Origin of the sequence: Pseudomonas fluorescens, from assembly GCF_902497785.1 — a bacterium.
Taxonomy (GTDB): Bacteria; Pseudomonadota; Gammaproteobacteria; order Pseudomonadales; family Pseudomonadaceae; genus Aquipseudomonas; species Aquipseudomonas fluorescens_BO.
In genome coordinates, this window is sequence record NZ_CABVHK010000028.1 from 1 (window position 1) to 54639 (window position 54639).

The 54639-nt window shown below is 60.0% G+C and carries 53 protein-coding genes, 4 tRNA genes and 1 pseudogene; 9 read left to right on the plus strand and 49 right to left on the minus strand.

Annotation, left to right across the window (positions count from 1 at the left end; genetic code table 11):
* Nucleotides 1-30: 30 nt before the first annotated feature.
* The 22 genes from araH to F8N62_RS29875 form a co-directional block, all read right to left on the minus strand.
* On the minus strand, nt 31-999 hold the full coding sequence (gene araH / locus F8N62_RS29770) for an L-arabinose ABC transporter permease AraH (RefSeq protein ID WP_150713984.1): 969 nt from the start codon (nt 997-999) through the stop codon (nt 31-33).
* Between the two features lie 12 nt (nt 1000-1011).
* A complete protein-coding gene (gene araG, locus F8N62_RS29775) occupies nt 1012-2550 on the minus strand; it encodes an L-arabinose ABC transporter ATP-binding protein AraG (RefSeq protein ID WP_150713985.1) in 1539 nt (512 codons plus the stop codon).
* Nucleotides 2551-2616: 66 nt separating this feature from the next.
* Complete coding sequence (locus F8N62_RS29780; protein WP_150713986.1) at nt 2617-3621, minus strand: substrate-binding domain-containing protein; 1005 nt, start codon at nt 3619-3621, stop codon at nt 2617-2619.
* Nucleotides 3622-3954: 333 nt separating this feature from the next.
* On the minus strand, nt 3955-4830 hold the full coding sequence (locus tag F8N62_RS29785; protein WP_150713987.1) for an SMP-30/gluconolactonase/LRE family protein: 876 nt from the start codon (nt 4828-4830) through the stop codon (nt 3955-3957).
* A 137-nt stretch (nt 4831-4967) separates the two neighbouring features.
* Nucleotides 4968-5684, minus strand: a complete 717-nt coding sequence (locus tag F8N62_RS29790) for a FadR/GntR family transcriptional regulator (RefSeq protein WP_150713988.1) — start codon at nt 5682-5684, stop codon at nt 4968-4970.
* Between the two features lie 207 nt (nt 5685-5891).
* Nucleotides 5892-6452 carry a DUF1285 domain-containing protein gene (locus F8N62_RS29795; protein WP_150713989.1) on the minus strand — a complete coding sequence of 187 codons (561 nt, stop codon included), beginning with the start codon at nt 6450-6452 and terminating at the stop codon, nt 5892-5894.
* Between the two features lie 16 nt (nt 6453-6468).
* Nucleotides 6469-7077, minus strand: a complete 609-nt coding sequence (locus tag F8N62_RS29800; protein WP_150713990.1) for a DUF4823 domain-containing protein — start codon at nt 7075-7077, stop codon at nt 6469-6471.
* 168 nt (nt 7078-7245) lie between these two features.
* Nucleotides 7246-8214: a GTP 3',8-cyclase MoaA gene (locus F8N62_RS29805; RefSeq protein WP_150713991.1), complete on the minus strand. Its 969-nt coding sequence runs from the start codon at nt 8212-8214 to the stop codon at nt 7246-7248.
* Between the two features lie 138 nt (nt 8215-8352).
* Nucleotides 8353-8994, minus strand: coding sequence for a TetR/AcrR family transcriptional regulator (locus F8N62_RS29810; protein WP_150713992.1), 642 nt, complete (start codon nt 8992-8994; stop codon nt 8353-8355).
* A 394-nt stretch (nt 8995-9388) separates the two neighbouring features.
* Nucleotides 9389-10180 carry a TatD family hydrolase gene (locus F8N62_RS29815; RefSeq protein WP_150713993.1) on the minus strand — a complete coding sequence of 264 codons (792 nt, stop codon included), beginning with the start codon at nt 10178-10180 and terminating at the stop codon, nt 9389-9391.
* Between the two features lie 14 nt (nt 10181-10194).
* Complete coding sequence (locus F8N62_RS29820) at nt 10195-10551, minus strand: PilZ domain-containing protein (protein WP_150713994.1); 357 nt, start codon at nt 10549-10551, stop codon at nt 10195-10197.
* Between the two features lie 32 nt (nt 10552-10583).
* A complete protein-coding gene (locus tag F8N62_RS29825) occupies nt 10584-11570 on the minus strand; it encodes a DNA polymerase III subunit delta' (protein WP_150713995.1) in 987 nt (328 codons plus the stop codon).
* Nucleotides 11563-12195, minus strand: coding sequence for a dTMP kinase (gene tmk, locus F8N62_RS29830; protein ID WP_150713996.1), 633 nt, complete (start codon nt 12193-12195; stop codon nt 11563-11565). Before tmk ends, F8N62_RS29825 begins: the two co-directional genes overlap by 8 nt.
* Before the next feature lie 19 nt (nt 12196-12214).
* On the minus strand, nt 12215-13435 hold the full coding sequence (gene mltG / locus F8N62_RS29835) for an endolytic transglycosylase MltG (protein WP_150713997.1): 1221 nt from the start codon (nt 13433-13435) through the stop codon (nt 12215-12217).
* Nucleotides 13436-13438: 3 nt separating this feature from the next.
* Nucleotides 13439-14254 (minus strand): aminodeoxychorismate lyase, encoded by an 816-nt coding sequence (gene pabC / locus F8N62_RS29840; protein WP_150713998.1) that lies wholly within the window; start codon nt 14252-14254, stop codon nt 13439-13441.
* Entirely contained in the window at nt 14254-15498 is a 1245-nt protein-coding gene (fabF, locus tag F8N62_RS29845) for a beta-ketoacyl-ACP synthase II (protein ID WP_131062725.1), read from the minus strand. The genes pabC and fabF overlap by 1 nt, the downstream gene beginning before the upstream one ends.
* 107 nt (nt 15499-15605) lie before the next feature.
* Nucleotides 15606-15842: an acyl carrier protein gene (gene acpP / locus F8N62_RS29850; protein WP_150713999.1), complete on the minus strand. Its 237-nt coding sequence runs from the start codon at nt 15840-15842 to the stop codon at nt 15606-15608.
* Nucleotides 15843-16033: 191 nt separating this feature from the next.
* Nucleotides 16034-16777, minus strand: coding sequence for a 3-oxoacyl-ACP reductase FabG (gene fabG / locus F8N62_RS29855; RefSeq protein ID WP_007942004.1), 744 nt, complete (start codon nt 16775-16777; stop codon nt 16034-16036).
* A gap of 16 nt (nt 16778-16793) precedes the next feature.
* Nucleotides 16794-17732, minus strand: a complete 939-nt coding sequence (gene fabD / locus F8N62_RS29860; RefSeq protein ID WP_150714000.1) for an ACP S-malonyltransferase — start codon at nt 17730-17732, stop codon at nt 16794-16796.
* A gap of 127 nt (nt 17733-17859) precedes the next feature.
* Nucleotides 17860-18870, minus strand: coding sequence for a phosphate acyltransferase PlsX (plsX, locus tag F8N62_RS29865; protein ID WP_150714001.1), 1011 nt, complete (start codon nt 18868-18870; stop codon nt 17860-17862).
* 4 nt (nt 18871-18874) lie between these two features.
* The gene (gene rpmF / locus F8N62_RS29870; protein ID WP_008152339.1) at nt 18875-19057 is read right to left on the minus strand and encodes a 50S ribosomal protein L32; all 183 of its coding nucleotides are present in this window, start codon (nt 19055-19057) and stop codon (nt 18875-18877) included.
* Between the two features lie 13 nt (nt 19058-19070).
* Entirely contained in the window at nt 19071-19598 is a 528-nt protein-coding gene (locus F8N62_RS29875) for a YceD family protein (protein ID WP_150714002.1), read from the minus strand.
* A gap of 105 nt (nt 19599-19703) precedes the next feature.
* Between F8N62_RS29875 and F8N62_RS29880 the strand changes: the two genes are divergently transcribed.
* Nucleotides 19704-20282 carry a Maf family protein gene (locus F8N62_RS29880; RefSeq protein WP_150714003.1) on the plus strand — a complete coding sequence of 193 codons (579 nt, stop codon included), beginning with the start codon at nt 19704-19706 and terminating at the stop codon, nt 20280-20282.
* 96 nt (nt 20283-20378) lie between these two features.
* On the opposite strand, the gene sppA is transcribed toward F8N62_RS29880, so the two are convergent.
* From sppA to rluC, 3 genes are read right to left on the minus strand one after another with little or no spacing between them, the layout of a single operon-like run.
* Nucleotides 20379-21368, minus strand: coding sequence for a signal peptide peptidase SppA (gene sppA / locus F8N62_RS29885; RefSeq protein WP_150714004.1), 990 nt, complete (start codon nt 21366-21368; stop codon nt 20379-20381).
* 24 nt (nt 21369-21392) lie between these two features.
* Entirely contained in the window at nt 21393-22055 is a 663-nt protein-coding gene (locus tag F8N62_RS29890; RefSeq protein WP_150714005.1) for an HAD-IA family hydrolase, read from the minus strand.
* Nucleotides 22042-23004: a 23S rRNA pseudouridine(955/2504/2580) synthase RluC gene (rluC, locus tag F8N62_RS29895; RefSeq protein ID WP_150714006.1), complete on the minus strand. Its 963-nt coding sequence runs from the start codon at nt 23002-23004 to the stop codon at nt 22042-22044. The genes F8N62_RS29890 and rluC overlap by 14 nt, the downstream gene beginning before the upstream one ends.
* A gap of 701 nt (nt 23005-23705) precedes the next feature.
* Between rluC and rne the strand changes: the two genes are divergently transcribed.
* Entirely contained in the window at nt 23706-26927 is a 3222-nt protein-coding gene (gene rne / locus F8N62_RS29905) for a ribonuclease E (RefSeq protein WP_150714008.1), read from the plus strand.
* A 182-nt stretch (nt 26928-27109) separates the two neighbouring features.
* Here rne and F8N62_RS29910 read toward each other — a convergent pair whose 3' ends face one another.
* The 12 genes from F8N62_RS29910 to F8N62_RS29965 all read right to left on the minus strand — a co-directional run bounded on the left by F8N62_RS29910 (nt 27110) and on the right by F8N62_RS29965 (nt 38563).
* The gene (locus F8N62_RS29910) at nt 27110-27700 is read right to left on the minus strand and encodes an NTP transferase domain-containing protein (protein ID WP_150714009.1); all 591 of its coding nucleotides are present in this window, start codon (nt 27698-27700) and stop codon (nt 27110-27112) included.
* Entirely contained in the window at nt 27697-28680 is a 984-nt protein-coding gene (locus F8N62_RS29915; RefSeq protein WP_150714010.1) for an XdhC family protein, read from the minus strand. Before F8N62_RS29915 ends, F8N62_RS29910 begins: the two co-directional genes overlap by 4 nt.
* The gene (locus tag F8N62_RS29920; protein WP_150714011.1) at nt 28680-31001 is read right to left on the minus strand and encodes a xanthine dehydrogenase family protein molybdopterin-binding subunit; all 2322 of its coding nucleotides are present in this window, start codon (nt 30999-31001) and stop codon (nt 28680-28682) included. The genes F8N62_RS29915 and F8N62_RS29920 overlap by 1 nt, the downstream gene beginning before the upstream one ends.
* The gene (locus tag F8N62_RS29925) at nt 30998-31468 is read right to left on the minus strand and encodes a (2Fe-2S)-binding protein (RefSeq protein ID WP_150714012.1); all 471 of its coding nucleotides are present in this window, start codon (nt 31466-31468) and stop codon (nt 30998-31000) included. The genes F8N62_RS29920 and F8N62_RS29925 overlap by 4 nt, the downstream gene beginning before the upstream one ends.
* Before the next feature lie 246 nt (nt 31469-31714).
* Nucleotides 31715-32734 (minus strand): UDP-N-acetylmuramate dehydrogenase, encoded by a 1020-nt coding sequence (gene murB, locus F8N62_RS29930; RefSeq protein ID WP_150714013.1) that lies wholly within the window; start codon nt 32732-32734, stop codon nt 31715-31717.
* Nucleotides 32731-33195: a low molecular weight protein-tyrosine-phosphatase gene (locus F8N62_RS29935; RefSeq protein ID WP_150714014.1), complete on the minus strand. Its 465-nt coding sequence runs from the start codon at nt 33193-33195 to the stop codon at nt 32731-32733. The genes murB and F8N62_RS29935 overlap by 4 nt, the downstream gene beginning before the upstream one ends.
* Nucleotides 33195-33959, minus strand: coding sequence for a 3-deoxy-manno-octulosonate cytidylyltransferase (gene kdsB, locus F8N62_RS29940; RefSeq protein WP_150714015.1), 765 nt, complete (start codon nt 33957-33959; stop codon nt 33195-33197). Before kdsB ends, F8N62_RS29935 begins: the two co-directional genes overlap by 1 nt.
* Nucleotides 33956-34141: a Trm112 family protein gene (locus F8N62_RS29945; RefSeq protein WP_003179363.1), complete on the minus strand. Its 186-nt coding sequence runs from the start codon at nt 34139-34141 to the stop codon at nt 33956-33958. The genes kdsB and F8N62_RS29945 overlap by 4 nt, the downstream gene beginning before the upstream one ends.
* A 24-nt stretch (nt 34142-34165) precedes the next feature.
* Nucleotides 34166-35176, minus strand: a complete 1011-nt coding sequence (gene lpxK, locus F8N62_RS29950) for a tetraacyldisaccharide 4'-kinase (RefSeq protein WP_150714016.1) — start codon at nt 35174-35176, stop codon at nt 34166-34168.
* Entirely contained in the window at nt 35176-35607 is a 432-nt protein-coding gene (locus F8N62_RS29955) for an ExbD/TolR family protein (protein WP_150714017.1), read from the minus strand. The genes lpxK and F8N62_RS29955 overlap by 1 nt, the downstream gene beginning before the upstream one ends.
* Complete coding sequence (locus F8N62_RS29960; protein WP_191632470.1) at nt 35604-36242, minus strand: MotA/TolQ/ExbB proton channel family protein; 639 nt, start codon at nt 36240-36242, stop codon at nt 35604-35606. Before F8N62_RS29960 ends, F8N62_RS29955 begins: the two co-directional genes overlap by 4 nt.
* 98 nt (nt 36243-36340) lie before the next feature.
* Nucleotides 36341-38563 carry a DNA internalization-related competence protein ComEC/Rec2 gene (locus tag F8N62_RS29965; protein ID WP_150714019.1) on the minus strand — a complete coding sequence of 741 codons (2223 nt, stop codon included), beginning with the start codon at nt 38561-38563 and terminating at the stop codon, nt 36341-36343.
* A 136-nt stretch (nt 38564-38699) separates the two neighbouring features.
* On the opposite strand from F8N62_RS29965, the gene F8N62_RS29970 reads away from it, so the two are divergent.
* On the plus strand, nt 38700-39218 hold the full coding sequence (locus F8N62_RS29970) for a DUF2062 domain-containing protein (protein WP_150714020.1): 519 nt from the start codon (nt 38700-38702) through the stop codon (nt 39216-39218).
* A gap of 192 nt (nt 39219-39410) precedes the next feature.
* On the opposite strand, the gene F8N62_RS29975 is transcribed toward F8N62_RS29970, so the two are convergent.
* The 4 genes from F8N62_RS29975 to F8N62_RS29990 all read right to left on the minus strand — a co-directional run bounded on the left by F8N62_RS29975 (nt 39411) and on the right by F8N62_RS29990 (nt 42586).
* A complete protein-coding gene (locus F8N62_RS29975) occupies nt 39411-40190 on the minus strand; it encodes an ABC transporter permease (protein WP_046049056.1) in 780 nt (259 codons plus the stop codon).
* Nucleotides 40187-41119, minus strand: coding sequence for an ABC transporter ATP-binding protein (locus F8N62_RS29980; protein WP_150714021.1), 933 nt, complete (start codon nt 41117-41119; stop codon nt 40187-40189). The genes F8N62_RS29975 and F8N62_RS29980 overlap by 4 nt, the downstream gene beginning before the upstream one ends.
* 134 nt (nt 41120-41253) lie before the next feature.
* Nucleotides 41254-41877, minus strand: coding sequence for a glutathione S-transferase family protein (locus F8N62_RS29985; RefSeq protein WP_150714022.1), 624 nt, complete (start codon nt 41875-41877; stop codon nt 41254-41256).
* Nucleotides 41878-41926: 49 nt separating this feature from the next.
* A complete protein-coding gene (locus tag F8N62_RS29990) occupies nt 41927-42586 on the minus strand; it encodes a transglutaminase-like domain-containing protein (RefSeq protein ID WP_150714023.1) in 660 nt (219 codons plus the stop codon).
* A 249-nt stretch (nt 42587-42835) separates the two neighbouring features.
* Here F8N62_RS29990 and F8N62_RS29995 point away from each other — a divergent pair, with 249 nt between their 5' ends.
* Nucleotides 42836-45283 carry an acyl-CoA dehydrogenase gene (locus F8N62_RS29995; protein WP_150714024.1) on the plus strand — a complete coding sequence of 816 codons (2448 nt, stop codon included), beginning with the start codon at nt 42836-42838 and terminating at the stop codon, nt 45281-45283.
* Nucleotides 45284-45357: 74 nt separating this feature from the next.
* Entirely contained in the window at nt 45358-45765 is a 408-nt protein-coding gene (locus F8N62_RS30000; RefSeq protein ID WP_059182330.1) for a PA2817 family protein, read from the plus strand.
* A gap of 155 nt (nt 45766-45920) precedes the next feature.
* Here the strand turns inward: F8N62_RS30000 and F8N62_RS30005 are convergent, their stop codons facing one another.
* Nucleotides 45921-46910 carry a LysR family transcriptional regulator gene (locus F8N62_RS30005; protein ID WP_150714025.1) on the minus strand — a complete coding sequence of 330 codons (990 nt, stop codon included), beginning with the start codon at nt 46908-46910 and terminating at the stop codon, nt 45921-45923.
* A 91-nt stretch (nt 46911-47001) separates the two neighbouring features.
* On the opposite strand from F8N62_RS30005, the gene F8N62_RS30010 reads away from it, so the two are divergent.
* The 3 genes from F8N62_RS30010 to F8N62_RS30020 all read left to right on the plus strand — a co-directional run bounded on the left by F8N62_RS30010 (nt 47002) and on the right by F8N62_RS30020 (nt 49127).
* A complete protein-coding gene (locus F8N62_RS30010; RefSeq protein ID WP_150714026.1) occupies nt 47002-47628 on the plus strand; it encodes an alanyl-tRNA editing protein in 627 nt (208 codons plus the stop codon).
* Nucleotides 47629-47713: 85 nt separating this feature from the next.
* Nucleotides 47714-48484 (plus strand): 2OG-Fe(II) oxygenase, encoded by a 771-nt coding sequence (locus tag F8N62_RS30015; protein WP_150714027.1) that lies wholly within the window; start codon nt 47714-47716, stop codon nt 48482-48484.
* Nucleotide 48485: 1 nt separating this feature from the next.
* Complete coding sequence (locus tag F8N62_RS30020; RefSeq protein WP_150714028.1) at nt 48486-49127, plus strand: LysE family translocator; 642 nt, start codon at nt 48486-48488, stop codon at nt 49125-49127.
* Nucleotides 49128-49239: 112 nt separating this feature from the next.
* Here F8N62_RS30020 and F8N62_RS30025 read toward each other — a convergent pair.
* The 4 genes from F8N62_RS30025 to F8N62_RS30040 all read right to left on the minus strand — a co-directional run bounded on the left by F8N62_RS30025 (nt 49240) and on the right by F8N62_RS30040 (nt 49654).
* A tRNA-Gly gene (locus tag F8N62_RS30025) sits at nt 49240-49315 on the minus strand.
* Between the two features lie 3 nt (nt 49316-49318).
* A tRNA-Glu gene (locus tag F8N62_RS30030) sits at nt 49319-49394 on the minus strand.
* A gap of 104 nt (nt 49395-49498) precedes the next feature.
* Nucleotides 49499-49574: transfer RNA gene (locus tag F8N62_RS30035), tRNA-Gly, on the minus strand.
* Nucleotides 49575-49578: 4 nt separating this feature from the next.
* Nucleotides 49579-49654: transfer RNA gene (locus F8N62_RS30040), tRNA-Glu, on the minus strand.
* Nucleotides 49655-50047: 393 nt separating this feature from the next.
* Here F8N62_RS30040 and F8N62_RS30045 point away from each other — a divergent pair.
* Complete coding sequence (locus F8N62_RS30045) at nt 50048-50806, plus strand: hypothetical protein (protein WP_191632471.1); 759 nt, start codon at nt 50048-50050, stop codon at nt 50804-50806.
* 162 nt (nt 50807-50968) lie between these two features.
* Here the strand turns inward: F8N62_RS30045 and F8N62_RS32430 are convergent, their stop codons facing one another.
* The 3 genes and pseudogenes from F8N62_RS32430 to F8N62_RS30055 form a co-directional block, all read right to left on the minus strand.
* Entirely contained in the window at nt 50969-51850 is an 882-nt protein-coding gene (locus F8N62_RS32430) for a methyl-accepting chemotaxis protein (protein WP_412071997.1), read from the minus strand.
* A 27-nt stretch (nt 51851-51877) separates the two neighbouring features.
* Nucleotides 51878-52933: pseudogene (locus F8N62_RS32435) on the minus strand (HAMP domain-containing protein); the annotation flags it as partial.
* A gap of 108 nt (nt 52934-53041) precedes the next feature.
* Nucleotides 53042-54433, minus strand: coding sequence for a PLP-dependent aminotransferase family protein (locus F8N62_RS30055; RefSeq protein ID WP_150714031.1), 1392 nt, complete (start codon nt 54431-54433; stop codon nt 53042-53044).
* Between the last annotated feature and the right edge of the window lie 206 nt (nt 54434-54639).

Sequence of the window (54639 nt, forward strand, 5' to 3'; positions counted from 1 at the left end):
GGGAGCAAGCTCCCTCGCCACAAAATCGTGTCAGCGTTGCTTGAGGCGGTCGATGACCACGGCCAGCAACAAGATCGAACCGCGAATCACATACTGGTAAAACGTATCGATGTTTTTCAGGTTCATCGCATTCTCGATGATCGCCAGAATCAACACCCCGGCAATCACATGCCGGATCATGCCGATCCCGCCGCTCAGCGACACCCCGCCCAGCACACACGCCGAGATCACCGTCAGCTCGAAACCCTGTCCGATCATCGGCTGACCCGAGGTCATCCGCGACGCCAGAATCACCCCGGCCAACGCCCCGATCACGCCGTGCACGGCGAAGATGATGATCTTGGTCCGGTCAACGTTGACCCCGGCCAGCAACGCCGCTTCCTGATTACCGCCGATGGCCATGGTGTTGCGCCCGTAAGTGGTGTAGTTCAGCAGCCAACCGAAAAACAGGAAGCAGACGATGGTGATCAGAATCGGCACCGGCACGCCGAACAGTTGGCCGTTACCGAAGACGAAGAACGATTCCTGCGACACGCCCACCGCTTTGCCATTGGCAAATATGTAAGCCAGACCACGAACGATCTGCATGGTCGCCAGCGTGGTGATCAACGCGTTGACCCGCAGCTTGGCAATCACGATCCCGTTGATCAGCCCGACAATCAGCCCCATCACCAGCGCCGCGCTGACGCCGAGGAATACGCTGTCGGTGTCGCGCATCACCACCGCCGCGACCACGCCGGCACAGGCAATCACCGAGCCCACCGACAGGTCGAAGTGCCCGGACGCCAGACAATACAACATGGTGCACGCGGCAATCCCGGTGGTGGAAATCGCCAGGCCGAGGCCGCGCATGTTCAGCGGCGAGAGGAAGTTGTCGATCAGCAGGGTGCACAGCACAAAGATCCCGACGGCTGCCAGCAGCATCACCCAGTCATCGAGGAAGCGCCGCAGGTCGAGCGGTTTGCGCTGGGTCGGCAAAGCGTTGTTTTGGGTTGTCATCATAGTCACCTCTCAGTTCGCCACGCTGTCAGCGCGGTGGCGCGGCAAAGCCAGTTGCAGCAGGTTGGATTCGTTGGCCTCGTCACGGGACAGTTCGCCGCGCATCGCGCCTTCGCAGAGCACCAGAATGCGGTCGGAAATACCCATGACTTCCATCAAGTCGCTGGAGACCACGATCACCGCAATGCCGCTTTCGGCGAGGTTATGGATGATCTGGTAGATCTCGGCCTTGGCGCCGATGTCGATGCCGCGAGTCGGCTCGTCGAGCAGCAGGACTTTCATCGGCATCGACAGCCAGCGACCGAGAATCGCCTTCTGTTGATTGCCGCCGGACAGGTACATGATTTTCTGCGCGGCGTTCGGCGTCTTCACTTTCAGCGCCTTGATCTGCTGGTCGGCGTTGCCCTTTTCCCACAGGCCGCGCAACAGGCAACCGAAGGTCGAATGGGCGCCGCGCGCGCTGATGTTGATGTTTTCGGCCACGCTGGAGAGCGGCATGATGCCCTCCTTCTTGCGGTCCTCGGGGCACAGCAAAATGCCGGCGGCAATCGCGTCGCGAGGTGAACGCAGTTTCAGTTCATGGCCGCGCAACTCAAGGCGTCCGGCGGTGTTGCGTTCCAGGCCGCTGAGCATGCGAAACAGCTCGGTGCGACCCGCGCCGACCAGGCCGAACAGCCCCAGAATCTCGCCTTTGTGTGCGTCGAAACTCACCGGCTCACGCAAGCCCGGCCCGAGCAAACCGGCGACCCTCAACGCCACCGCACCGCGTTTGCGCGGTCGGTAATCGTAGATGTCCTGAATATCGCGGCCGACCATGCAGGTCACCAGTTGATCGTGGGTCAGCTCGCCCATGTTGTCGAAGGTGCGCACGTAACGGCCGTCCTTGAACACCGTCACCGCGTCGCAAATGCGGAACACTTCTTCCATGCGATGGGAGACGTAGAGCACCACTTTGCCTTCGTCACGCAGGCGCCCGATGATCGCCATCAAGCGATCGATCTCCCGCGCCGACAGGCTGCTGGTCGGCTCATCGAACGCAATCACATGCGCGCCACGGGACAACGCCTTGGCGATTTCCACCAGTTGCCGCTGGCCGAGGGACAGACGCCCGACTTTTTCCTGCGGATCAATTTCGTCTGCCAGGCCTTTGAGGCAGGCCAGCGCTTGTTGGCGCAGCGCGCCGCGATTGATCAGGCCGAAACTGGCCGGCAGATGGCCGAGGAAAAGGTTCTCCGCGACACTCATTTCCGGCACCAGGTGCAACTCCTGATGAATCACCGCGACACCGCTGCCGATGCTGTCGGCGGTGGATTTGAAAGCCATCGTCCGCTCGCCGATTTGCAGGTCGCCGCTGCTTGGCGTGTAAGCACCGCCGAGGATTTTCAACAGGGTCGATTTGCCGGCGCCGTTCTCGCCCATCAGGGCATGAACCTGGCCCGGGTGCGCGACAAAACTGATGCCGTCGAGCGCCTTGACCCCGGGAAAGGTTTTACCGATCCCGTTGAAGCGCAGGCTGCCGCTGTCGTGTTGTGTCTGTACTTGCGCTCGCATAAAACCACCTCTTCAAACCGGTCAGGCAGCCCCGTCGCCAGGGCCGCCGATGAAATCAATCGCGCCTCAGTTCCACAGGCCAATCTTTTCCAGTTCCTGCTTGAAGTTCTCGCGCGTGATCAGGGTCACGTCATCCATCGCGGTGTATTTCGGTGGTTCTTTGCCGGTGGTGACCCACTCGAACATCATTTCGGCAGTCTTGTAGCCCTCGATGTGCGGGCTAGGCAGCATGGAACCGAAGAAGCCGCTGTTGGGTTTTTTCAGTTCGCCGATGGCGTCGGTGCCGTTGATGCCGATGCCGATCACATTGGCCGCGGCAAAACCGGCGCTCTCGGTGGCGCGTACGCCGCCCAACACGGTGTTGTCGTTCATGCCGCCGATGATCAGGTTTTTCGCCGCGCCCGGCAGCTTCACTAGCGCCGAGTTGGTAGCGTCCATGCTGCCCGGCACGTCGAGGGTTTTCAGCGCCGAGAACAGAATGTGGTCTTTGGGAATGCCGGCATCTTCCAGGGCTTTGACCGAGCCGTCGGTGCGCTTCTTGCCGGTGTCGAGTTCGTTGTAGGTGTTGATCACCGCGTAGGTGTCTTTCCAGTCCCAGCCGCGTTTTTTCGCTTCGGTGGCCATCGCTGCGCCCTGCTTCTGGCCAACTTCATAGGCCGCCATGCCGAGGTACGGAACGTCTTCCATGAACTTGCCGCTGGCGTCGACGAAGCGGTCATCCACGGCAATCACTTTCAAATCGTTGAGCTTGGCCTTGGCCATGATCGCCGGGCCGAGGGACACGTCCGGCGGGCAGATCACGAAGCCCTTGGCGCCATTGGCGGCCAGGCTGTCGATCGCGGAAAGGGTTTTCTCGCCGTCCGGCACAGCGATCTTGATGATTTTGAAACCCTTGTCTTTAGCGGCTTTTTCCGCGAAAGCCCATTCGGTCTGGAACCAGGGCTCTTCAGCCTGCTTGACCAGAAAACCGATCTTCACTTCCTCGGCGGCCAGCAAGGTGCTGCTGAGGCTGACCGCAGTGACCGCCAGAGCGGCACAGCACAGGGAACGGATCCCACGACGACGATTCATAAGCTGACTCCTTGTTATTTTTTTTGAGCGTTATTTTGAAAGCCGGTGTAGCAAATAGTCATATCGTATGATGATTGGTTTTCAAGCGTAGTTGCTCCTTACCTTTACGCTTTGTTTAGTCTTGGCCGATCACTGGAATGCAGATGCCTTTTTCCACGCACGACAAAAACCGGGCATCTGTCGATGTCCGGTCAAAAGACTTTTTGAATAATTGCTGCATCACTTCACCTGTTTTGTTTTTTTAAGTGTGAGTGCGTGTCACTGATGGCGCCGACTATAAACCCGACCGCCAAATAATCTCAATATATAATTTTACATCCCATATTTCGGGATTTAGCCGGAAAATCTCGTACAGGGTTTTCCTGGTACATCGACCTGAACGGATAACAATGCGCCATCCAGCGGATGGTTGAGCGGGCTTGCGGCGCTGGTGATGTAGAGGGTTTTCAGGTCCGGGCCGCCGAACACGCAACTGGTCGGACGGCTGACCGGCAATTCGATGATGCGATCAACGTGACCGTCCGGCGTCAGCCTCAGCAGGCAACTGCCGTCCCAGCGCGCGTTCCAGAGGTAACCCTCGGCATCCATCGCCGAGCCATCCGGACCACCGCGTTCATGGGGACCGAACCAGACTTGCGCGGGCTCGAGCTTGCCGTCGGTGCGGATGAAGTGCCGGTAGATCGTTTCGTCGAGGCTGTCGGCGAAATACAGCGTGGTGCCGTCATCACTCCACAGCAACGTATTGGGAATGCCGAGCCCCCGCAGCAACGGTGTGATCCGGGCATCGCGATCAATTCGGAACAAACCGCCGGAGCGCCGCTCGATCGGCAAGTCTTCAGCGTTTTCGCCGATGTTGTTTTGCATCGTGCCGAGCCACAGCCGTCCTTGCGCGTCGCAACGGGCTTCGTTGGCGCGGTTGCCGGGCTGCGGGTCGGCGACGCAGAACAGCGTCAGCCTTGGTTCAAGCCCGGGCGAGTGCAGATCCAGCCGATAGACTCCACTGCTCAACGTCACCAGCGCATCGCCGCTTTCGCAGGGGATGAAGGCCGATACGTGCTCGGGCATCTGCCAGATCTGCACGTTGTCGCCGACCAGACGCAGCGCTTGCTGGCCGGCGATATCCACCCAATAGAGCGCCTGCGTCGGTACATCCCAGAACGGGCTTTCACCGAGGTGTGCCCGGTGCTGGGTCACTGCGGTCCACTCCATGTAACCTCCTTTCTTGTTGCTTTTATGTGGGAGCGAGCCTGCTCGCGATGGACGTCAACGGTAACGCGTGCCCACTGCATAAACGTTGCCTTGAAGTTTTTCGCGAGCAAGCTCGCTCCTACAAGGGCTGTTGATTGTCAGCCGGTTTTTTTGGCGGCCATGACTTTCGGGTAGAAGCGTTTGATGGCCAGGTCAGCGTTGTCGATCAGGGTCATGCAGGCCCACACGCCCCGCGCGGCATCGCGGGCAGCGATGGCGTCGGCCATGTCTTTGTGGATCGGCAGAGTGCGACGTAATTCGTCCGGGTCGGCGGCGGAGACTTCGAACGACACCGCGAGCAACGCGCCGAGGGCCGGGACCATTTGTTCGATGAATTGATTGTGGCTGGCCGCAAGGATGCACTCGTGAAAGAACTGGTCAGCGCGGTTGTAATCGACGCCGCTGCCCACGGCGCGCTCCAGCGCGTTATAGGCCTGGAGCACCGCTTGCACTTGTTCGCCGGTTGCCCGTTCACAAGCCCAGCGTACGGCCATCGGCTCGATCGTGCGACGCAGGTCGAGCAGGTCGTCAACGAAGTTTTCCGGCAAGCCACTGCGCGACAGCCAGCCGACGACTTGCGGATCGAAAAGGTTCCAGCGTCGTACCGGCAACACCCGCGTGCCAACCTTGGGCCCGACTTCGAGCATGCCTTTGGCGACCAGGGTTTTGATGGCTTCGCGGATGACCGTGCGACTGACACCCAACTGCTCGCCCAGGTCGGCTTCGACCTTGAGCGTTTCGCCGGGCTTTACGTGGCCGGCAGCGATCCAGCAACCCAGCCAATCGACCGTCGATGAGTGAAAACTGCTGGACATGGGCACCTCGAAGCTGGGACGGCACGAAGCCGTTCGCAATGGGAGCCTACGCTAATCATCATACGATTGAGTGTCAATTTGAATTTTAAGAGGAGTGCGGTAAACACCTGTGGGAGCGAGCCTGCTCGCGAAGGCGTTGGCCTGTCCAACAGGTAGTTGTCAGTTGTACCGCCTTCGCGAGCAGGCTCGCTCCCACAGGGTTATGTGCTAGGGCTCGAGGCCGATGGGGAAGAATACGCCGCCGCTCCACACGCCCAGCCAGCGCTGCCCATCAATCTCGCGGGTCACGGCCAGCTCCACCAACTGGTAGAAAACATTGCGATGGATCAGTGCTTCGAGATTGGTGCGCACATGCACGTAAGGCGCAGGCTCTTGCGACACCGGATCAATGACTACGCGAATGGGGTGTTGCGTACCCGCGTCCGCGGTTTCATCAACGTTGGTGGTGAAGCGCAAAACCTGAGCCTCTCCCTCGCCTTCTACATCAACGGCAATCGCCACGAACGGCGCATCGTCGACCTTGATCCCGACTTTTTCCACCGGAGTGATGAGGAAGTAATCATCGCCGTCGCGGCGAATGATGGTGGAGAACAATTTGACCATCGGCTTGCGCCCGATCGGCGTGCCCAGGTAATACCAGGTGCCATCGCGGGCGATGCGCATGTCGATGTCGCCGCAGAAGTCGGGGTTCCACAAGTGGACCGGTGGCAAGCCTTTGGTCTTGGGGATTTGCCCCAACAGGTCGTTGGCTTTTTGCGGGCCACTCATGGTGTTCTCCTTTGGATTACTGGTCGCTGAGCCCCAACAGGCTGCGCGCATACTGCTCAAGCGGCGGGCCCATCAGGTCTTCTGGCTTTTCGTCGTGGAATGTCAGTAAACCGCCACGACTCTTGATACGCGCAGTATCAATCAAATACTGGGTGCTGGTCTCGATCAACATGAGTTGAATCACGCCAGTGTCGATACCGAGGCGATCCACATACTCCTGATCAAGCCATTCGTCCGAGTTGCCAATTCGGTCGTCTGACTTGGCGAAACGGGTGTAAAGCAAATAATGCGCGCCGGCGGCACGGGCTTCGCCCATGGCCTGATCGAGCCCCTCGGGCGCCCGCGCCCGGCGAACCATCGGAAAGTATTCGATAAAGCCATCGAAAGCGACTTCGGCAATTACGTTAGGTCGCGGATACACCGTGCTACCCGGCGGCGCGAAGGCGCCTTGGGCAATATAGACGAACGAATCCGGCTGAATGCGCAGGTTGTTCGCGCGGCGGCTATCGCTGTGGTCGAGCAGACCCGCGTCGCTCATGTGGTAGCGGGTTCCTTCAGCCAGATCGCTGACATTCATGCAGCCACCAAGCGCCAAAATGGCCAGCAGCAAAACCAGGCTACGCATCCTACCCTCCAGAGGCCGGTGACGGAAAACCGGCGAATGGCCATTGGATGCAGCTTCCGCGCCAGCTCATGCTCATCGTTGACTGGTAGATCGCAATCGCGAGCAGGCCCGCTCCCACAAGGTCGGTATAGACCCTGTGGGAGCGAGCCTGCTCGCGAAGAGGGCGGATCAGCCGCCGATGATTTTCATGACGGTGGCGCCACCAGAAAACGCCACTTCCTGCTTGTCACCCAGCGCCTTCATCAATAGCCGCTGCAAGGCAGGCAATGCCTGATGGCGCGGCTTGTCCAGCAGATCGCCGACATAGTGACGGTTACTCGACGACAGACAGCCATGCAACCAGCCCGTCGACGACAACCGCAGCCGCGAGCAGGTCCGGCAAAACGGCACGCTTTCATTGGCGATCACGCCGAAGTGACCCAGGCCCGGAATCTCGTAGCGAACCGCCGTGGCATCCACGGGCGCATCGGCCTGGAGGTATTCGTATTGATCGCCGATCAGGCTCAACAACTGTTGCAGGCTGACAAACTGTTGCAGGAACGCATTGGAGTCGCTGGCCAGATGGCCCATGCGCATCAGCTCGATGAAGCGCAACTCGTAACCGCGTTCCAGGCAGTAATCGAGCAGCGGCATCACCTGATCGAGGTTCTGCCCGCGCAACGGCACCATGTTGACCTTGATCTTGATGCCCGCCGCGCTGGCCTGATCCATACCGTCGAGCACCGTCGCCAGATCACCGCCGCGCGCAATGCTACGGAACGCTCTGGCATCCAGGGTATCGAGGGAAACGTTGATGCGACGAATGCCGGCGTCCACCAGCAGCGGCAGTTTTTTCGCCAGCAACTGACCATTGGTGGTCAGGCTGATGTCTTGCAGGCCCATTTGCCCGACGGCGGTCATGAACGCTTCAAGCTTGGGGCTGACCAGCGGCTCACCGCCAGTAATGCGCAATCGCTCGATACCGGCGGCTTCGATCAGATACGCCACACCACGCGCCATGGCTTCAGCTGACAGCTCATCCTGCGCAGCGACCAGCCGCTTGCCGTTGGGCACGCAATAGGTACACGCGTAATTGCAGGCGGAGGTCAGGCTGATACGCAGATTGCGAAAACGCCTGCCTTGACGGTCAACGATCATGATCACTCCGGCACAAGGGAATCGGACAACGCAAAACTTGACTCACAAATCAAGTTTTAGCAAGTCCTATGCCTGAGTATATTCCTGAGGTTCTGCGCCATATAGCGAAATCATGGCGCAATAAGGCAACTGAATGACTCAGGTGCCAGGGGGAATGTCGGTATCGCGCTTGCGCTTGTTGCCCATGCGCACGCCGATATCCATCAGAAACTGGAAGAAGCCTTCCTGGTCTTCCAGAACGTTGCTCCAGAAGGGCGAGTGATACAGCGCGACGGCGCCGTGCACCAGCGCCCAGGATGCGCAGTAGTGGAAGTAAGGTGGCACGTCTTCGAGTTTGCCTTCGCTGATGCGGCCCTTGATCAGCAGGGTCAGGCGTTCGAAATTCGAAGCACGGATCTTGTGCAGCTCCTCGACCATCTCCGGCACCTGATTGCCCTTGACCACCTTTTCTTCGAGGCGATCGAACAAGCGATAACGCTGCGGATCGCGCATGCGGAATTCGAAGTAGGCCCGGGACAACGCTTCCTTGTCCTTGTCGACATCGGCCGAATGCAACAGCTCGTTCAAATCACGCTCGTAATCGAGCATCAGGCGCAGGTAAATCTCCGCCTTGGACTTGAAGTGCTTGTAGATCGTGCCTTTGCCGATACCGACGGCATCAGCAATCATCTCGACGGTGACACTGTCTTCACCCTGGTCGAGGAACAGCTTGAGCGCGGTATCGAGAATTTCCTGCTCGCGGCGACGAAATTCACGGACCTTACGAGGTTCTTTATGCATAAGAAAAGGTCTGTTGGGGTCAAAATTCGAAGCCGCGTATTATGCCTAACTTGCGCCAAAATGCACGGATCATCCGAGCATATCTGTGTTTCTTGACGATTTCTCGCAGCGTTCGTATTTAATGAGAACGCTTCCGAAGCGGCCGTATTCCAAAATTGTTTAAAAACTGAGGTCGGTAAACTGGACTCGGCGCAATACTGATCAATACTTCAACTGTCGGCGGGGCATCTCCCCCAAGTGCCGCGACGATATTGGTACCAACGGACCGCGTACCATTGTTTTACTCCTAATGGTCTTAACCCGGATTCCCCCCCCAGAACCCGGGTTTTTTTTGCCTGCGATTTAGCGGCATCACCCACGTAGGCGCCGTCGAAGGCTGCGATCTATTCCAGCGTTATGCCGGTGCCCTGACATGCGCCAACGGAAACAGTCGCTTGAAATTCTCGGTGGTCTGCTCGGCAAATCGCTCATAGGACTCGCCACGCAACATCGCCAGAAACTCTGCCACTTCCCGCACATACTGCGGCAGGTTCGGCTTGCCGCGATGCGGGATGGGCGCCAGGTAAGGAGAGTCGGTTTCCACCAGCAAGCGATCAGCCGGCACTTTACTGGCCACGTCGCGCAGCGCATCGGCATTGCGAAACGTGACAATCCCGGACAGGGAAATGTAATAGCCCATGTCCAGCGCCGCTTTCGCCATGTCCCAGTCTTCAGTGAAGCAATGCAGTACGCCCGCCTGGGGCAGCGCAGCGTCGCGCAACAGGTTCAGCGTGTCGGCCCGGGCGCCGCGAGTGTGAATGATCACCGGTTTACCAGTTTGCTGCGCGGCTTGCAGGTGCAGGCGAAACGATTGCTGCTGCAGTTCCGCCGCTTCAGGCTCGTAGTGATAATCCAGGCCGGTTTCACCGATCGCCACGACGCGTGGGTGATTGAGCTCCTGCAACAGCCAGTCCAGCGCCGGCGCGGCACCCGGCTGCACGTCCAGCGGATGCACGCCCACCGAACAGTCGACATCGTCGTAGCGTTCGGCCAGGGCTTTGACGTCGGCCGCGTTATCGACGCTGACGCCGATACACAGAAAGTGCCCTACCCCGCGCTGACGGGCCGCATCGAGTGCGGCGTCCAGGGAGCCGTCGTGGGCGGCGAGGTCGAGGCGATCAAGGTGGCAATGGGAATCTACGAGCATAAAAGGGCTGCAACTTACATCGTATGAGTGGGACGGTCGGACTTCAGGGCTCCGGCCAGATGAGTTTCGATTCGACTGCGCGCGGTAGTGTCGCCGTCGTTGAATTGCACGCCGACACCGGCAGCACGGTTGCCCTGCCCGCCTTTCGGGGTAATCCAGGCGACCTTGCCGGCGACCGGGATCTTCTCCGGTTCATCCATCAGGTTCAGCAGCATGAATACCTCATCGCCCAACTTGTAGCTCTTGTTGGTCGGGATAAACAGGCCACCGTTCTTGATGAATGGCATGTAGGCCGCGTAAAGCACCGACTTGTCCTTGATGGTCAGGGCCAAAATACCGTTGCGCGGCCCCTGATTGACGGCTTCATTCATGCTGACCTCCACTGCTGACGTTCAGAGTCTAGTCACTTCTGGGCAGGCAAAGACGCCCATTGCACCAGCAATGCTTCCAGTAACAGCACCCGATTGAGGTTGGCTTTGCTCATGACTTTCTGGCGCTGGGCGAGGATCCAGTCCTGAATAGTCAGGACTTTGTCCTGAGCGCTTTTCTGCGCCAGGTACTGAATCACTTTGCGCATGTCGGCCAGCCCCAGGCCTTCTTCGTCTTGAGTGAGCTGATAACGCAGGATCAGGCTCGACCAATCGCAGAACCAGTCGAACAGCAACAACAGCGGTATTGCATTCCAGCCTTCGGCGAGTTGCGTCGGCGATTGCTGCTGCTTGAGCAACTTTTTCACGCCTTCGACCACCAGCGCCCGTTGTTCACGCACGCCCTGATTCTGCAAGTTGACGGCGGCCAGCGGCGAACCGGCGGCCAGTGTCAGCAGTTCGACGCGCTCCTCCTCGGAACAGTCCGGCAGCGCCTTTGCCAGCCACGCAAGGCTCATCGCCTCGCTCGGAAGCGGGCAAGCCTGCTGCACACAGCGGCTCTTGATGGTCGGCAACAGACGGCTGGTCTGGTGACTGACCAGCAACAAAACCGTGTCGCCAGACGGCTCTTCAAGGCTTTTAAGCAAGGCGTTGGCGGCGTTGACGTTCATCGACTCGACCGGCTCGATCAACACCACCTTGCGTCCGCCCATCTGCGCGGTCTGCACCACGAAGCTGACCAGATCGCGCACTTGGTCAACCTTGATGGCCTTGTCGGCTTCTTCCGGTTCCAGAATGTAGTTGTCGGGGTGGCTACCGGCTTTCAGCAACAGGCAGGATTTGCATTCGCCACAGGCATTCTGGGCGGTCGGACGCTGGCAGAGCAAACTGGCCATCAACCGTTCGGCCAGCGCACGCTTGCCGATCCCGGCCGGACCATGCAGCAGATAGGCATGCGCGTGTTGCTTGCGGCCGGCCAACTGCTGCCAGAGACTGTCCTGCCACGGATAGGCTTCAGCCACGGGTCAGCTCCAGCAAGCGCGGAAGCAAGGCGTCCAGGGATTGCTGAACCTGCGGCAACGGTTGGGCAGCATCAACCAACACATAGCGCGCGGGATCGGCTTCAGCGCGCTTGAGGAACGCAGAGCGCACCGCATCGAAAAACGTCCGGCCTTCCAGCTCGAAGCGATCCAGACGACCGCGAGCGCTGGCGCGGGCCAGGCCCACTTCTACCGGCAAATCGAAAATCAGCGTCAGGTCCGGGCGCAGATCGCCCTGGACGAATGTTTCCAGGGCCGCGATGCGTTCAAGCGACAAGCCGCGACCGCCGCCCTGATAGGCGTAGGTGGAATCGGTAAAACGATCACACAGCACCACGGCACCACGGGCCAGCGCCGGGCGGATCACGCCGGCCAGGTGCTGGGCACGGGCGGCGAAGACCAGCAGCAATTCGGTGTCGGGGTCCATGACTTCATCGATCGGCGCCAGCAACACCTCGCGGATCCGCTCGGCCAACGGCGTGCCGCCCGGCTCGCGGGTCAGCACCACTTCGATACCGGCGGCGCGCAGGCGCTCGGCCAGGTATTCGCGGTTGGTGCTCTTGCCCGCGCCTTCGGGGCCTTCCAGGGTAATAAACAAGCCAGTCACAGGCAGTCCTTAGTCAGAATCATTGCGGGCTTTGCGGCGCGGCGGCGTCCGGTTCGGTTGCAGGCGCGGCATCGGGCTCGCTGGCAGGTTCTTCAGTCGGTGGTTGCACCGGTTCTGCCGGCGTCACTGGCGGCAGCGCCTCGGGAGCGGTGTCGGGCGAAGCCGCCGGGATGGGCGCCGGATCGTCTGTCGTCTCCGGCGCGCTCCCCGGCGCCGGGCTGGAGCGATAATCAGCGCGGCGCTTGAGCTGGAATTCGCGCACCGCGTTGTTGTGGGCATCCAGATCAGCGGAGAACACATGGCTGCCATCGCCGCGTGCTACAAAATACAAACTGTTGCCGGCCACCGGATTCAACGCCGCATGAATGGCTTCGCGCCCCACCATCGAGATCGGCGTCGGCGGCAGGCCGGGGATCATGTAGGTGTTGTAAGGGGTCGCTTCTTTGAGATGGGCACGGGTCAACTTACCGTTGTAACGGTCACCCAGACCATAGATGACGGTCGGATCAGTCTGCAACAGCATGCCTATTTCCATGCGTCGCACGAACACGCCGGCAATCTGTCCACGCTCTTGCGGCACGCCGGTTTCCTTTTCCACCAGCGAGGCCATGATCAGCGCCTGATAGGGTTCGGTGTAGGGCACGTCCGCCGCGCGCTGTCCCCACTCTTTGGCGAGCACTTCATCGAGCCGATCGTAAGCTTTTTTGAGCAGCTCGACGTCGGTCATGCCACGCACGAAACGGTACGTGTCGGGGAAGAATCGTCCTTCTGGAAAAATCCCGCTGTGGCCGAGCTTGTCCATCACCTGGCTGTCGCTCAAGCCGTCCAGCGTCTGCTCAAGTTTTTCATCCTTGGCCAGGGCCTCGCGGACCTGATGGAAATTCCAGCCTTCGACCAGCGTCAGGCTGTACTGAACCATTTCCCCGCGTTTCCACACGTCAATCAGGTTCTCCACCGTCATGCCGGGCTGCAGGCGGTACTCGCCTTTGTGCAACGGTTGTCCGGCCAGGTTGAAGCGCCAATACACACGTAGCCAGAAAGCGTCCTTGATGATGCCATCGGCTTCCATGCGATAGAACGTGCGGGTTGGTGTCGTGCCTTTGGGCACGTCCAGCAGCTCTTCTTGTGTAATGTTCAGCGGTTGTTCCAGCGCCGAATGGATTTTCCAGGCGGAAGCGCCCAGACACAGCCCTGCCAGAACCAGTCCGGTTTCCAGCAGCAGCAAGAATTTACGTCTCACGTATCAAGCATCCAGTAGCGCGCGGGCAATGGTTTGGAGTTTACGGGTGAGCGGCCCAACCGGCCAGCTCAGTGCTGCATAGGCGCGCACCGGCCAAACGCCATACACGCTGTTGCAGACAAAGACTTCGTCAGCCCATTGCAGCTGTTCGAGGGTGATGTCGGTGATTTGCGTGGGGATCCCCAACGACTCGGCTTGAAACAATAATTCCGCACGCATCACGCCGGCAACCCCGCAACGCTTCAGATCGGCAGTGATCAACGCGCCATCACGGATCAGGAACAGATTGCTGAATACACCTTCAATGACGCGTCCGGCCTGGTCGAGCATCAAGCCTTCGGCATGCTCGGTGTCTTGCCATTCGGAACGGGCGATCACTTGCTCAAGACGGTTCAAATGTTTGAGCCCGGCGAGCAAGGGTTGTCGGGAAAGTCGTGTGGTGCACGGAAACAGGCGCACGCCTTGCTCTGCATGGGCAGCGGGATAAGCCGCCGGCGGATTTCCTTGCAGAATGCGACGGGCCTGGGCCGAGGGATCGGGCGCATAACCGCGCAGGCTGTCGCCGCGGGTGAGGATGAGTTTGAGCACGCCCTCCCCCAGTGCTGCGGCATAGGCCAACATTTCGCTGCGGATCAGTTCGTGGTCGGCAGCGATTGCCAGGCGCGAGCAGCCTTGCGCCAGACGCGCGAGGTGCCGCTCCAGCAACAGTGGCTGGCCCCCGCGCACGGCAATGGTCTCGAACAGACCATCACCGTAAGCCAGGCCGCGATCTTTCAGCGACAGAGCGTCAGCCGGCTGACCGTCGACCCAGCTGTCCATCAGTCAGCGAACCGGCGGAACACCAGCGAGCCGTTGGTACCGCCAAACCCGAAGGAGTTCGACAGCACCACATCGATGTCCATGTTGCGCGCAGTGTGCGGGACGAAGTCGAGGTCGCAACCTTCGTCCGGCTCATCGAGGTTGATGGTGGGCGGTGCGACCTGACTGTTGATTGCCAGCACGCTGAAGATCGCTTCGACCGCGCCCGCCGCACCCAACAGGTGACCGGTCATGGATTTGGTCGAACTGACCGCCAGCTTGTAGGCGTGATCGCCAAACACCGACTTGATTGCACAGGCTTCAGCCAAGTCACCGGCCGACGTCGAAGTGCCGTGGGCATTGATGTACTGAACCTGATCGCTGTTGATCTTCGCATCGCGCAGGGCATTGGTGATGCAACGTGCCGCGCCTGCGCCATCCGCCGGAGGCGACGTCATGTGGAACGCATCGCCACTGGTACCGAAACCGATCAGCTCGGCATAGATGGTCGCGCCGCGAGCCTTGGCGTGCTCCAGCTCTTCCAGAACCAGTGCACCGGCGCCATCGGACAGGACAAAGCCATCACGGCCCTTGTCCCAAGGACGGCTGGCGCGGGTCGGCTCGTCGTTGCGGGTCGACAGTGCGCGGGAGGCACCGAAGCCGCCCATGCCCAGACCGCAGGCCGCCATCTCGGCGCCGCCGGCAATCATCACGTCGGCTTCGTCGTACATGATGTTGCGTGCAGCCATGCCGATGCAGTGCGTACCGGTGGTACACGCTGTGGCGATGGCGTAGTTGGGTCCCTGTGCACCCAGGTGGATCGACAGGAAACCGGAAATCATATTGATGATCGAGCCAGGCACGAAAAACGGAGAGATCCGTCGTGGGCCGGAATCATGCAGCGTACGGCTGGTTTCTTCGATATTGGTCAGACCGCCAATGCCCGAACCCATGGCCACGCCGATGCGCTCGCGGTTGGCGTCAGTGACTTCCAGACCGGCGTTGCGAACTGCCTGAAAACCTGCAGCCAGACCGTATTGAATGAACAGGTCAAGCTTGCGAGCTTCCTTGACCGACAGGTATTCCTCGACATTGAAGCCCTTTACCGAGCCGCCAAAACGGGTGGAATAGGCAGAAAGGTCGGTGTGTTCGATCAGACCAATGCCACTGCGGCCAGCCAGAATGCCCTGCCAACTGCTCGGCACATCCGTGCCCAGTGGCGACAACATACCCATACCGGTGACTACGACGCGTCTACGCGACACAGCACTCTCCTTTTTCAAATGACGACTTTGCATCAGGCCTAAAGAAAAAACCGCACGCCATGAGGCAGTGCGGTTTTTCCATGACAGCAAGCAACGATTACAAGCTATTAAGCCTGGTGGTTAGTAACGTAATCGATTGCAGCTTGTACAGTAGTGATCTTCTCAGCTTCTTCGTCAGGGATTTCGGTCTCGAATTCCTCTTCCAGAGCCATCACCAGCTCAACGGTGTCAAGGGAGTCGGCACCCAGGTCTTCAACGAAGGAAGCGGAGTTAATCACTTCTTCTTCTTTAACGCCCAGTTGCTCGGCAACGATTTTCTTGACGCGCTCTTCGATGGTGCTCATACCTTGTTTTCACTCCTAATGGACAAATTCAGGCAGCTGGCCAGTGGGTAAGTGTATAGAAAGCCTTTTCGGTTTTTCAACTGAAAGCTTCACTCCTCAAACCCTGCGACCCACTGCCTATAAATAGATTGCAGCTTTATAACGGATTTTAGACAGCTCGTATGACATTTTTTTGAAGCAATCCGTCACATTTAACTCATGTACATCCCGCCGTTCACCGGGATTGTAGCCCCAGTAACGTAAGCCGCACCGTCGGATGCAAGAAAAGCGACCACAGACGCGATCTCTTGTGCTTGCCCCAGACGGCCCAGCGGAATTTGCGTCTGCAAGGCTTCACGCTGTGCCTCGGGCAATTCGCGGGTCATATCGGTGTCGATGAACCCTGGGGCCACCGAGTTTACCGTAATCGAACGCGAACCGACTTCACGCGCCAGTGCGCGACTGAAACCTTCCAGACCGGCCTTGGCGGCAGCGTAGTTTACTTGGCCTGCGTTGCCCATGGCACCCACAACCGAGCCAATACTGATAATTCGTCCCCAACGGGCTTTGGTCATACCGCGCAGAACGCCCTTGGACAAGCGGAACAGACTGTTCAGGTTGGTATCGACGACGTCATGCCATTCGTCATCTTTCATGCGCATCATCAGGTTATCGCGGGTGATACCGGCATTGTTGACCAGGATCGCCGGCGCACCGAACTGTTCCTGGATGCTCGCCAACACCGCAGCAACGGATTCGTCGCTGGTGACATTGAGTTCCAGGCCAGTGCCTTGAATACCGTTTTCTTTCAGGGTGGCGGCGATACGCTCGGCACCCGAGGCGGATGTCGCGGTGCCCACAACGATGGCACCCTGACGACCCAGTTCCAGGGCGATAGCCTGGCCGATACCGCGGCTCGCGCCGGTGACCAGTGCAACTTTACCTTGCAGACTCATGCAAGCTTCTCCTGATTCAGGCCAATGCTGCGCGGGCGGCAGCGAAGGCGTCTGGGGTATTGAGGTTGGATGTCGACACGCCTTCGGCGCAGCGTTTGTTCAGACCTGCCAGCACTTTGCCAGGGCCGCATTCGACCAGCTGAGTCGCGCCCTTGGCGGCCAGCGCCTGGACCGATTCGACCCAGCGTACAGGCTTGTAGAGCTGCTCAAGCAGATCGCGCTTGAGGGTTTCAAGATCCGCGGGCACAGCAGCGCTGACGTTCTGCACCACAGGAATCTGCGGCGCCTGCCAGTTGATCGCCGCGATCGACTCGGCGAAACGCTCGGCCGCCGGGCGCATCAGTTCGCAATGAGACGGCACGCTGACCGGCAACGGCATGGCGCGCTTGGCACCACGGGCCTTGCAACCTTCGATGGCGCGTTCGACCGCAGCCTTGGCACCGGCGATGACCACCTGGCCTGGCGAGTTGAAATTCACCGCGCTGACCACTTCGCCTTGCGCTGCTTCAGCACAGGCTGCCAGTACGTCAGCGTCGTCCAGACCGAGGATGGCAGCCATGCCACCCTGCCCGGCCGGAACGGCTTCCTGCATCAACTGACCGCGGCGCTCTACCAGCTTCACCGCGTCGCCCAGACTCAGGCTGCCCGCCGCGACCAGCGCGCTGTATTCGCCCAGGCTGTGACCGGCGACGTAGGCCGGACGCGCACCGCCTTCTGCCAACCACAGACGCCACAAGGCGATCGAGGCGGTCAGTATCGCCGGCTGGGTTTTATCGGTTTGATTGAGCAGCTCTTCCGGCCCCTGCTGGGTCAGTGCCCACAGGTCGTAGCCGAGAGCGTCGGAGGCTTCTTTGAATGTTTCGAGGACCACTGGATGTTGCGCGCCCAACTCGGCCAGCATGCCGAGGGACTGCGAACCCTGTCCTGGAAAGACGAATGCGAGGGAAGCAGACATGTAAACAAGCCCCTAATGATCTTGTCGTCGGAGAATTGACGTCCCGCCAGGGGGACGCAAGAAACTGACAGTTTGGATGGCCAATTGAACTGAGCGGTCACATTTAAGCATTGTCCGACGAAAATGCCTAAAGCAACAAATCCTCCAGACGACCGTGAATCCGTTCCGGGAGGTTTTCCTGGATCTCGATCAGGGCACGCGAGATCGCACTCTGAAACCCTTCGACCCCTGCCGAACCGTGGCTTTTCACCACGATCCCCTGCAATCCCAGGAAGCTGGCGCCGTTATGCCGAGCGGGCGCGAGGTCCGCTTGCAGGCGCCTCATCAGCGGCAAGGCCATGGCGCCGACCATTTTTGTCGCAAGGTTTTTCCTGAACAGGGCTTCGATGCGAGCTGAAATCATGGTCGCCAGCCCTTCACTGGACTTGAGCAGGATATTGCCGACAAAACCGTCGCACACCACCACATCTGCCTCGCCACGGTACACACCGTCACCTTCGACAAACCCGATGTAGTTGATGCCGCGAGCACTCTGCAACAGCGTTGCCGCCAATTTGACCTGCTGATTGCCCTTGATGTCTTCGGTGCCGATGTTCAGCAACGCGACACGCGGGCGGACGATGCCCAGGGTTTGCGCCGCCACCGAGCCCATCACCGCAAATTGCAGCAGGTGCTCGGCACTGCAATCGACGTTGGCACCCAGATCGAGCAACTGGCAATAGCCCGTCTGCGTCGGAATCGCCGCGACCATGGCCGGACGGTCAATGCCCGGCAAGGTCTTGAGCACGAATCTCGACAACGCCATCAACGCGCCGGTATTGCCGGCACTGACACAGGCTTGAACCTTGCCGTCACGCAGCAACTCCAGCGCCACCCGCATCGACGAGTCCGGCTTGCCGCGCAAGGCCTGGGCAGGCTTTTCGTCCATGGTGATGACTTCGCAGGCCGGTGTAATCGACAGGCGCGAGCGATCCACAGCCGATTGGCCAGCGATCAATTCTTCAAGAAGGGAGGGTTGACCGACAAGGGTCAGGTGCAGCGAGGGCGTAGCATTCAGGCAAGCGATGCTGGCCTGGACAATGCTGCGGGGACCGAAGTCCCCGCCCATTGCGTCAATCGCGATGACTTGAGCAGACAAGTGATTACTCGTCAGCGCCCTTGTCGATCACTTTACGGCCACGGTATACGCCTTCTGGCGATACGTGGTGACGCAGGTGAATTTCACCGGTGGTTTTTTCTACAGACAGAGTGCTCGCCGTCAGGGCGTCGTGCGAACGACGCATGTCACGGGCAGAGCGGGATTTTTTGTTCTGCTGAACAGCCATAATTGATTAACTCCTAAACGTTTGGGTCACGCTTTAACTGCGCCAATACACTGAACGGGTTGGACCGCGTTACCTCGTCCTCGCTCGGTTCGGGCTCATCGAGACCCGCCGGCTGCTGGCATTCTTCCGGATGATGAGCAGGCACAATGGGCAAGGCGAGCAGAAGCTCCTCCTCGATCAGTGACTGCAGATCCAATGGATCTTCGCCCAGTTCCAGCACGTCATAACCTTTCGGCAACGACTGGGTATTCGCACCCTCCTTCACCACAGCATAACTGCACCCGCTGTGGATCGGCAGGGTGACCAGCTCAAGACAACGCTGGCAAACCATTTTGACTTCGGTGTCGATAAAGCTGTGGATGACCACAGATTTACGTTCATCTCGTTCAAAAACGAATTTAGCCTGCACCGTACCGACAGTGTCGGAAAGCGGGTCGCAGAGTCTCTTCAAATCGGCCAGCAGCAGTTCACCTTGTAGGGTGGTGCCACGGTCAGCCAATTTGCGCGGGTCAACGTGAGGTGGAATCGGGTCATTCAACATAGGCGCAGCATTATAGGGATGCACCCGGCCATGTCAAAGGAAATTCAGCCCTGTCCGTCACTTGCAAGCCTCGCTAGAATTCGCCCCTGTCTTCTGGAGATGCGCATGCTGCCTTTATTACTTGCTTCAAGCTCGGTTTATCGCCGGGATTTGCTGGCCCGCTTGCAGCTACCGTTCATCTGCAGCTCGCCGGACATCGATGAAAGTCATCGACCGGGAGAGCCTGCCATCGAACTGGTAAAGCGTCTCGCCAAAGAAAAAGCCCAGGCCCTCGCCGGCAGCCACCCCGCGCATCTGATCATCGGCTCCGACCAGGTCGCCGTGCTCGGCGAGCGAATTATCGGCAAACCCCACACCTTCGAGAAGGCTCGTGAGCAGCTGCTCGCGTCCAGCGGCGCCAGCGTGACCTTCCTCACCGGCCTCGCCGTCCTCAACAGCCAGACCGGGCAATGCCAGGTCGACTGCGTGCCATTCACGGTGCACATGCGCACACTCGACACCGCGCGCATCGAACGCTACCTGCGCGCTGAGCAGCCCTACGATTGCGCAGGCAGCTTCAAGGCCGAAGGTTTGGGCGTGAGCCTGTTTCAAAGCACCGAAGGCCCTGACGCCACCAGCCTGATCGGCCTGCCATTGATTCGCCTGATCGATATGCTGCTGGCCGAAGGCGTGCAAATCCCCTGAAAGCAAAAGATCGCAGCCTTCGGCAGCTCCTACATGGATTTAGCGTCCGCCCGTAGGAGCTGCCGAAGGCTGCGATCTTCTAACGCAACCAGAGGGTTATCGCAACGAAGGACCGCGGAAACCCATCCACATCGCCAACTGCTCAGCCACGCTGGCGCCGAGCTTCTTCGAGAAGCGATCAAACGGCGATTCCTGGACGGTGAAGTCCACCAGTTCTTTCTCGCCGATCACGTCGCGCGCCACTGAACTGGCATTGCCCAAACCATCGATCAAACCCAGCGGCAGCGCCTGCTCGCCCGACCAGACCAGACCGGAGAACAGCTCAGGATGTTCTTTGTCCTTGAGTCGATCGCCACGGCCTTTCTTGACACTGGCGATGAACTGCTGGTGCGTCGTATCCAGCACGCCCTGCCAGAACTGAGTCTCTTCCGGCTTCTGTGGCTGGAACGGATCAAGAAACGATTTGTGCTCGCCAGACGTGTAGGTTCGGCGCTCGACACCGAGCTTCTCCATGGTGCCGACAAACCCGTAACCCGCCGCCGTCACACCAATAGAGCCGACCAGACTGGCCTTGTCGGCGTAGATCTGATCCGCCGCACTGGCGATGTAATAAGCACCGGAAGCGCCCAGATCGGAGATCACCGCGTAGACCTTGGTGTCCGGATGCAGGCCGCGCAAGCGACGGATCTCGTCATAGACATAACCCGACTGCACCGGACTGCCGCCAGGGCTGTTGATGCGCAGGATGACGCCCTTGACCTTCTCGTCCTCGAAAGCCGCACGCAGGCTGCCGACGAGGTTGTCTGCGCTGGCCGGCTCCTTGTCGGCAATCACACCGGTCACGTCGATCAACGCGGTGTAGTTGCCGCTGCGGCTGGCGGCTTTTTCCATGTCCATCAGGGGCGTGAACAGCACCAGCGCGCCAATCAGATAAACAAAGGTCAGCAACTTGAAGAAAATCCCCCAGCGCCGCGACCGGCGCTGCTCCTGCACACTGGCCAGCAGGGTTTTTTCCAGCAGCTTCCAGCTCTTCTCGTCACCGCTCTCTGCGCTCGCCTTCGCGGGTGCTTTCCATTCGTCGGTCATGCCATCTACCCCAGCAAAAATCTATTAAGCCCGCTGACTTAGCCAGGCATGCAATTCTGAAAAACGATCAATGGCCAGCGCCGGCTCAAACACTTTCAGCGCGTCGATCGATTGCGCGCCATAGCTGACCGCCACCGAATCCATGCCGGCGTTGCGCGCCATCTGCAGGTCGAAGGACGAGTCGCCAACCATCAACGCTTGCTCCGGGCGAACCTCGCAATGGGCGAGGATCTGCTCCAGCATCAGCGGATGAGGCTTGCTGGCGGTTTCGTCGGCGGCACGGGTGATGTCGAAATAATCTTCCCAACCATGGGCTTTCAGCACCCGATCGAGCCCGCGACGCGCCTTACCGGTGGCCACCGCCAAGTGATAACCCTCGGCGCGAAACGCGGACATCGACTCGACGACACCTTCGAACAACGGCGAAGGCACCGCTTCCGCCGCGATGTAGTGATCGGCGTAGTGCTGACGGAAAGCGCTCAATTCGTTGTCGCCGATTTCCGGATACAACGTACGAATCGCCTCCGGCAGCCCCAACCCGATAATGCCCTTGACCGCAAAATCATCGCGCAACTGAAAGCCGGAACGCTCGGAGGCGACGTGCATCGCTTCGACAATCCGACCAATGGAGTCAGCCAGTGTGCCGTCCCAATCGAAAATCAGCAGCTTGTAATCAGAGGGGTGCACTCAGGCGCTCCACGGTTTTGGCCCACATATCGTCGACTGGCGCCTGCAACTTCAGCTCGCCACCATCCGGCAGCGGCACGGTCAGCATGTAAGCATGCAGAAATAGACGCTTGCCGCCCAGGTCGCGGATTTCCTTGCTGAAACCTTCGTCGCCGTACTTGGTGTCGCCAGCGATGCAATGCCCGGCGTGCAGGGTATGAACGCGGATCTGGTGAGTCCGGCCGGTGATCGGCTTGGCTTCGATCAGGGTGGCAAAGTCGCCGAAGCGGCGCAGCACCTTGAACACGGTCACGGACTCCTTGCCCTCCTCCTCGTCAACCTCGACCATGCGCTCGCCGGAGCGCAGATTGCTCTTGCCGAGCGACGCACGCACCTGCTTGATCGAGGACGCCCAGTTGCCGCGGACCAGCGCCATGTAGCGCTTATCGACGCCGTCGCCACGCAATGCCGTGTGCAAGTGACGCAGCATGCTGCGCTTCTTGGCGATCATCAACAGGCCGGAGGTATCACGGTCGAGACGGTGAACCAGCTCGAGCTCCTTGCAATCGGGACGCAACTGACGAAAGGCTTCGATCACGCCGAAGGTCAAGCCGCTGCCGCCGTGAACTGCGATGCCGCAAGGCTTGTTGATCACGATCAGCGCTTTGTCTTCGAACACAATCGACGCTTCGAGGCGCTGAAGCAGGCCTTGAGCCAAGGGCACAGGCTCGTCGCGCTCGGGCACGCGAACCGGCGGCACGCGCACGATATCACCCGCCTGCAGCTTGTATTCGGGCTTGATCCGACCTTTGTTAACCCGCACTTCGCCCTTGCGCAAAATGCGGTAAATCAAAGTCTTGGGCACGCCTTTGAGCCGAGCGAGAAGGAAGTTATCAATTCGTTGGCCGGCATATTCCGGCGAGACCTCAAGCAGTTGTACGCTTGGGGTCGAGGGGGCAGTAGTCGTCATGGCGCGGATGATATCAATTTTTTATGGAATTGAAGCACTTAATCATTACTGCTATAGTCGCGAACGTCGCCAAAAGCGGCCTGGACAGCGGACCAACGGTCAAAAACCGGCCCTGACCAATGCAATTCACCAGGACGCGAGGCCGTCCTACGGGGCTTTCGCTACGTAACGGTGGAGTTTGCAGGTGTAACGAGCGCAGGTGACATAAGGCCTGAATCACGCCGCAAAGCAGAGTTTTCACTCACTTGGCGAGCCAATATTCACGGCCAGTTCACAAAGTGCAGTCAGCTGCGAATGACCCCGAGCGAACGCTTCGGAAACACCGCCTAAATTAGCCATGATGCGTGACCTCCCCTTTCGGAGCTCACGGTAAATGCCAACCCGCTGCGGATTCTGCGCGCGGCAGCACCCGAATTATCAGGGATACGTGTAGGGTGGAGATGCACAACCGCTGGACTGTGTAGCACTAGGCTTTATCAAGACGCTTCATCTCGTCCACAGCCGCCGGTTGATTCCTCCTCCTGACTGAGTGCTTAAGTAGCCACAGCAAGCAGGACGCGTACGTCGCGACGAAGGCCCACATTGGCCGGACTTCGCTGGACACGGGAATGGCCAACCACTCCCGACGCACCTGACACCGACCGTGAGAAGTCGTGTGTGCCGAACGCCGTTTCCGGCAGCCCGGAAACCGACGGTACTACATGAAAAGAATGCTGATTAACGCAACTCAACCCGAAGAGTTGCGTGTTGCACTGGTAGATGGCCAACGCCTCTACGACCTGGACATCGAATCCGGTGCACGCGAGCAGAAGAAGGCCAACATCTATAAAGGCCGGATTACTCGCATCGAACCAAGCCTTGAGGCTGCCTTTGTCGATTTCGGCTCCGAGCGCCACGGCTTCCTGCCCCTCAAAGAAATCTCCCGCGAATACTTCAAAAAAGCCCCCGAAGGCCGCGTCAACATCAAAGACGTCCTGAGCGAAGGCCAGGAAGTCATCGTTCAGGTTGAAAAAGAAGAACGTGGCAACAAGGGCGCTGCCCTGACCACCTTCATCAGCCTGGCCGGTCGTTACCTGGTGCTGATGCCGAACAACCCGCGTGCCGGCGGTATCTCCCGTCGCATCGAAGGTGAAGAGCGCAACGAACTGCGTGAAGCCCTGAACGGTCTGGTTGCCCCGGCCGACATGGGTCTGATCGTGCGCACGGCCGGCCTGGGCCGCAGCAGCGAAGAAATGCAGTGGGACCTCGATTACCTGCTGCAACTCTGGACCGCCATCAAAGAAGCCTCGCTGGATCGCTCCGCGCCGTTCCTGATCTATCAGGAAAGCAACGTGATCATCCGCGCCATCCGCGATTACCTGCGCCAGGACATCGGCGAAGTACTGATCGACAGCGTTGAAGCCCAGGACGAAGCCCTGACTTTCATCCGCCAGGTGATGCCGCAGTACGCCAGCAAGATCAAGCTGTACGAAGACAGCGTGCCGCTGTTCAACCGTTTCCAGATCGAAAGCCAGATCGAGACCGCTTTCCAGCGCGTCGTCGAACTGCCTTCCGGCGGCTCCATCGTCATCGATCCGACCGAAGCCCTGGTGTCCATCGACATCAACTCGGCGCGCGCCACCAAAGGCAGCGACATCGAAGAAACCGCCCTGCAGACCAACCTTGAAGCCGCCGAAGAAATCGCCCGTCAGTTGCGCTTGCGCGACATCGGCGGCCTGATCGTCATCGACTTCATCGACATGACCCCTGCCAAGAACCAGCGCGCCGTGGAAGAGAAAGTCCGCGAATGCCTGGAAGCCGACCGCGCTCGCGTGCAAGTCGGTCGCATCTCGCGCTTCGGCCTGCTGGAAATGTCCCGTCAGCGCCTGCGTCCGTCGCTGGGCGAAAGCAGCGGCATCGTTTGCCCGCGCTGCAACGGCACCGGCATCATCCGTGATGTTGAATCGCTGTCGCTGGCGATCCTGCGCCTGATCGAAGAAGAAGCCCTGAAAGACCGCACCGCCGAAGTTCGCGCCCAAGTGCCGATTCCGGTCGCAGCGTTCCTGCTCAACGAAAAACGCAACTCGATCACCAAGATCGAACTGCGCACCCGTGCGCGCATTGTCATCCTGCCGAACGATCACCTCGAAACGCCGCATTTCGAAGTTCAGCGTCTGCGCGACGACAGCCCGGAAGCCAGCATCAACCAGTCCAGCTACGAAATCGCAGCCGCCGCTGCCGAAGTCGAAGAAGTCCAGCCAGCCGCTGCGACCCGCACCCTGGTTCGCCAGGAAGCCGCGGTCAAGACCGCTCCGGCCCGCGCCAATGCTCCGGTCCCGACCGAAGTGGTTGCCGCACCGGTTGCCGCTCCGGCCGTTGTGCCAGAGCCAAGCCTGTTCAAAGGCCTGGTGAAGTCGCTGGTCGGCCTGTTTGCGACCAAGGAAGAGCCTGTTGCCCCGGCTGCGGTTGAAAAACCAGCCGCCACCGAACGCCCTGCGCGCAATGAAGAGCGTCGCAACGGTCGTCAGCAGAGCCGCAACCGTAACGGTCGCCGCGATGAAGAGCGCAAGCCTCGCGAGGAACGTGCACCGCGTGAAGAACGCGCACCCCGCGAGCCACGCGAAGCCCGTGAAGAAACCCCGGCCGTCGCTCGCGAAGAACGTGCCCCACGTGAAGAGCGTGCACCACGCGCCCCGCGTGAAGAACGTGCACCGCGCGCGCCTCGTGAAGATCGCAAGCCTCGTGGCGAGCGTGAAGAACGTGTGCGTGAACTGCGCGAACCGCTGGACGCAACCGCTCCGGCCGCCGCCGCTGCCGCTGCCGCTGTCACTGCTGAAGAGCGTCCGGCTCGCCAGCCACGCGAAGAACGCGCTCCACGCCCACCGCGTGAAGAACGTCAACCGCGTGCCGAGCAAGCGGCTGCCGCCGTTGCCGAAGAAGAGCTGACGGGCAACGAAGAGCAATTGCAGGAAGACGGTCAGGACGGCGCCGAAGGCGATCGCCCACGTCGCCGCTCCCGTGGCCAGCGTCGTCGCAGCAACCGTCGCGAGCGTCAACGCGATGCCAATGGCAACGTGATCGAAGGTTCGGAAGAATCGGATTCGGCCGAAGGTAACGAAGGTGCTGAAGGCATCGAAACCCCAAGCACGGCCGATCTGGCCGCCGGCCTGGCTGTCACCGCAGCCGTTGCCAGCACCGTGATCAGCGCGCCGGCCGAAGCACAGGCCAACGAGCAAGCCGAACGCGCCACTGCCGCCACTCTGGAAACTGCTCCAGTGGAAGCGCCGGTGGTTGAAGCAACCACGCCTGTAGAAGCGACCTCTGCTCCGGAAATCGAAGTGGCACCGTTCCAAGCAGCACAGCCTCAGGCTGAAGCTGCCGCTGAACCGGCCTTCGTTGCTGAAGCACCTGCAGTGATTGCAGAGCCAGCGGCTGAAACCGTTGCCGAAACAGTCACCGAAACTGTTCGTGAAGTTCGCGAAGAGCAAACTACGTTCAATTGGGTGGCCGAGCCAACGGTTGTCGAAACGCCAGCGCCAGCGCCAGTCGCTGAAGCAGCGTTCGTCGAGCCAGTGGTGGTTGCTGCCGAACCAGAGCCTGCTCCGGTGGTTGAAGCCCCTGTGGTAGCCGAAGTGGCTGCGCCAGTGGTTGAAGCTGCCCCCGTCAGCGCCCTGACCGAAAATGGCCGTGCGCCGAATGACCCGCGCGAAGTGCGTCGTCGCAAGCGTGAAGAAGAGCGCCTGCAGAAGGAAGCCGAACTGGCAGCCGCTGCGGCTCCGGTTGAAGCGGTTGTCGCCGCCGAGCCTGCGCCGGTTGTTGCTGAAGTGATTGAGGCGGCGCCTGCTGCCTCGGTCATCGAAGAAGCACCTCGCTCCGTTCAGGACGCAGTAGAGCAACACGAACAAGCCCTGGAAAAAGAGCACGAGCCTAAACCTCTCGTCTGATTCCATCGGCCACTAAAAAGCCCCGCCTGGTGATCCAGGCGGGGCTTTTTTATGCCTGCGAACATCACGAGGCCCCTTGTGGGAGCGAGCTTGCTCGCGATGACGGTTTAACCTTCGAAATGGACTCACGCTGATCCACTGCTATCGCGAGCAAGCTCGCTCCCACAGGGGTTGGGTCATGGCTACTTGAAGAGTAACTTCTCAGGTGTATCTACATCCCACAACACCCCGGCATCATCCACAGCCACCTCGACCACCCTGCCCTGCGCAAACAACGGCCTGGCGCCATGATCACCGGACAACGCCATCAGCCCCGGTCCGAAGTGGCGACCGAAGCCTACCGGATGCCCATACTCCCCCCGATGCACGGGCACACTGACAGCATCATCTGCAATCCCGACCAGCACCCGCTCAAAGCTCGACGGCAAAATAAACGGCATATCCCCCAACACGACCAGCCAACCACCGAGCTGCGGACACGCCGCCACGCCTGCGGCAATGCTGTCACCCATGCCCGTCGATTCAACCAGTACGATGTCAAAACCATACGCCTGAGCCATGCGCGCCACCTGCGGGCGATCTTCGGTGGTCACCAGTACGCGCTTCGTCAGGGTTGCCGGCACGCTGACCAGTACCTGCTCGATGACCGAGCGCACAGCGCCGTCACGCCCCGTGCAGTCCGCCAACAACTTGTCTTTGTCGGCACCGGCCACCTGTCGAAACCGACTGCCCTGCCCCGCCGCTAATACGATGACGCCGATGTGCTCGCTCATACCTGCTCCTGCAACGGCTTCTTCTGTTTCAGCTCGACGCCGTTTTTGATCGCGACAATTTCGGCCAGCAGCGACAGGGCGATTTCCGCCGGAGAATGGCTGCCGATGTGCAAACCGATCGGGCCGTGCAGGCGCGCGATGGCGGCTTCTGACAAGCCTAGCTGAGCCAGGTTGTCCCGGCGCTTCAGGCTGTTGACCCGCGAACCCAGCGCACCGACATAAAACGCCCTGGAGTCCAGCGCCGTGAGCAGCGCCATGTCATCCAGGCGCGGGTCGTGGGTCAGCGCGACGATGGCCGTGCGTTCGTCAGTCTGAATGTTCAGCACCGCTTCGTCCGGCATGCCGGAGACAAAACGCCCGTGCTGCTCTTCCCAGCCGTAGACGAACTCGGTGCGCGGATCGCAGATCAGCACTTCGAAATCCAGCAACCGGGCCATCTCCGCCACATAACGGGACAGCTGCCCGGCGCCGATCAGCAACAACCGCCAGCGCGGGCCGTAAATCGCGCGCAGCGTGTGGCCGTCGAAGCTCAGCACATCACTCTTGGTCGCTGACTGCAACGTCACCTCGCCAGTGGCGATATCCAGCGACCGAGCCGTGATTTCATGGGCCTCGCAACGCGTCAGCAAATCGGCGACCCAGGTCGGGTCACCGATGCGCTCTTCGGTCAGACGCAATGTGCCGCCGCACGGCAAGCCGAAACGTGCGGCCTCTTCGCGGGTGACGCCGTAGGTGATTAACTGCACCGGCGGCCCATCGTCCGGAATACGGCCGTCATGCAGCCGCGCAATCAAATCATCCTCGACACACCCGCCAGACACCGAACCGATCACCACCCCGTCTTCGCGCAAGGCCAGCATGGCGCCAGGTGCCCGGGGCGCGGTGCCCCAGGTCTGGACCACGCTGTACAACATCACTCGCTGACCGGCGCGGCGCCATTCGAGCACGCTACGCAAGACGTTCAGATCGACGCTGTCCATCAGGCCTCAGCCTTCTGCCAGCCCTGCAACTGATAGCGAACCGGCAGGTTGCGGATGCGTTTGCCAGTCGCGGCGAAGATCGCATTGCACAGCGCCGGCGCAATCGGCGGCACGCCCGGCTCCCCGACGCCGCCCAACGGCACATTGCCCGGCGGAGTGACGAGATGCACGGCGACTTCCTTCGGTGCCAGGGACATGCGCGCCACTTCGTACATGTGGAAGTTGTCCTGCTGAACCTTGCCGTCCTTGAAGCTGATCTCGCCCAGCACCGCGTTGCCCAGGCCCATGACGCAGGCGCCTTCGAACTGCGAGCGAATCCGCTCGGGGTTGATCTGCGGACCGCAATCCACGGCGATGTCGGCCTTGTGCACGATCAAGGTGCCGTCATCTTTGACTTCGACCTCAATCACCGCCGCCACATAGGTCACGAAGCTGTAATGCACCGCCAGACCCAACCCGCGACCTTTCGGCAACTCACGCCCCCAACCGGCGGCTTTCGCGGCGGTTTCCAGTACCGTGCGCATGCGCCCGGTGTCGATCGGATAACGCTCGGGGGATTCGCCGTAGTTCCACTCTTCACTCAAGGTGCGCGGGTCGATCTGACGATCGGGGCCGAGCAGTTTGATCTGGTACTTCAGTGGATCCTGTTTGGCCTGGTGCGCCAGTTCATCGACAAAGCTCTGGATCGCAAAACCGTGAGGAATATTCGACACCGAGCGAAACCAGCCGACCCGCGTGTGGATCGCCGCTTCCGGGTTTTCCAGGCGCACATTGGGAATCGCGTAAGCCATGTTGGTGAAACCCATGCCCAACTCGAACGCCGCTTCGTGGTTCATGCCCGGTGCAAACAGTGCGGAGATGCTCGGCGCCACGGTGCGGTGCAGCCAACCCGACGGCAGGCCGTCCTTGCCGAGACTGGCCTTGAGGTACTCGGCCGATACAGTGTGGAAATATGAACAATGGATATCGTCTTCACGGGTCCATTGCACCCGCACGGCCTTGCCGGGAAATTCCCTGGCGAGAATGGCCGCTTCAATGATGAAGTCCGGCTTGGATTTGCGGCCGAAACCGCCGCCCAGCAGGGTGACGTGGATGGTGACGTTATCGAACGGAATGCCAAGGCGTTCGCCGATCCGCTTGCGGGTGACTTGCGGTGCCTGGCTCGGGGCCCAGGCTTCGCACACGCCATCCTTGAAACGCGCGATGGCGACCATCGGCTCCATCGGCGCCTGCGCCAGGTGCGGCAGGTAATAGGAGGCTTCGAGTTTGCTGTCGGCACCGCTCATGGCTGCGTCGATATCACCGGTGTTGCGCACCACTTTGCCCGGCTTGAGCGACGAAGCTTCGAGCTCCTTGCGGTAGGCTATCGAGTCGTAACTGGTGTTGGGGCCGTCGTCCCACTCGATCTTCAGGGCCTCACGGCCCTTGATCGCGGCCCAGGTATTGCTGGCCACCACGGCCACGCCGCCCAGCGGTTGAAACTCCGATGGCAGCGGACGACCTTCGATCTGGATGACTTTGATCACGCCCGGGACTTTCAGCGCAGCGCTGTCGTCCAGTGATTTGACCTTGCCGCCGTACACCGCCGGGCGCGCGATGGTGGCGTAGAGCATTCCGTCGACATGCACATCGGCACCGTAGAGGGCGCGACCGTTGACGATGTCGGCACCGTCGATGGCTTTAGTGCCTTCCTTGCCGATGTAGCGGAACTCCGACTGTTCCTTGAGCCGCAGACTGTCGCGTGCCGGCACCGCCAGCGCGCTCGCAGCGGCGGCCAGCGCGCCGTAACCGAGCTCGCGGCCGGTGGGTTTATGGATGATTTTGTGCAATTGCGCATGACACTCGCCGACCGGGACTTTCCACTGCTCGGCGGCGGCTTGCTCAAGCATGGTTCGCGCGGCGGCACCGCAGCGGCGCATCGGCTCATACCAATGGCGCATGCTGCGCGAACCGTCGGTGTCCTGATTGCCAAAACGCACTTCGTCGCCCGGCGCCTGCTGTACTTTTACCAGCGCCCAATCGGCATCCAGTTCATCGGCTACCACCATGCTCAGGCTGGTGCGAACGCCCTGGCCCATTTCCGAGCGGTTGCACACCACCGTCACGCTGCCATCGGCGGCAATGCTGACGTAGACCTTTGGATCATCGATCCAGCCGTTGGGCATGCCGTCGGCGCCAAATTTCTTCTCGGCCTCGGCAGCGAAAGCGTCCTGCCAGCCCCAGCTCGCGGCGAGCACCAGCGCACTGGTGGCACCGACGCCTTTGAGGAAACCGCGACGGCTGAGATTGCTCAGCGCGAAATCATTCGGTAAAGGGCTCATGCCTTGGCCTCCTTCAGGTGAGTGGAGGCCTGACGGATAGCAGTCTTGATCCGGTTGTAAGTGCCGCAACGGCAGATATTGCCGACCATCGCCTCTTCGATCTGCTCATCGCTGGGGTTCGGGTTGATCTTGAGCAGCGCCGTCGCCGACATGATCTGCCCGCCCTGGCAGAAACCGCACTGCGCCACTGCGGTATCCAGCCACGCCTGCTGAACGACTTGCCCGACCGGGTCGGCGTGAAGGTTGTCGATGGTGCTGACGTTCTGGCCGATCACCGAGCCGATCGGCGTGATGCAGCTGCGCGCCGGGGAGCCGTCGATATGAATGGTGCAAGCGCCGCACAGGCCCATGCCACAGCCGAATTTGGTGCCGTTGTAACCGGCCACGTCGCGGATAGCCCAGAGCAGCGGCATGTCCTCGGTGACATCGAGTTGATGGTCTTGACCGTTGAGTTTCAGGGTAATCATGGGCACGCCCGCATATGGGTACTGGATTATGGGGTCGAGCAATCTGCCGCCAGAGACTGGCGGTTGGCATCACGCAGATCGGCTCAGGCTAATGAGGCTCTCTTATGCGGACGGGGACGTCTGCATCGGGCCTTTGGTGGAGCAAATGCTTGCATCGTTAGGGGGCTAAGTTAACCCAGCATTAACAAAAAAGCCCTGCACAATCGAAGTTGTACAGGGCTTTGAAATCAATCCTGAAAGCTTGGCTCAGTACCGATTCGGCTCCATTTCCAGGTCGACATGGAAACGTTCTGCGATGTCTTTCTGGATGCGCTGCGCAAGGTGCAGTAATTGCAGGCCGGTTGCGCTGCCGTAATTGACCAGCACCAGCGCCTGCAATGCATGCACGCCGGCATCGGCGTCGCGAAAACCTTTCCAGCCTGCCCGCTCGATCAGCCAGCCCGCCGCCAGCTTCATCTGCCCGTCGGGTTGCGCGTAAGCCACCAGGTCCGGGTATTGACCTTTGAGCCGGGCGACCAACGCCGCCGACACCAGCGGATTCTTGAAGAAGCTGCCGGCATTGCCGAGCACCGCCGGGTCCGGGAGCTTCTCGTTGCGGATGCTGCAAATCGCCTGACTGACATCGCTGGCGGTCGGCTGCTCGATACCCTGCTCGCTCAGGCGCTGACGCACCGGGCCGTACTCCAGATGCAAATGCGCAGCGCGGTTCAGCGCGAAACGCACCCGCAGGATCAGCCAGCGCCCCGGTTCCTGTTTGAACAGGCTGTCGCGGTAGGCGAAGTTGCATTCGGCCAGGCTGAAGTCGCGCAGTTCGCCGGTCTGGCGATCCAGCGCGGTCAGGCCAGCGAACACGTCCTTGATTTCCACTCCATAGGCGCCGATGTTCTGCATCGGTGCCGCGCCGACGGTGCCGGGGATCAGGCTGAGGTTCTCCAGCCCCGACAGCCCCTGCGCCAGCGTGTGTTGCACGAAGGGGTGCCAAGGCTCGCCGGCCTCGGCTTCGATGACAACCTGGTTGCCGTCATCGCTGAGAATGCGAATGCCGCGCGTGGCCATGCGCAGCACCAGCGACTGGATGTCGGCGGTCAGCAGCAGATTGCTGCCACCGCCAATCACCAGCAACGGCACGGCATGTTGCGCCGCATACGCCAGCGCTTCACGCACATCGGCATCGCTGTGGGCCTCGGCGAACAAACGGGCCTGAACATCGACACCAAAACTGTTGTAAGGCTTGAGCGAAACGCCAGTCAGCACCTGCAAACTCATAACCGGCCCTTCAGTTCGATCACTAGCAGGTCGGCGGCTCGCTCGATCAGGTCCAGCACGTATTCAAACCCCTGATCGCTGTCGTGGTACGGATCCGGCACATCATCGATGTCCGACTCATAGCGACGCAGGAACAGGTCCAGCTCAGCCTTGCCCCTGACGGGTTGCAAAGCCTTGAGGTTGCGCAGGTTGTTGCTGTCCATCGCGAGGATCAAATCGTAGGTGGCGAAATCGGCGCGGGTCACTTGCTGGGCGCGCTGGGCGGACAGGTCGTAACCGCGCAGCCTGGCCGCGGCCTGGCTGCGCTCGTCTGGAGGCCCGCCAACGTGCCAGTCACCGGTGCCGGCGGAGGCGACCTCGACCTGATCGGCCAGCCCCGCTTCACGCAATTTATGCCGCAGCACGCCTTCGGCCGTCGGTGAACGGCAGATGTTGCCCAGGCACACGAACAAAACCCGCATCAGGCCTCCAGCAGGCGACGAACGCGCTCAAGATCTTCGACGGTGTCGACACCGGGAGGCGGTGCAATCAATGCATCGGCCACGTGAATCCGCACGCCGTGCCACAAGGCACGCAGCTGTTCCAGGGATTCAGTGTTTTCCAGCCAGCACGGGCCCCAGCTGACAAAGTCATGGAGGAACCCGGCGCGGTAGGCATAGATGCCGATGTGACGACGATACGGCACGCCTTGGGGCAGCTCTTCGCGATTTTTCGCGAACGCGTCCCGGGCCCACGGCAACGTCGCGCGACTGAACGTCAGCGCCAGGCCGTTGAGGTCGCTGACCACTTTGACGACATTGGGGTTGAACAGGGTTTCGACGTCTTCGATCGGCTCGGCCAGTGTCGCCATGCGCGCTTCGGCGTGGGCCGCGAGGTTGGCGGCGACCTGATCGATCACGCTCGGCGGGATCAGCGGTTCGTCGCCCTGGACATTGACCACGATGGCGTCGGGCGCCAGGCCCAGTTTCGCCGCGACTTCAGCCAAGCGATCGGTGCCGGAATTGTGGTCTTCGCGGGTCAGCACCACTTCAGCGCCAAACCCGTTGCACGCCTCGACAATGCGCGCATCGTCCGTGGCGACCACCACGCGTTCGGCGCTGCTCTTACTCGCCTGTTCCCAGACGTGCTGAATCATCGGTTTGCCGGCGATCAGCAGCAACGGCTTGCCCGGCAAACGGGTGGAGGCGTAACGCGATGGAATGACAACAGTAAAGGCGGAGGTCATTTATCCAGACGCTCGTCGGTGGTCAGGGTGCGGGCTTCGGATTCGAGCATCACCGGGATGCCGTCGCGAATCGGGTAAGCGAGACCTGCGCCCTTGCTGATCAGCTCGGTTTTGTCGGCGCTGAGTTTGAGCGGGCCTTTGCAGACCGGGCAAGCAAGGATGTCGAGCAATTTAGTGTCCATGAGCATTCCCTGGATAAAAACGGTTTAAGGCAAAAGACGAGCCGGCAGCAGGCGCATCAGCTGCGTATCGAACCAGGCCACGAAGGCCGGCGATGGCGCAGCATCGACCGTCAGGTACCACCAATCGGCGGCGGCAAAGGCACGGCACTTCACCGCGTCCTTTTCAGTCATCACCAACGGCAATGACGGTGTGAAATTCAAGGCCTGCACGCTGTATTCGGCGTGGTCGGCAAACGCATGCGGGACTGGCCGCCAGTGTAGCGTTTCGAGGGTTGTGAAGAAACGCTGCGGATTGCCGATCCCGGCCACTGCATGCACCGCCTGACCGGCAGGAAAATGGTCGAGGGGACGCCGTTCGCCGCTGTGCAGATTAACCAGTTCGGTGGGTTGCAGCTGGAAGGCAAAACCGTCGGCGCGATCCTCCGCGGCGCCGTTGTAGAGCACCGCATCGACGCTTTGCAGGCGCTCGACGGGTTCGCGCAACGGTCCGGCAGGCAAGCAACGCTGGTTGCCCAGACCTCGGGCAGCATCGATCAACACCAGCTCCAGATCTCGGGCCAGACGGTAATGCTGCATGCCGTCATCGGACAGGATCAGGTCCAGCGGTTCGCTCGCCAGCAGCGCTTTGACGGCGTTACTGCGATCCGGATCGATCATCAACGGCACGCCGGTGCGCTGAACAATCAGCAACGGCTCGTCGCCGGCGACGTCGGCGGTTTGATCGGCCTCGACGCGCCACGGCAATTGCGGCGGTTTGGCGCCATAGCCACGGCTGACCACACCGACGCGCAACCCGCTGCGCTGGCAGTGCTGGATCATCCACAGAATCAGCGGCGTCTTGCCGGTGCCACCCACGGTGATGTTGCCGACGACGATCAACGGCACCGGCGGCTGATAGATCTCGCCCTCGCCCGCCAGAAAACGTTTGCGCTTTTTCATGACCACGCGCCGATACAGCCACTCCAGCGGCTGCAACAGTTTCAGGGCCGGATGACCCTGGTACCACGCGGCAAGCAACCGTTCGGACATGGCCATCAGGGCGCGGGCGGCGCCGCTTCGACGGTGGTCATGCGCAGGTGGCTGAATCCGAGTTTGCCGGCGGCATCCATGGCGATAATGACCGACTGATGCTGAGTCTTGCCGTCGGCGCTGATGGACAGCGGCAGGTTGGTGTCGCCATTGGACTCTTTCTGCAGCGCATCCATCAGAGTCGTCAGGTCGTTCTTCGGCAAGACCTTGTCATTCACCGAGAACGCACCTTCTGCATTGATAGCAACGTCGAGATGTTTGACCTGCTGGTCTTCGGCGGGCGAACCACTGACCGCTTCCGGCAGCTCGACACGCAACTGGGTTTCACGGGTGAAAGTAGTGGTGACGACGAAAAACAGCAGCAGGATAAACACCACGTCGATCAGCGACGCGAGGTTGATGTCTACCGTTTCCCGCGGTTTTCGGCGGAATTTCACGCTTTTTTGCCCTCAGCCAGGTCCACGTCACGATCACCCTGAACGACCTCGACCAGTTTGATCGCTTCCTGCTCCATGCCCACTACCAGCTCATCGATTCGACGTTGCAGGAAACGGTGGAAGAAGACTGCCGGGATACCGACCATCAGACCCGCGGCCGTGGTAATCAGCGCCTTGGAAATACCACCCGCGAGCACGGCGGCGTTGGTGCCGATGCCGTTGCCCATAAATGCACTGAAAATATCGATCATGCCCAGCACAGTGCCCAGCAGACCGAGCAACGGCGCCATGGCGGCGATAGTGCCGAGGGCATTGATATAGCGTTCGAGCTCGTGAATAACCCGTGCAGCGGCTTCCTCGATGCACTCTTTCATGATCTCGCGACCATGCTTGGAATTGGCCAGGCCCGCCGCCAAAATCTCGCCCAGCGGCGAGTTGGCGCGCAATTCCTTGAGTTTTTCTTTATTGAGCTGTTTGTCCTTGATCCATACCCAGACCTGCCCGAGCAAATGCTCCGGGGTCACACGGCTGGCACGCAGGGTCCACAGGCGCTCGGCGACGATCGCCATGGCCGCGATGGAACTCAGAATGATCGGCAGCATCATCCAGCCGCCGGATTTGACCAATTCCCACACAGTGACAGCCCCCTCGAAAAAGTGCGCCACTCTAACATAGGGGGTCGGCGCACCGAAGACCGTGATGTCGCATCCGGTCGGGCTTTAATAACCCGCGGTTATGGCGGGGCCCGCCAGAACCGCCGTTCCTGACGCATCGTCCAGGGCAGCTGGAAGCGCCCGAGGTGCAGACGAATGGCGCCTTGTTCGACGCTGTCATAGATCGCCATGCCGCGCTTTCGATAGCGCGCCACGACGGTTGGGTGCGGGTGACCGAATGAATTGCCGTTGCCGCGCGAGATCAGCACCGCTTTGGGTTGCAGCACGGCGAGCAGTGCTGCCGAGGACGAACTGCGGCTGCCATGGTGCGGCGCCTGCAACCAATCGGTGGGCACGGCCAGCGGACTGTCGAGCAATTCTCGTTCGGCGGCGGTGTCGATATCCCCGGTCAGCAGGATTCGTTCGCCATTGGCTTCGACCTGCAGTACACAGGATTTCTGATTGCTGTCTGCCGCCGAAGACCATTGCCAGAGCTGGAACCGCACGCCGTCCCAACTCCATTGCTGGCCGCTATTGCAGGGCTCGGCGTGCAACGCATCGGGCAGTGCCTCAGGATCGCCGCTGAGGACTCGCGACACCGGCAACCCATTGGCCACCGCACGCGCGCCGCCGGCGTGGTCGGCGTCGGCATGGCTGATCAGCATCAAGTCGAGTTCGTCCACACCCAGTTTGCGCAGGGCTGGCAAGACCACGCGCTCGCCGAGATCGAAGTCGCCGAAGCGCGGCCCGGTGTCGTAGAGCAGCGTGTGATGGCGGGTTCGCACCAGAATCGCCAGGCCTTGGCCGACATCCAGTTGCAGGATTTCAGCGATACCTTCCGGCAGTAATGGCCGGGGCGGGAAAACCAGCACCAGCAACAGCGGCCACCCCAACGGCCGCAGCGGTATGCCGCGAGGCATCAACAGGAAAAACGCACCAAGGGCGCCCAATGCCCATGTCCACACTGGAATCGCCACGGGCACCCAAGCGGGCAACTGACCGGCCATCAACGCCAGGCCTTTGAACAGCCAATCGATCAAGCCGCCCGCCAGCCACAGCAACCCTTCACCGACATAGGGTAGCGGCAACAGCAACGTCCCCAACAAGGCCGGCGGCAGCACCACCAGACTGACCCAAGGCACCGCCAGCAGATTGGCCACCGGACCGCTGATGCTGATCGGCAACCCCAGCACCAGCAGCAACGGCCCCAGCCCGATTGCGATCAGCCATTGCGCACGGGTCCAGGTTTGCCACCAGCGCCAGGCGCCCAACCGGCCACCAAAGGTGAAAATCAACACCGCCACCGCCGCAAAGGACAACCAGAAACCCGGCTGCAGACTCGCCAGCGGATCCAGCAGCAGCACCGCGTTGAGCGCCAGCAACAATGGCCACCAGGCGCCGAGGTGGCGAAAGCGCAGACGCCACAACAGCACCAGACCGATCATCACGCAGGCGCGCCGTACCGGCACATCGAACCCCGCCAACAACCCATAGCCGAGTGCCGCAGCGAATGCCAGCCCGCACGCCCATGGCAGCCACGGCAAGCGATTCGGCCACAGACCATAGCGAGCAAGCCCGGCAATCAGCAGATACAACACCCCGGCAAGCAAGCCGACGTGCTGCCCGGAAATCACCAATAAATGCACGGTGCCGGTGTCTTGCAAGACCTGCCAATCCTCACGACTGAGCCCGGCGCCATCGCCCAGAACCAGCGCGGCCAGGGCACCGTTGCGCCCTTGCGCGTCCACCGTTTGCAAGCGTTGACGGATGCCGTCGCGCCAGGCCCACCGGGCTTCGCTGAGTCGCTGGCCGTCCTTGATGGTCCCGGTGGCTCCGATGCGTTGCGCCAGCAACCAGGCGTCGTAATCAAAGGCATGGGGATTGAGCAGCCCGGCGGGACGCTTCAATTTCACCGCCAGCCGCCAGCGTTCACCGCTGTTGACCGGCGGCCCGTCATACCAGGCCAGGCGCATCAGCGTCGGCACTTTCGCCTGTCTCGACCGCGCATCCGCGAATTCGAAACGAACAACCCCGTCATTGTTCTGGGGCAATCCCGTGACCCGCCCTTCAATCCAGCGGGTTTCGCCATCAAGGTTCGCCGTCAGGCGATCATCCAGCACCCACTGCGCATTCGCGCCGGCCCAACTGAGGCCGAACAGGAAAAATGCCAATGGGTAAGGCCGAAACGGCAACACCATCAAACCCGCGAGCGGTAGCAGCACCCATAACCAGACCGGCGGTAAAACCGGCAAAAGACGCAAGGCCAACAAGCCCAGCGCCAGCGCCATCATCCCTGTGCGCATACGCCCATCCTTGAGAGTCCCCTCTCTAGGCTTAGCCGGCTTATCGCACGAGCACGGTTATTAATTGTCACAAAGTCTGAATGGGAGACTCATAGAATCCAGACATACTTGCCGCCTTAACCGACCGAGAAGCCTTATGCCCCGGCGCTTATTCAAACGCTACATGCCAGATCCGACCAGCATCAGGGAACATAAATCCTTACGCTTTCTCGGCACCCTGCTGCATGACCCGAACCTCTGGCACCTCAACCGACACTCGGTTGCACGGGCCATGGCGGTGGGTTTGTTCGCGGCATTTTTGCCGATTCCGTTGCAGATGCTGGTGGCTGCCGTTCTTGCGATTATCGTGCGAGGGAACATGCCGATTGCGGTCAGCCTGGTCTGGCTGACCAATCCGATCACCATGCCTGCAGTGTTTTTCTGTACGTATCAGACCGGCGCCTGGTTGATGGATGTTCCGGCTCGTCATCTGCCTGATGAATTGACCTGGGAATGGATCAGCGGCGAATTGTCCACGCTGTGGCAGCCGTTTTTGCTGGGCTCGGTGGTGGTGGGGGTGGTGTTGGGTGCCCTCGCCTATTGCCTGGTGATGATGTATTGGCGGTGGTGGGTAAGTCGGCAGTGGTCGCGGCGGAAGAAAAAGCGGAGGGAGTGACCGGATTTTGATCTGACGTGCTTCGCTGGATTGATCAAGCACATCCTCGTGGATGGAACCAATCCCCTGTGGGAGCGAGCCTGCTCGCGAAAAACGCCCAGCCGCAGCGTTGATCCAGATAACGCGGGTTATCGTTCACGCCCATCGCGAGCAGGCTCGCTCCCACAGGAAATGCGCAGGACCGGAGGAAGCCTAAGTCCGCATCCCCCGCCCACTCACCAACAATCGGGCGCACCCGACATACAACACAACCGTCGCCACCAGCATGAACGTAATCGCCACACTGATCCGGATATCCGAAACCCCGAGAATCCCGTACCGAAACGCATTGACCATATGCAACACCGGGTTGGCCAAGGAAACGGTCTGCCAAAACGGCGGCAACAGCGAGATCGAGTAGAACACCCCCCCCAGGTAAGTCAGCGGCGTCAGCACAAACGTCGGAATAATCGAAATATCATCAAAGTTGCGCGCAAACACCGCGTTGATGAATCCCAACAAAGAAAAAATCGTCGCCGTCAGCACCACCACCAGAATGGTCACACCCAAGTGATGCACCTGCAACTGGGTGAAGAACAGCGACAGCAGCGTCACGATCACCCCGACCATCAACCCGCGCAGCACGCCGCCCAAGGTGTAGCCGATCAGAATCGTGTGCGGCGACACCGGCGATACCATCAATTCCTCAATGGAGCGCTGGAACTTGCTGCCGAAGAAACTCGACACCACGTTGCCATAGGAGTTGGTGATCACCGACATCATGATCAGCCCCGGCACGATGTACTCCATATAGGTGAAGCCACCCATGTCACCGATCTGCCGGCCGATCAGGTTACCGAAAATCACGAAGTACAAAACCATGGTGATTGCCGGCGGCAGCAGGGTCTGCGGCCAGATCCGGGTGAAGCGCTTGACCTCACGGTAGACGATGGTATTGAGCGCGACGAGGTTGGGTTGCAGCTCGGAACTCATACCGCCACCTTCGACAGATTTTTCTCCACCAGGGACACGAACAACTCCTCGAGGCGATTGGTTTTATTGCGCAGGCTCAGCACTTCGATGTTCTGCTGCGCCAGCTGGGTGAACAGCGCGGTGATGCCCATGGCCTTGTCGACCTGGACTTCAAGCGTATGGCCATCGAGCAGCTTGGTCGGGTAACCGAGCAACTGTGGCGCGGCGCTCAGGGTGTTTTTGATGTCGAGCAGGAACGTCTCCACATGCAACTGGCCCAGCAGTTGTTTCATGCTGGTGTTCTCGACGATGGTGCCGTGGTCGATGATGCCGATGTTGCGGCACAGTTGCTCAGCCTCCTCCAGATAATGCGTGGTGAGGATGATCGTGATGCCTTTCTGGTTGAGCTCGGTCAGGAACGTCCACATCGAACGACGCAGCTCGATATCGACCCCCGCCGTCGGTTCGTCGAGGATCAGCAGGCGCGGTTCGTGAACCAGCGCACGGGCGATCATCAGCCGACGCTTCATGCCGCCGGACAGCGAACGTGACGGTGTATCGCGCTTGTCCCACAGGCCAAGCTGGGTCAAATACTGCTCGGCGCGTTCCTTGGCGATTTTCGGCGGGATGCCGTAATAACCGGCCTGGGTCACAACGATGTCGAAGGTTTTTTCGAACTGGTTGAAATTGAATTCCTGCGGCACCACGCCGATGGAGCGCTTGAGCTGCGCAGGATTCTTGTCCAGGTCGTGACCGAAGATGTTCACGGTGCCACTGGTCTTGTTCACCAGGGTCGAGAGGATGCCGATGGTTGTGGATTTGCCGGCGCCGTTCGGGCCGAGCAAGGCAAAAAAGTCACCTTCGGCGACATCCAGATCGATACCACTCAGGGCCTGGAAACCGTTGCCGTAGGTTTTGGTTAGCTGCCGGATGGACAGAGCGGAACTCATATCGGATTTACGCACCAAGAAGGGGAAGAAAGGAATAAATAAGGGCGGGCGGTGATCAACACAACCGCGGCGCATAAGCGCAATGGTGCTTGTCACCGCCACACAAGTACAGTCAAGTGTGTCGATAGTAAGTATTAAGTCAACGCAGTCATGACGGCTTTGCGGTACGCCGGACGCTGTTTCAGGCGGGCATACCAGGCCTCCAGCCGGGGCTGCGGTGCGCGTTCGATGGGCATCTCGAACCAGGCATAAATGAAACTTCCGAGGGGAATGTCGCCCATGCCGATTTCATCGCCCGACAGGTACGGTTGAGTCCCCAGCGCCTGATCGGCCATCGCCAGCAGGCCGTCGCACTCTTTGATTGCGGCGTTGATGGCGGGCCAGTCCTGCTTGTCCTCCGGGGTACGCAACACGCCCCAGAACACTGTGCGAAACGGACCGGCGAAATTGGCAGTGGTCCAGTCCATCCATTTATCGGCCGTGGCGCGCGCCTTCAAGTCCGAGGGATACCAGGCGCTGTCGCTTGCATGGAGGGCCATCAGGTAACGGACGATGGCGTTGGATTCCCACAGCACGAAACCGTCGTCCTCGATGACTGGCACGCGGCCATTGGGGTTCATCGCGCGGTACTCAGGCGTGTCGACGACACCGAACGCGCCGCCCGCATCGATCGCTTCATAGGCCAGGCCCAACTCCTCGGCGGCCCATAAAGGCTTTCTGACATTCGACGAATTTTTCCGACCCCAGATCTTCAGCATGACCGCCTCTTTATGGTTATGGATAAATGCGCAGGCAGCATACGCCGGATCAGGCGCGACTCAAATCGCTCTGCATATCACCCAACAGGGACGGCAGATGTTCGCTGAACAGATGCGGGTAGCACTTTTCCAGGTGCTCGAAAAAGAACGCTTCCGGCACGTCGGTGAACTGGCCGTGATCGATCAGGTATTCCATCAACTGCTCGCCGTCGCGATTGAAGGGATGAAATACGCTGTCGTTGATCCCGTCGAATTCCAGCGCTGCAACGTTGAATAATTCGCAGAGTTTCTGGTTGAACGCCGGCGTGGCCTTGACCCAGCGATTGTTCAGGTACAGTTCGGTATAACCATGCATGGCAAACACGTCACTCTTGAGCAGTTCCAGCAAACGCGGGGTGGATAAATGATTGCGCACATCCGCCAGGCCGATCCGCGCGGGAATCGCGCAATGCCGGGCCGCACCGGCCAGCAACGTGGCTTTGGGCACGCAGTAACTTTCCCCGGCGGCCAGTGCATAACTGCCACGCAAGGTGTCTGGGTCGCGGCTGAAGGTGTAAGGGTTGTAACGCACGGCCTCGCGCACCGCGTAATAGAGATTGATCGCCTGCTCGAGCGGGTCGCGACTGTTGCCCCGGTGTTTTTCGGCGAACTCCACCACTGAAGGGTGGTCACTATCGATGAAGCGGCCGGGACTCAGGTACTCGTGCATGAGAACAATCTCCTTGGGAAGCCCCGAGTCTAGCGACAGGTTCAGCACAGAGATAACGACGTTTCGGCCAAACATGGACGCTTTGCCGCCCGTTCAACGAACGATTTGCGCCACCCGGTGCCAACCGGTCCTACAAAACTCATCGAAGGTTTCCCACGATTTCAATCCCATCGCTCTGACCACCCTGTTTCGCGGATGACGTCTAAGCTCTGAAGGTTGTTTTTGCCCTTGTTTCACGGAGGATTAAATATGCTGCTGTTGTGGATACTGGTTCTGGTTGTCGGGATTGCGTATTTAGCCCACCGTCGTATCACCCCGCTGCCGGCCCTGTGCATCGTTGCCGTTTACGTGGTGGCGATGGGCGCTTTCAGCCACGCGCCGGGCTGGTTGCTGCTGATTCTCTGGGTGCTGATCGCGGCCGTCGCGGCGCCCTTGTTGCTGCCCGACCTGCGCCGTAAATACTTCAGCGCGCCACTGTTCAGCTGGTTCCAGAAAACCCTGCCACCGATGTCGGAAACCGAACGCGATGCCATCGACGCCGGCACGGTGTGGTGGGACGGCGAACTGTTCAGCGGCCGTCCGGACTGGGAGAAACTGCTGTCCTACCCGAAAGCTCAATTGACTGAAGAAGAACAGGCGTTCATCGACGGCCCGACCGACGAACTGTGCGCGATGGTCAGCGACTGGCAGATCGGCCAGGACATGGACCTGCCTGCCGAAGCCTGGACCCACATCAAGGAAAACGGCTTCTTCGCCCTGATCATTCCCAAGGAATTTGGCGGCAAGGGTTTTTCTGCCTACGCCCACTCCCAGGTAGCGATGAAACTGGCGACCCGCAGCGGCGACCTCGCCTCCACTGTGATGGTCCCCAACTCCCTCGGCCCCGCCGAGTTGTTGCTGCATTACGGCACCGATGAACAACGCAATCACTACCTGCCACGACTGGCGCGTGGCGATGACATCCCGTGCTTCGCCTTGACCGGCCCACTGGCCGGCTCCGACGCGGGCGCGATGCCCGACACCGGGGTGATCTGCAAAGGTGAGTGGGAAGGCAAGGAAACCCTCGGCCTGCGCCTGAACTGGGAAAAACGCTACATCACCCTCGGCCCGGTCGCCACCCTCCTCGGCCTGGCGTTCAAGGCGTACGACCCGGATCACTTGTTGGGCGACGAAGTCGATTTGGGCATCAGCCTCGCCTTGATCCCGACGGATACCGCCGGGGTTGAAATCGGCCGTCGTCACCTGCCGTTGGGCGCTGCCTTCATGAACGGTCCGAACTCTGGCAAGGACGTGTTCATTCCGCTGGATTTCCTTATCGGCGGCCAGAACATGCTCGGCAAAGGCTGGATGATGCTGATGAATTGCCTGTCGGTCGGACGTTCGATTTCGTTGCCGGCGGTGGGTACCGGCGCGGCGAAATTCACCAGTCTGGTGACCGGCCAGTACGCGCAGATTCGTGAACAATTCAACGTCCCGCTGTCAGCCTTTGAAGGTATTCAGGAAGCCATGGCGCGCATCGGCGGCAACGCCTGGATGATGGACGCGGCGCGGATGCTCACCGCCAACGCCGTGGATCTGGGCGAGAAACCGTCGGTACTGTCGGCGATTCTCAAGTATCACCTCACCGAGCGCGGCCGCGAATGCATCAGTCACGCCATGGATGTGCATGGCGGCAAGGCGATCATCATGGGGCCGAAGAATTATCTCGGTCGCAGCTGGAATGGCGCGCCGATTTTCATCACCGTCGAAGGCGCGAACATCCTCTCGCGCAACCTGATGATTTTTGGCCAGGGCGCGATTCGCTGCCATCCCTTTGTCTTGAAAGAAATGGCCCTCGCCGGTCGCGAAGACAAGGATCAGGCGCTGATCGAATTCGATGGCCTGCTGCTTAAACACATTGGTTTTGCTGTGAGCAATGCCGCCAGCACGCTGGTGCTGAACCTGGGTTTCGGTTCGTTCGAACACGCGCCAGGCAACAAGCTCAGCCAGGGCTACTTCCGTGCGCTCAACCGTCAGGCGGCCGCGTTCGCGCTGCTGGCTGACCTGAGCATGATGTTGCTGGGCGGCGAACTGAAACGTCGTGAACGCCTGTCAGCGCGTCTGGGAGATGTGCTCAGCAACATGTACCTCGCCTCCGCCGCACTCAAGCGTTACCACGACCTCGACTCACCGGACCACATGGCGCCGCTGTTCACTTGGGCCATGGAAGAAAGCCTGGGTCAGTCGGAGCGTGCGCTGGATGAACTGCTGAGCAATTTCCCGAACAAAGTGCTGGGTTGCCTGTTGCGGGTGATCGTGTTCCCGTTCGGGCGCCGTCACAAAGGGCCTTCGGACAAACTCGGTGCCGAAGTCGCTGCGGTGATCGGGCGCGCCAAGGGCGATCCGACCCTCGAAGAATTGCTCGGCGGTTGCTTCCGTCCGCAGTCGGCCGATGACGCCGTCGGCGCCCTGCAACACGCTTGCAACTTGCTGAACGAGGCGCAGCCCCTGCAGAAAAAACTGCATGTGGCGCTCAAAAGCGGTCAGGTCAAACCGGTGGCCGGGGAAAACGTCATTGATGCCGCGCTTGAGGCCGGCGTGTTGCAGCCGGTGGAAGCGCAAAACCTGCGTGACGCCGAAGTGGCGCGGCGCACAGTGATTGATGTCGATGATTTCGACAAAGAACAACTGGCGCTGGCGCCGGGAAAAGTCCGCTGATCCCGCTGGTGATATAAAAAAGGGCGCAGGAGCTTTATACTCCCGCGCCCGTTTTGCTCTTGAGGACTTATCTCGTGTCCAACGTCGTTGCCGATCATCTCGTCTTGCTGGACCACTTGCGCAGCATCCTGGTCGCCGTGGGTGAGGCCGAACAGGTTCCCGAAGAAAGTCATGCCTTGTTTCTGGAGCGCTTCGACGAATTGCGTGCGTTGCTGCCGGTCGATCCGATCGAAAGCCAATACCTGGGCCAGGACATCCTGTGCCAGGTGATTACCCGTTATCCGCAAATCGCCCACCTGGTTCCGCGCGACCTGCTGTGGTACTTCGCCGGTGACTGCCTGCATTACATGCCCGATGATGAAATCGACTTGTATCAGGCGCTGGAAGAACGTCGTTTCGAAGCTGAACAGAATGACGAACCGTTCGACTGGAATCAGGAAAAACAGCTGCTGGCGATGTCGAACGACGAGAGCAAGCACTGATCCACTGATCAGAAATACAGAAGGCCCGCATGGTTGAACATGCGGGCCTTTTTAATAATCACAAAGATCAAAAGATCGCAGCCTTCGGCAGCTCCTACATTGGGAATTGCGTTAAACCCTGTAGGAGCTGCCGAAGGCTGCGATCCTTTGATCCTTCAAAGTAACCCCTCACTCTCGGGCAACTCGTACTCCGCCGCAACCTTCCCGGGCTTGCCCGGTTTACTCAGCGTCGGCTCCTTCTCCAGACACTCCACCAGATAATCAATCAGCACCCGCAGCTTCGGCGGCATGTACCGCGTCGGCGAATGCAGCAACCACGCGCCACCGTGGTATGACGCCAGAAACGTCCAGTCTGGCAGCACCTGCACAATCAACCCCTGCTCCAGCGCATAGCGCGCCGTGAAGTACGGCAAACTGCCGATCCCGATGTGCTGCAACACCGCGCCCAACCGCACACCCGTATGGTTGGCGGCATAGCGCCCACGTACACCGACGGTGACCGCCTTGGTACCTTTCTTGAATTTCCAGCGCGCGTCACTCGGGGTTTCGCCCAGGTAGATGCAGCTGTGGTTGAGCAAGTCATGGGGATGAGTCGGCGTGCCGTGTTCGGCCAGGTACTGCGGCGTGGCGCAGAGCAAATGGTCGATGGTCAGCAGTTGCCGTCCGACCAGCCCGGCAGGTGGTCGATCGGTAATTCGAATCGCCAGATCAACATTATCGTCGATCAAATCCACCTGCCGGTCTTCGAGCAACAGCTCCACATCGACCTTGGGATAACGCCGCAGAAATTCCGGCATATGCGGGTGAATCACGAAGCGTCCTACCGCTTTGGGCACGCTGACGCGCACCAGCCCTTCGGCTTCATCGGTGAACTGGCCACTGATTTCCATGACCGATTTGGCCGCGCTGACCATCTCCCGGCAGCGTTTGAAAACCTCCTCGCCGCCGTCGCTCAACCTCAGCTTGCGCGTGGTGCGCTGAAGCAAGCGAGTGGCAAGCGCCTTCTCCAGACGTGAAATGCTGCGACTGACCGCCGAGGGTGAAGCGCCCAACTGACGAGCCGCTTCGGAGAAGCTGCCGGTCTCGACAACCTTGACGAATATCGCCATTTCACCCAGCAGCGGCAGTGGAAGATTTATGCTCACAGCGCAACAGTCCTTTGATGTTTGACCGGATTATCACGCAATTCCTCGCTTCATATAATAAAAAACAAAATCTTTAACGAGGACATGGAATATGACGCTCCGCCTCTTTTTCCATAGTGATGACCTCAAGGCCAACGTGGAAGTACTGGATTGCACACCCCACGAGAACGAATTCGCCGTGGTGCTGCGCGCCACCCTGTTTCACCCTCAGGGCGGCGGCCAGCCCTTCGATACCGGCTGGATGGGTGACAGCCAGGTGCTTCGCGTGGTTCAGGATCCGGACCGGATCATTCATTTCGTCGACCGTCCGGTAGACCTCGGCATGACCCGGATTCTGGTCGATGAACAACGTCGTCAGTTCAATACGCGAATGCATTCCGCTGGCCATCTGATCGGCCATTTCGTCCAGGCCATGGGCTGGATGCCGATCAAGGCGCATCACTGGCCGGGCGAAGGGCGGGTGCAATTCAAACCGGCGGAATCGGCGCAGGAGGTTGATGCCGCAACCCTTCAGTCCGGCATCGATCAATGGATCGCCCAAGACATGCCACGGCTGACATCGTTGCGCGAAGGTGCCCGGGAAATAGGTTTCGGTGAACTGCCCGCCTACGGTTGCGGCGGCACTCATGTGCGCAGTCTGAAGGATTTGGGCAGCGTCACGATCGCTTCGGTTTCGCAGAAAAAAGGCACGCTGTCCGTCCACTACAGCGTGGATTGAGCATTTGGCGATGCTGGCTTCGCCTGACGTCGGAAGAGCCGGCATACGCAAGTTCCGTTGACTGTCCAACAGATGGATCTGAACCATGATGCTTGACGTCGAGCGTCTCGATGAGACGTGCATAAAAAAACTGGCCAACGACGAAGTCCTCGCCCTACGCGTCAGAGGCTTCCTGCCTGCGCCGTTGGCGATCCAGATCGGCGACAGGATTCTCGCCCCCGGTTTCGAAGGCTATATCAACGCCCCAAGCATCGGTCGCATTGGCATGGCGTTCTATGAAGCGGAAAACCAGCCGCTGCTGATCGAGGACTACTTCGAACGCGCGACCCGCAACATTGCGGAACTGCGCAACCGTTGCGCGCCCTACTCGTCCCCGGTCGACACCCTGCGTTGCATGCTCGATGAGTCCTGGCCGGCGGGTGCGCACCTGGAAAACCTCTACGGTCGCAAGATGTATGTCGGGCTGTCCCGGGTGGTGAAGCCCGGGGTGTGTTTCCTGGCGCACCACGACATTTTCGCCAAGGACGCTCCGGACAGTTTCCAGGCCCGCAGTCTCGACGCGCAGTTCGCCTGCAACGTCTACCTGAACATGCCCGCCGAGGGCGGCGCGTTGCAGATGTGGGATCACGACATTTCACCGGACCAGTTCGACGAAATGCGTGGCGACAGTTACGGCATCGATCCGGCATTGCTCGGCACTCCAGTCCTTGAAGTCCGTCCCGAACCCGGCGACTTCATCATGTTCAATTCGCGCCGCATGCATTCGGTGACACCGGGCGTGGCCGACCCGCGTTTGAGCCTTTCATTCTTTGTCGGCTATCGCGGCAATGCTTCACCCCTTACGTTCTGGAGTTGAGATGCAGTTTTCGAATTACATGGGCGAGTTCCTGGCGCTGGCAACGATTCACTTTCTCGCCGTAGTGGCCCCCGGACCGGACTTCGCCGTCACCATTCGCCAGAGCGTGCGCTTCGGTCGATGGGTTGGAATCTGCACGGCGCTGGGCATCGGCGCCGGCATTTCCGTACACGTGCTCTACACCCTGCTCGGCGTCGGCGCGCTGATGCACGCCACACCCTGGTTGCTGACGGTGGCCAAGGTCGTGGGTGGCGCTTACATTCTGTACCTCGGCGTCAGCCTGATGCGTAGCCAACCCAAATCGGCGCTGGAGGGAGAAAACGGTCGAGGCGAACCGGTGGTCGAACAGACCCGGCTAAAAGCGTTCACCACCGGTTTTTTGACCAACGCCACCAACCCCAAGGCCACGCTGTTTTTCCTGGCGATCTTCACCACACTGATCAGCGCCACGACGCCGCTCAGCATTCAGGCGCTTTACGGGGTCTGGATGTGTTTCGTCAATGCGCTGTGGTTTGTCATCGTCGCGCTGTTCTTCTCCAGCAGCCGGGTTCGCGTGCTGTTCATGCGCATGGGGCATTGGTTCGAACGGACGATGGGGGTGGTTCTGATTCTGTTCGCGGGGCGCCTGATCCTGTCGATGTAACACCGCCCCTGCAAAAAGGCCCGCTCAGTCTGACTGGCGGGCCAATTTTTCGGAATCCGATAAAAATCACGCAAACAAAAACGCCGCTCAATGAGCGGCGTTTTTGTGAATTTGGAGCGGGAAACGAGACTCGAACTCGCGACCCCGACCTTGGCAAGGTCGTGCTCTACCAACTGAGCTATTCCCGCAAATGGCGTCCCCTAGGGGACTCGAACCCCTGTTACCGCCGTGAAAGGGCGGTGTCCTAGGCCACTAGACGAAGGGGACACGCTGCCCGGAACACATGGTGTGTGTTTCGGTGCCCAGACCCGCATCCGAAGACTTGGTTCTGGTTTCACTCAGCGCCGCCCGAAAGCAACGCTGTTTAAAACTGGAGCGGGAAACGAGACTCGAACTCGCGACCCCGACCTTGGCAAGGTCGTGCTCTACCAACTGAGCTATTCCCGCAATATGGCGTCCCCTAGGGGACTCGAACCCCTGTTACCGCCGTGAAAGGGCGGTGTCCTAGGCCACTAGACGAAGGGGACACACGTACAACATTCACTCCCTACCGCGTTTCGCTGTGTGCTTTACGCTGTAAGTGGCGCGCATTCTATGGATGGATTGAAGGGTCGTCAACCCCCAGATATAAATTTATTTAAATCAATGACTTCGCCCCGCTTTTGGCAGTGATCACGCCATTTTGCCAGCTCACTGTTTGACGCCTATATTCTGGCACCCGCCAAGACGTTATAGTCCACCCGTGTCTTGAATGATGGCAATGTGCACATCACGCGCCATCACTTATATAAGTACCGTCGCGGTCGATACAGGTAAAGGCCCGCTCGATTCAACCCGTCGAGCGGCCCTATGCGCCCCCATGCCAAGCCACTACACTCGCTCGCGAATCCCATAAAGAGGTCTTACCGGTGACACCACTCATGATCACCCTGCTAGTTGTAGCCGGGATCGCACTATTGATCGCCATTGGGTACATGAACCATGTGGTGGAAAACAACAAACTGGAAAAGGCCCGCACCAAGGTCGAGCTCAACGACCGCCTGCGGCGCTGCGGCGAAATCACCGAGACCTTTCCTGGCCAGCTGATGACCCCGGCGCTCAAGCTGCTGTTGACCCGCCTGGAGCTGAACGTCTGCCAGCGCCTGTTGAACCTGGAAAAATCCAGCGCCAACCTCAAGGCGCGAATCGTCGAACTGAACGCCCTTGTCGCCCAGGGCGAATCGATTCCGGTGAATAATCCGCCGGCACCGATCCAGACCGAAGCGAAAGCCAAGGACGTACGCTTCCTGCTCGAAGCCCTGCATGGCCAGATCACCCGTGCGGCACAGGACGGTTTCCTGCCGACCAACGAAGCCAAACGCTGGATCCGCGAAGTTCGCCACATCCTGGTCTTGCTGCACATCGAGTTTTTCAACAACCTCGGCCAGCATTCCCTGCAACAGAACCAGCCTGGCCAGGCGCGCCTGGCGTTCGAACGCGGCGTGCAATACCTGCGCAAACAGCAGGAACCGCAGGTCTACGCCGAACAGCTCGAGTACCTGGAAAAACTCCTCGCTCGCGCCAACGCGCAAGTCATGGACGACATCGCTCCGGTTGAAGGCGAAGTGAATCAATTGACCGCAGGCCTGAAAGACGTCGAGGCAGATGCGGACTGGAAGAAGAAAGTGATTTACGACTGATTGGAAATCAGAGAGAAGAAACCACCTGAACAGGTGGTTTTTTTTGTGCTGAATTTGCTGCCCAAGTCATGACAGGAGGAACAATTCGGCTGTCAGTCCGCCTTCGCGAGCGGGCTCGCTCCCACAATGAAACCGTGCAAGCCCACCCACTCTCCATAAGCTTCAAAGCCTGAAATGCCCCACCATTCCCTTCAATTCAACCCCCAACTGCGCCAGCTCGATACTCGACGCCGCGTTCCCTTGCATCGCCAGCGAGGACTGATCTGCACTTGCGCGAATACTGGTCACACTGCGATTGATCTCCTCGGCCACGGAACTCTGCTCCTCGGCAGCCGCCGCAATCTGCTGGTTCATCTGCTGAATCAACGACACCGCTGCGGCAATACTGCCCAAGGCACTTTCGGTCTGCAGTGCATCACTGACCGCCAGCTTCACCAACTCGCCACTGTTCCGAATCTGCTGGACCGATGACTGCGTCGCCGACCGTAACGCGCTGACCAGTCGCTCGATTTCCTCAGTCGATTGCTGAGTCCGCCTCGCCAGTGCGCGCACTTCATCGGCCACCACCGCAAAGCCCCTGCCCTGCTCTCCAGCCCGCGCCGCCTCGATGGCCGCGTTAAGCGCCAATAGATTGGTCTGTTCGGCCACACTCTTGATGACGCTCAGCACCGTGCCGATGTTCTGAATTTCCGCACTCAGACTTTCGATGCTGGAACTCGCCGATGACGCCGACTCCGCAAGCTGCTCGATGCGCGCCATGCTCTGACGCACCACCGCCTGGCCACTTTCGACTTTGCCGTCTGCGGTTTGCGCGGCCTGCGCAGCCTCTTCCGCATTGCGCGCCACATCGTGCACGGTGGCGGTCATCTGATTCATGGCCGTAGCGACCTGCTCGGTTTCTTCCTTCTGACTGCTGACTTCAAGGTTGGTCTGCTCGGTCACCGCCGAGAGCGACTGCGCAGAACTCGCCAACTGCTCGATACCCGACTGCAAACCGCTGACAATGCTGCTGAGCCCCGCGCCCATCTGCTGCATGGCCTGCATCAACTGGCCGATTTCATCTCGACGGGTCACTTCAACCTTCGCACTCAAATCACCTGCGGCGATCTGCTGAGCAACACGAATGACACTGCGCAGCGGCCCCACGATCAACCGGGTAATCACCCACGCGGCGATCAAGCCGACGAGCAGGGCCAATGCCGACGAACCGATGATCAGCAGCGAATTCTTCTTCAACTCGGCCTGCATGGACTGGTCTTCGGCGACGTAAGCCTGATCCACCCGCTCCATCACCTGTGCGGCGCGCTGATGCAGTTGTTGGTAAACCGTCTTTTCCTGCGCCAGCAGGCCGGTGTATTCGGCAAGTTTTTCACTGAAGCCGCCAATGTGCCCGACCACCTCATTAAGGACAGTCAGGTAGCCCTCATCCTTGACCGTGGTTTTCAGCTGCCCGGCCTGAGTCAACGCCTGATCGGCCTGTTCGATCTTGCCCTGACCGGCGCTGTCGTCACCCTTGCGGCTCAGGTCGAGGCGCACACGTGCTTCGTTCATGGCTTGCAACATCAGCCGTGACACCTGGCTGACCTGACTGGCCTGTTCGATGAACTGGCCACCGTCCTTGCCTTCGGATTCTTTCAAGGTATAGGCGCCATCATCCGCCAGCCCGGCCTGCAAGACGTCGAGGTTATTGGCCACGCTAGACACCGACCAACTGGCCATTTCCAGCGCCAGATCCTTGGCCTGGCTCAGCGAGACAAACTCGTCAAACGCTTTGCGGTAAGCGCCCAGCGACGCCTCGACGTCATTCATCACCGAAAGGCTATCCGGCGATTGCGCCTTGATCCGGTTCGCAACGACGACGAGGCCATCGACCCCCTCGTGCAGCGCAGTGACGATTTTCGGATTGCCGTGCAAGGCATACTCCTGCTCGAGGAGTCGCACCTTGAGCAGGCCACTGTTGAGCGACGACATCTGTTTGAGCCCATCGAAGCGATGGCTGATGGTTTGCAGGGACCACACGCCGATGGCCGCCACCAGCGCTGTCAACAGCAGCACCAGCACAAACCCGACACCCAGTTTTGTTGCCATACCGAGGTTGGCAAAACGTCCTTGCACGGCCGAAATCATTGCACTTAGTCCCCTGACATAGTCTGTTGACGCAGATTCGCAACGCGCCTGTGCCAGCACAAGTCTCTGGCGTCGGAATAATGGCAAAAAGCTACGCCAACGTCGTTTTCAGAACGATTGAGGTCGATCCGCAGCGGTGGCCTGAAAGAACGCCCGGGCTCGCGGATCACAGGCACAGGCCACATTGATCCGCTGCCAGTCACTGGCCTCGCTGGCGGGACTGAATGCCGTCGCGCAAGACAGCAGGACACCGAAGTAATGAGCCTGGGTCCGCACATAGGCGGAGTCGGACTTGCGCGATCGCGCCCAGATGAACAGTCCACCGACGGGCTTGCCGAAGACCTCCCAGCCAGCATCTTCCAGCACCTGCAACGCGGCCTCTCGGTCACTGTTCAAACGCTGACGCAGCCGCACTACCAGCTTGCGATAAGCACCGCTCGCCAGCAGGCGGGCCAGCACCGACTCGCAAAACCCTGAAGCGCCCATGCTGCTGATCATCTTCACCTCCCCCAGTCGCGAGATGACGTCAGTGCCGGCCACTACGAATCCGACCCGTAACGAACTGCTGAGGGTTTTGGAGAAACTGCCGACATAGATTACGTTTTCGTCGACATCCAGAGCGGCGAGCCGTGCCCCGGGGCCACTGTGCAAATCCGCGTAGACGTCGTCCTCGATCACCCGCACGCCGTGGGTTTTTGCCAACTGCAATATCCGCTGAGCCACCACTGGCGTCAGGCTGCAGCCGGTCGGGTTGTGATAGAAGCTATTGCAGAACAGCGCTCGTGGCCTGTGCTTCAGCAGCAACGCTTCCAGCACTACGATGTCAGGCCCGCGCGGCGTGCGCGGCACTTCGATCATGGTGACACCCTGCAATCGTAACAACTCGAACAGCATGGAATAACCGGGGCTTTCGACGACTACGCAATCTCCCGGTTTGAGCAACGTGCGCACGATCAGGTCGAGTGCCTGGCTGGCCCCCGCCGTTGTCATGATGCGATGTTCACCCACGTTGATGTCCAGCTGTTGCAAGCGCTTGCGGATTTGTTGACGCAATGCAGGCAGGCCCAGCGGTGTGCTGTAGTTGAACAGAGCCGCCATGTCGGTACGACTGACTTCCCGGATGGCGTAACTCAAATCATCGGTTTCATGCCAGCTTTCAGGCAGCCCGCCACCCCCCAGTTTCAGCTCACCCAAGGCACTGCCCCGTGTCACTTGCGTGCCTTCGAGCCAGGGTGAATCCCGTTGCCCTTGAGTAGCGGATGCCGGGGCGGCGACAAAAAAACCCGCACCATGACGCGCACCCAGAACGCCTTGCGCCACCAGTCGCTCGCACGCTTCCACGACGCAGGACTGACTGAGTAAATTGATTCGCGCAATTTGCCGGGTGGAAGGCAAACGCGTCCCCGGCGAAACTTCGCACTGACGCAGCCAGCAGGCTAGCGCGTCAACGACTTGCTGTACGACGGGCACCAGGGCCTGTCGGTCGATTCTCAATTCCATGAGCAAGCAAACTCCTGTTCGTTTGACCGGAACAGTTAATCACAGGCTTGCTGGATGGGTTGTGCGACAACGCCGTCAAAACTTGTGGTTCTAACGGCTTGAAACACATTGGCCGGGCGGCCTAAAAATGCGGGCGGGGTTGGGGGTTGAGTACATATCCGTTTTCTTCGCTGATTTGATCGCGCTCATATTCCGGGCAGATGCTC

What these genes read in the sequence shown, in the direction of transcription:
- F8N62_RS29970 (WP_150714020.1), top strand. Translation starts at nt 38,700, where the DNA reads ATGCCCCGGCGCTTATTCAAACGCTACATGCCAGATCCGACCAGCATC.
- F8N62_RS29920 (WP_150714011.1), bottom strand. Translation starts at nt 31,001, where the DNA reads ATGAGCCCTTTACCGAATGATTTCGCGCTGAGCAATCTCAGCCGTCGC.
- acpP (WP_150713999.1), bottom strand. Translation starts at nt 15,842, where the DNA reads ATGAGCACCATCGAAGAGCGCGTCAAGAAAATCGTTGCCGAGCAACTG.
- rne (WP_150714008.1), top strand. Translation starts at nt 23,706, where the DNA reads ATGAAAAGAATGCTGATTAACGCAACTCAACCCGAAGAGTTGCGTGTT.
- F8N62_RS29815 (WP_150713993.1), bottom strand. Translation starts at nt 10,180, where the DNA reads ATGCTCGTAGATTCCCATTGCCACCTTGATCGCCTCGACCTCGCCGCC.
- kdsB (WP_150714015.1), bottom strand. Translation starts at nt 33,959, where the DNA reads ATGACCTCCGCCTTTACTGTTGTCATTCCATCGCGTTACGCCTCCACC.
- F8N62_RS29990 (WP_150714023.1), bottom strand. Translation starts at nt 42,586, where the DNA reads ATGCACGAGTACCTGAGTCCCGGCCGCTTCATCGATAGTGACCACCCT.
- F8N62_RS30010 (WP_150714026.1), top strand. Translation starts at nt 47,002, where the DNA reads ATGACGCTCCGCCTCTTTTTCCATAGTGATGACCTCAAGGCCAACGTG.
- F8N62_RS30015 (WP_150714027.1), top strand. Translation starts at nt 47,714, where the DNA reads ATGATGCTTGACGTCGAGCGTCTCGATGAGACGTGCATAAAAAAACTG.
- F8N62_RS29995 (WP_150714024.1), top strand. Translation starts at nt 42,836, where the DNA reads ATGCTGCTGTTGTGGATACTGGTTCTGGTTGTCGGGATTGCGTATTTA.
- F8N62_RS29945 (WP_003179363.1), bottom strand. Translation starts at nt 34,141, where the DNA reads ATGGACACTAAATTGCTCGACATCCTTGCTTGCCCGGTCTGCAAAGGC.
- F8N62_RS29820 (WP_150713994.1), bottom strand. Translation starts at nt 10,551, where the DNA reads ATGAATGAAGCCGTCAATCAGGGGCCGCGCAACGGTATTTTGGCCCTG.
- F8N62_RS29790 (WP_150713988.1), bottom strand. Translation starts at nt 5,684, where the DNA reads ATGTCCAGCAGTTTTCACTCATCGACGGTCGATTGGCTGGGTTGCTGG.
- araH (WP_150713984.1), bottom strand. Translation starts at nt 999, where the DNA reads ATGACAACCCAAAACAACGCTTTGCCGACCCAGCGCAAACCGCTCGAC.
- F8N62_RS29915 (WP_150714010.1), bottom strand. Translation starts at nt 28,680, where the DNA reads ATGGACAGCGTCGATCTGAACGTCTTGCGTAGCGTGCTCGAATGGCGC.
- F8N62_RS29925 (WP_150714012.1), bottom strand. Translation starts at nt 31,468, where the DNA reads ATGATTACCCTGAAACTCAACGGTCAAGACCATCAACTCGATGTCACC.
- lpxK (WP_150714016.1), bottom strand. Translation starts at nt 35,176, where the DNA reads ATGGCCATGTCCGAACGGTTGCTTGCCGCGTGGTACCAGGGTCATCCG.
- F8N62_RS29910 (WP_150714009.1), bottom strand. Translation starts at nt 27,700, where the DNA reads ATGAGCGAGCACATCGGCGTCATCGTATTAGCGGCGGGGCAGGGCAGT.
- F8N62_RS29795 (WP_150713989.1), bottom strand. Translation starts at nt 6,452, where the DNA reads ATGAGTGGCCCGCAAAAAGCCAACGACCTGTTGGGGCAAATCCCCAAG.
- F8N62_RS30045 (WP_191632471.1), top strand. Translation starts at nt 50,048, where the DNA reads ATGATCACCCTGCTAGTTGTAGCCGGGATCGCACTATTGATCGCCATT.
- fabD (WP_150714000.1), bottom strand. Translation starts at nt 17,732, where the DNA reads ATGTCTGCTTCCCTCGCATTCGTCTTTCCAGGACAGGGTTCGCAGTCC.
- F8N62_RS29785 (WP_150713987.1), bottom strand. Translation starts at nt 4,830, where the DNA reads ATGGAGTGGACCGCAGTGACCCAGCACCGGGCACACCTCGGTGAAAGC.
- F8N62_RS30020 (WP_150714028.1), top strand. Translation starts at nt 48,486, where the DNA reads ATGCAGTTTTCGAATTACATGGGCGAGTTCCTGGCGCTGGCAACGATT.
- F8N62_RS29805 (WP_150713991.1), bottom strand. Translation starts at nt 8,214, where the DNA reads ATGATCGTTGACCGTCAAGGCAGGCGTTTTCGCAATCTGCGTATCAGC.
- pabC (WP_150713998.1), bottom strand. Translation starts at nt 14,254, where the DNA reads ATGGACAGCTGGGTCGACGGTCAGCCGGCTGACGCTCTGTCGCTGAAA.
- F8N62_RS29965 (WP_150714019.1), bottom strand. Translation starts at nt 38,563, where the DNA reads ATGCGCACAGGGATGATGGCGCTGGCGCTGGGCTTGTTGGCCTTGCGT.
- F8N62_RS29875 (WP_150714002.1), bottom strand. Translation starts at nt 19,598, where the DNA reads ATGTTGAATGACCCGATTCCACCTCACGTTGACCCGCGCAAATTGGCT.
- F8N62_RS29985 (WP_150714022.1), bottom strand. Translation starts at nt 41,877, where the DNA reads ATGCTGAAGATCTGGGGTCGGAAAAATTCGTCGAATGTCAGAAAGCCT.
- F8N62_RS30055 (WP_150714031.1), bottom strand. Translation starts at nt 54,433, where the DNA reads ATGGAATTGAGAATCGACCGACAGGCCCTGGTGCCCGTCGTACAGCAA.
- rpmF (WP_008152339.1), bottom strand. Translation starts at nt 19,057, where the DNA reads ATGGCTGTTCAGCAGAACAAAAAATCCCGCTCTGCCCGTGACATGCGT.
- F8N62_RS29800 (WP_150713990.1), bottom strand. Translation starts at nt 7,077, where the DNA reads ATGCGTAGCCTGGTTTTGCTGCTGGCCATTTTGGCGCTTGGTGGCTGC.
- F8N62_RS29780 (WP_150713986.1), bottom strand. Translation starts at nt 3,621, where the DNA reads ATGAATCGTCGTCGTGGGATCCGTTCCCTGTGCTGTGCCGCTCTGGCG.
- rluC (WP_150714006.1), bottom strand. Translation starts at nt 23,004, where the DNA reads ATGACGACTACTGCCCCCTCGACCCCAAGCGTACAACTGCTTGAGGTC.
- araG (WP_150713985.1), bottom strand. Translation starts at nt 2,550, where the DNA reads ATGCGAGCGCAAGTACAGACACAACACGACAGCGGCAGCCTGCGCTTC.
- F8N62_RS32430 (WP_412071997.1), bottom strand. Translation starts at nt 51,850, where the DNA reads ATGCAGGCCATGCAGCAGATGGGCGCGGGGCTCAGCAGCATTGTCAGC.
- F8N62_RS29935 (WP_150714014.1), bottom strand. Translation starts at nt 33,195, where the DNA reads ATGCGGGTTTTGTTCGTGTGCCTGGGCAACATCTGCCGTTCACCGACG.
- murB (WP_150714013.1), bottom strand. Translation starts at nt 32,734, where the DNA reads ATGAGTTTGCAGGTGCTGACTGGCGTTTCGCTCAAGCCTTACAACAGT.
- F8N62_RS29880 (WP_150714003.1), top strand. Translation starts at nt 19,704, where the DNA reads ATGCTGCCTTTATTACTTGCTTCAAGCTCGGTTTATCGCCGGGATTTG.
- fabG (WP_007942004.1), bottom strand. Translation starts at nt 16,777, where the DNA reads ATGAGTCTGCAAGGTAAAGTTGCACTGGTCACCGGCGCGAGCCGCGGT.
- F8N62_RS29810 (WP_150713992.1), bottom strand. Translation starts at nt 8,994, where the DNA reads ATGCATAAAGAACCTCGTAAGGTCCGTGAATTTCGTCGCCGCGAGCAG.
- F8N62_RS29975 (WP_046049056.1), bottom strand. Translation starts at nt 40,190, where the DNA reads ATGAGTTCCGAGCTGCAACCCAACCTCGTCGCGCTCAATACCATCGTC.
- F8N62_RS29980 (WP_150714021.1), bottom strand. Translation starts at nt 41,119, where the DNA reads ATGAGTTCCGCTCTGTCCATCCGGCAGCTAACCAAAACCTACGGCAAC.
- sppA (WP_150714004.1), bottom strand. Translation starts at nt 21,368, where the DNA reads ATGACCGACGAATGGAAAGCACCCGCGAAGGCGAGCGCAGAGAGCGGT.